A 57,671-nucleotide genomic window follows, 5' to 3' on the forward strand; every position below is an offset into this window, starting at 1 on the left:
AGCAGTTTCCTCTGCTATGAGGTACATTAATGATGGTTTTTAACGATATCTAGAACAGCTCAGAGCTTCTACCAAGTCTATTGTTTGCTCCCCCCATTCCCCCATTCCCCCATTCCCCCACTACAGCGCAAAGCGCTGTAAGGATTTTATGCGATCGCGCAATTGAGCTGCTTTTTCAAACTCTAAGTTCTCAGCAGCGCGTTTCATCTCGGTTTCGAGTTGCTCAATTAACTCCGGAATCTCTTCTAAAGGAACATCTTCTGGGGTGGGGTCTACCCCCTGGGCATTTAGGCGACGAGAGAGGTCTAGGAATGCCAGGATACTGTTGTCGGCGGATTTTTTGATCGGTTTGGGGGTAATGCCATGGAGTCGATTGTGGGCTATTTGAATGCCGCGCCGACGTTCAGTTTCGGCGATCGCCTTTTCTATACTGTCCGTCAGGCGATCGGCGTATAAAATCGCTTGTCCGTTTACGTGACGTGCTGCCCGACCAATGGTTTGAATCAAGGAACGATAGGCACGTAAAAAGCCTTCTTTATCCGCATCTAAAATCGCCACCAGGGATACTTCCGGTAAATCTAACCCTTCCCGCAACAAATTCACCCCAATCAAAACATCAAATTTCCCCTCGCGCAAGTCCTGTAAAATCTCAATCCGCTCAATGGATTGAATCTCCGAATGCAGATAGCGTACCTGAATCTCGCGCTCCTCTAAATAGGTGGTTAAATCCTCCGCCATCCGTTTGGTTAAGGTAGTGACTAAAACCCGTTCCTTGCGCTTGACTCGCTGCTTAATTTCACCCAGTAAATCATCAATTTGTCCCTCGGTGGGACGCACCAAAACTTCTGGGTCGATTACTCCCGTAGGTCGGATAATCTGCTCAATGATGCGGTCTTCCGAGCGTTCTAATTCCCAATCTCCGGGAGTGGCCGAAACAAACACGCATTGATTGACTTTTTGCCAAAATTCTTCCGCTTTCAGGGGACGATTATCAGCAGCACTCGGTAGGCGAAAACCATGGTCAATTAATACCATTTTCCGAGCGCGATCGCCATTATACATCGCCCGAATTTGGGGAACTGTCACATGGGATTCATCAATAACTAAGAGCCAATCTTCTGGGAAATAATCCACCAAACATTCTGGGGGTTCTCCCGGTTGGCGATTGGCTAAATAGCGGGAATAATTTTCCACTCCATTACAATAGCCCACTTCTTGCAATAACTCTATGTCGTAGCGGGTACGCTGGTCTAAGCGTTGCGCTTCTACTAATTTTCCGTCTTTTTCGAGTTCTTCCACTCGCTCTTTTAATTCTAGTCTAATGTGTTCGCAAGCCATTTCTACTTGCTCTTTAGGGGTTACAAAGTGACGAGCCGGATAAACATTCAGATTATTGCAAGATTTTAAAGCATTTCCGCTAGTCGGATTGATATAATAGATGCGATCGATTTCATCACCAAAAAACTCAACTCGAATAATTCGGTCTTCATAGGCTGGAGCAATTTCTAGGATATCCCCTTTTACTCGAAAGTTTCCGCGACTGAGTTGGGTATCATTGCGGGTATATTGAATTGTTGCTAATTCCCGCAGCAGTTGCCGTTGATCGATTTCTTGTCCTCTTTCTAGCCGAATAGCCGCATTCAGATATTCAGTCGGCATTCCCAACCCATAAATACAGCTAATAGAAGCGACAACAATTACATATCGATGCTCAAATAATGACCGAGTTGCCGAATGGCGCAGCATATCGATTTCTTCATTGATGGCAGCGCTTTTTTCAATGTAGGTATCGCTGAGGGGAAGATAAGCTTCGGGTTGATAATAGTCGTAATAACTGATAAAATACTCTACAGGATTTTTTGGGAAAAACTGGCGCAATTCATGGCAAAGTTGGGCCGCTAGGGTTTTGTTGTGGGCCAAAACCAAAGTGGATTTACCCATTTTGGCGATCGCCTGGGCAATGGTATAGGTTTTTCCCGTTCCCGTAGCGCCCAAAAGGGTTTGATAGGGATATCCGCCCTTGAGGGTTTGGGTTAATTGGGCGATCGCCTCTGGCTGATCTCCCGTTGGCTCAAAAGGCGCATCTAGCTCAAATCCGTCCATCAACGATACCGATTAAGAAACCAAAACAACCCGCTTAATCTATAATTACATTTATTTACAGATTTTTGTGTTTTTGCACAATTTTTCGTACACTAGAGACAGTTTAAGCTTTTTTTAAAGTTTGTTAGGTCTATTATTTGCCCCTATATAGCAAACCTAAATGAGTTATGTAATGGCTGCCCCTCATCCCCCAGCCCCTTCTCCCGCAGGAGAAGGGGAGCATAAGTCCCTCTCCCGTGGGAGAGGGATTTTCCGCAAAGCGGACATGAAAGGGAGAGGGCATTTCCAGTTGCACAATTCATTGAGACTAGCTATATATAGCGTTTTCAGTTGATTGGTGAAGCGACAAGATCTTGCCCTCATCCCCCGACCCCTTCTCCCACGGGAGAAGGGGAGCAGAAGTCCCTCTCCCGTGGGAGAGGGATTTTCCGCCAAGCGGACATGAAAGGGAGAGGGCATTTGTCAAGGAGCGCATCTCATTTGAAAATGCTATAAGCAAACTCTCTGAGCGGTAAAAAGGCAATGGGTTATGAGTGACAAAACAAATAACGGTACAACCACCAGCAGCAGTGCAACCCCAGACCAATCCCCCGATCCGGCCTCATCCAGTGCCATTGAGACCCCAAAACCTGTGACATCTCAAGATAAGGAAGAAACTCCCATGACTCAACCTCTGAAACTTGGCTCCAAGCCAGAATCAACAGCAGCAATTAGCGAGCAACCCACCCGTTTTTCCCCCTTACCGGGTAACCGTCCGGTAGGCACAACGGATCTGAAAATCAGTAATACCCTCAAAACCGGGCCTCTTCCAGGGAATCGTCCCATTGAAGCCAGCCACCTGCAAGTCAACAGTACCCTATCTTCTTCAGGCGCTCGTCCAGTGGCCTCTAGCGGCATTAAAATTAAGGAAACCTTTGCCACCTCTGGGAATCGTCCCGTATCTACCACCGACTTAAAAATCAGCCAAAGCATAACAGTAATGGGCAATCGCCCCGTAGCTGACAATAATATTGATGGGCCCGATTTAATGGGATATCTTGACTAAAGAGTTCCCCATAACCAGCCATCTCTGAGTCCATGAGCAAAAACCTGAGTCAGTTGTACTGCCCAGGTTTTTCTGTATCTCTAGGACTTTGCTAAGGGCTAATGACGCGGCCAGCAGGATTCTCCGTAAAAATACCCCAGTAGTTACCGAAGGCCAAAACGGGTTTTCTTCCTCAAACGGGTAAAATTGGCTCTCAACTGGGTAAAGGTCAAGAGAGAATCGTCAAAACTGCTGATACAGTCAGAGGTGTAATCATTCAAAACCCCCAGCAACCGCAGAAAATTTCTTGAAACCTCACACAAAAGTTCCCCAGTATGAAGAGTTGGTAAAGTGTGGTTTTTTCTGTAGACGTTCCTCTACAAGTTCCCTATGATAGAGACATAAGGAAGTGCAAAGGAAAGCCAACAACCTTTTTCCGATGCTCGTTCATCAGCTCTAGGAGTATATATAATGAAATCTGCTATCTCTACCCTAATTGGTTCTACACTACTGGCTACCACCTTCGTTGGCTTCTCTGCCGTTGATGCTCAAGCTAGACCCAACCAGAACACAGAACCAGCAGAACCTTTACTCTGTAGTGCCTCGACCATTACCCTGGCTGGCATCAGCTACAGTGCTTGTGGGGGGCAGTTTGAAGGCAATGATACTGGAAATCAAGGGACTCTAGAAGGTTTTCTCAACGATGGAACTGTATTTGGTTCCTACGGCTTCAGCAATGACTGGTCACTCGATGGTAAGTCCGATGGTGATGGTGGAAGCTACGGGTTTACCGCAGACAATGGCTCAACTGACAGTACCTGGTCTTTAACGAAGAATCTAGACCAACTGTTTGGAAATGATTTAACGGCAACATTCGCGGTTAGCTTCAAATCTTCTACAGGATACAGTGTTTACTTGTTTGAAGATTTCCAAATCAGTCAAGCCCAACTGGACTCTGGTAGGGTTGACGGTACATTCACCACTGATGGTGTTTCTGTGAATAATAAAGGTAAGGCTCAAGGTTTATCTCATGGTAGCTTCTGGGCTTACAGTGGCGAAGAAGACACCTACGAACCTCCCAATGAAATCCCTGAACCCAGTGCGGCTGCTGCTTTAGGTCTGCTGGCTGCGGGTATGTTCGGCATGAAGAAGAAAGCCAGCAAGTAAGCGGCTAGGAAACTCCTAGCTCATGGACTCCTCAAATATATGCGTTGAGTGCTTTCAGTAAAACTTGTAGATCGGTTTAGGGGGTGAGAGTTTGCCCCCTATTTCCTTTTCGGTCTGTAGCCCTATCTATTATAAGTTAATTTGCGTAATTTTGGTTGTGAATCCCCTCAACTGCTTAAATTATTAAGTGTAAATACGAATATTAGTTTTTTCTTTATCCGTAGAAAACCGTAGATTATTCCTTGGTATACAGGGAGGTATGAGGTTCAATCCCAAGATGTGGGGAATTGACTCAGTAAAAACCACGAGGGTTTGACCTAGATTTCCTAGATGACAGGGGTTTCAGCCCGGAAAGATGTCCAGAAACCACCGAAAATTAACCCCAAAATCAGAAAAAAGCCTTCTAGGATGAAGAGTTCGTAAAATGCGGTTTTTTCTGTAGACGTTCCTCTATCAGTTGCCTATGATAGAAACATAAGGAAACGCCAAGGCAAGCACAAAAAGCTGTTCACGCCTGTTCTAAGTTCTAGGAGTACATATAATGAAATCTGCTATCTCTACCCTAATCGGTTCTACACTACTAGCTACCACCCTCGTTGGCTTCTCTGCTATTGACGCACAAGCTAAACCTCAAGCTCAAGAAACAGAACCTCTACTCTGTAGCGCCTCGAATATCACCCTGGCGGGCATCAGCTACAGTGCTTGCGAAGGGCAATTTGCTGGTAATGATACAGGAAATACCGGAACCTTACTGAGCGACCTGAATGGAGGTTTGTTCGATGGTTGAAGCAGTGACTGGTCTTTAAGCGGTAAGTCTGATGGAGAAGCTGGACAGTTTGACTTTTCAGCAGATAATGATTTTGCCAGTGGTACTTGGTCTATTAATAACAATCTCGCGGCTTTATTCGGAGATGATTTAACTGCCACATTTGCTGTAAGCTTCAAAGCGGGCGCTGACGCTTCTGGAGGGGGTTACAGTGTGTACCTGTTTGAAGACTTCACCATCACCCAAGCACAGTTAGACAGTGGTAAAATTGAAGGAGAATTTGACACCCTTGGTGTAGCGGTGAACCCAAATAATGGTCAGGGTAGAGGCTTATCCCACGCTAGTTTGTGGACATTTAATGGCGAAGAAGAGTACGAACCTCCCAATGAAGTTCCTGAACCCAGTGCTGCTGCTGCTTTAGGTCTGTTGGCTGCGGGTATGTTGGGGATGAAGAAGAAAGGTAAGAGGTAAAATAACCGACACAAAAATCTGCCCGATAGGCTTGCTGCAAGCCCTGCTGAAGTTCGGGCAGTAAGCGAAAATCACAATTATCAGAAGAATATAGCCACCGGTCTGTAACGGTATACTAAAGTTATCCGTTACACTTCTAAAAGATTGGGGGCGATCGGGCTACCTATCCCTGGAGCGATCGCCAAATCGCTCCAACAACTCCTCACGGGATAATTGATACTTTATTTGACGATCGTTGGTGCAATGTCCAGCGCGATCGCCCTGAGTCAAACTCAGGTTAAGATAAGTGTGGCTCAAAAGTATTCAATTATGACTGAACAGCAAACGGTTCCTTACGGCTATTATGCGGCCAAAGAAGCCTATAGCACCTCAGACTGGCGACTGGGAAATATTCTCGAAGATGTTTCGGTTGCTCCTTCGACTTTTTGGGATCGGCAAATTCAATATAATCAACTCGAACTCCATCCCATGTCCTGTACCCTATTTGCGGCGGCTGGGGCAATTTCCGATTTAACCGGGTATCGATTTAGTCTAGCTGAATTTGGGCAACTGATTCAAGAAGCCCGGCGTTACGGCTTTTCCGATAGTCAAGGCTGGTATATTAATCAGGCGGTAGACTTGTTGCGCCGATGGTGGAATAACCGTGGGGAACAGCTCGTTTCTTATCGGGTGGATATGGCTGGTGTACAGCTCAGTTCAGTTTTGGGTAAAGGCTATAGTGTGGTCACCGGTTACCGGGGGAGTGCCCAATATAATGCAGATTTTAATGCTGATGGGTTCTTAGATCAAACTTCCTTTGGCGATCGCACCTACGGCCATGCAGTCCGCATGACCCAAGACCGGCAAAATCCCAGCTATGCCAGGGTGATGATCGATAATTATTATGGAGTGCAACGGTTTAATAGCTATCGTATCAGAGTGGGCGATATTGGCCGTCTCGTAGAGAATGGCGTGTTTTATTATTCTGGCTATATGTTTGCAACGGAGAAGAAGCGCATGTTTAGAGATGTATATCCCGATGGCAGAAGTCAATGGTATTATGACGCTCTGGAATGGGCGGTACAAGAAAACCTGATTAGTGGTTACCAAGATGGAACCTTCCGACCCAACCAACTGGTCACCCGTGCCGAAATGGTGGTGATGCTCAAGCGACTCTATGACAAAATTTCTAGAGAGCAATAGACAGAAAATGACTTGAAAACACGGGTTAATAAACTGACTGAGTGCTTGCGGTGAGTAAACCCAGACCATAAATCCTTAAAATAAGCTGAAGTAAGGGTTTGAAAATCAAACCCTTTTTTGTGTCCACAATCAACCGTATTATTGCCAACGGAGATCGCGAAAATCTTACGGATCGGAGCGCTAAAAAAGCCGGGGATCATTACCAGTATAGGATTTGCAGTTCTGGGAAAAATCGGTTATGGTGTCAATAATGGAACTCAATTTAGTCAAAGTATCTGGGACTTAGACCGATTAGGGCATAAGTTTCAACTGAAATCAAAGGATGTAATATGTATATTTCTTTTAAATCTCCCAAGGTTATTGCTGTCGGTTTGGTCGGTTTGTTGGCCAGTTTAAATGTAGAAACTTTAGACCGGTGGGGAGCGCCGCCTGCGGAGCGGACTGATGTATCTATTGATCGCTCACAAGCCTCCGATCCGACTCCCCCCAATCTAGCTGTCTCTCAGCAAACGGCTCATTGGGTAACCCCTAACATCGATCCAGAAAAGGGATCGTTGCTTCCTCCCCATTTAAATAAAAATTGGACTCCTGTAGAGTTAATGGCTTCTCAAGAGACTCTAGTCAGAGATTTGCAATACTGTGTGATTAGCATGGCACAACTGTCTACAACAAAGTCTCCCTTATATGTGCGAGCCACGCCGAAAAATAATGGGGCGATCGTGGGAGAATTAGAAAGCGGCCGGTGGATTGGCATCCTGAATGGCACTGACCAATGGTTTGAAATTATTGACCCTACTAAAGGCTGGGTCAAACGCTCGGAAGTCGATAGTGCTTGCAATGAAAAAGTAGAACGATTAAATTTAGGGCCTCGCCAATCCTCAATCCCCATTAAAGACCGCATGGTGGGTGTAGGAGTCCACCGCTATTTAATTCATGTGCCACCGGGAAAAGCCTTAACCCTGAAAAATGTAGAAGGGACTATACCCAGAATCGTCGATCCTCATGGGGAGCTATTAACCCAAGATTGGCAGACTACTGATGAGAGTCTCCCCGAATGGACAGGGGAATTGATGGAGTCGGGAGACTACAGGCTAGAAGTGGTCTCCCATGATTCTCAGTTAGAATATTCGTTCTTGGTGGAAGTTACCCCCCTTCAGGAATATGCTCAGATGCTCAACCGTTGATACACCCGATCTAGATGTCTCAGATGTTGATGGGGATCGAAGCAAGCGTTAATCTCTTCTGGAGAAAGGGATTGGGTAACCTGGGGATGTTGACTAATCAGGTTGCGAAAATCCCCATCGGGGTTGTTCCAGGCTTGGTGGGCGCTTTCTTGAACGATTTTATAGGCTTCTTCGCGCTGTAGTCCTTTGGCGACTAGGGCTAGGAGAACCCGTTGGGAGAAGATGACCCCGCCATAAACGTTCATGTTGCGCTTCATGTTTTCGGGGTAGACCAAGAGGTTTTTCACCAGGTTAGTGATTTCATGGAGCATGAAGTGCAGCAGGATACAAGCATCCGGTAGAATGACTCGCTCTACGGAGCTGTGGGAAATATCCCGCTCGTGCCAGAGGGCTACATTTTCTAAGGCGGCGATCGCATGACCTCGGATAATGCGAGCTAAACCGGTGAGTCGTTCGGAGCGAATGGGGTTGCGTTTGTGGGGCATAGCAGACGAGCCTTTTTGCCCCTTAGCAAAGTATTCTTCCACTTCTAGAACGTCGGTGCGCTGGAGGTTGCGAATCTCGACTGCAAACCGTTCAATGGAAGCCGCAAGTAGGGCGAAGGTTTGCAGATATTCGGCGTGGCGATCGCGGGAAATCACTTGAGTTGAGGCACAATCGGGTTGTAATTCCAAGTATTGACAAGCTAACTCTTCTACCTTGGGGTCAATATTGGCATAGGTTCCCACTGCACCCGAAATTTTACCGACGGCAATTTGGGACTGGAGATGACAAAGGCGATCGCGATGACGCAGAACTTCCGCCAACCATCCCGCTAACTTAAAACCAAATGTCATCGGTTCCGCATGAATTCCATGGGATCGTCCCACCATCACCGTATTCCGATGTTGGCCCGCTTGATAGCGAATCGCTTGCACCAGTTCTTCAACCTGATGTTGGATTAAATCTAAACTGGCGACCATTTGCAGCGCCAACGCCGTATCTAGGACATCTGAACTGGTTAATCCCAAATGGATATAGCGTCCAGCATCTCCTACATACTCGTTAACATTAGTCAAAAAAGCAATCACATCATGACGGACTTCGGCTTCAATTTCTAAAACTCTCTTGAGATCAAACTTAGCTTTTGCTTTGATCTCCTCCACGGCCTCAGTCGGAATATAACCCAGTTCAGCCTGGGCTTGGCAGACCGCAATTTCAACTTGTAACCAAGTCTTTAGCTTAAAGTCATCCGTCCAAATTTCGCCCATTTCGGGCAGAGTATAACGCTCAATCACAGCTTGTGTCGCAGAAGTACCACGGACATATTTTACCCTTGAAGGGCCCTTTCTGATGCTCTCCTTCAATCCATGTGCTAACTTTGAGTACAAGATTGCTCCATCTGTCAACCTTGTGGTCTTCTTCCTCTTTCTCCCCTTCTCCCCAATCCCCTGAATGGTTTGGCAAGCAACGTCCCAATACCTAAAACGTCTTCCTTTACGGCTGGTTTTAGTCGTTCCTTTTGTCGTGCAAATCTGTGCCACAGTAGGATTAGTCGGTTATTTGTCCTACCGCACTGGACAAAGGGCCGTGCAAGATCTAGCGGATCAATTAATGACGGAAATTGGCGATCGCGTCGATGGTCATTTGCGATCGCATCTCCAAGAACCCCATCGGCTCAATCAAACCAATGCCGAATCCATTCGCTTAAACCTTCTCGATCTCCAATTTCCCCAACTCCTAGAAAAACAATTTTGGCTACAAAGTCAAGTCAATGATTTTTTAACCTTCATCTATTTTGGCACTCCCGAAGGAGGAATTATCTTGTCGGGGAAAGGGGATAATGGCCAGTCCATTATCCGTGTAACCGAAAACTTCGTCAGTGGCCCGTATTATAAATACTCAGTCGATAGCGCAGGCAACCGCCAAGACCTTTTAGAAACCGGAACCTATGATGCCAGAGTTCGCCCTTGGTTTAAAGCGGCACAACAAGCCAAAAAGCCCATCTGGAGTGATATCTATCTCTTTGTCTCGACCCAAAGTTTAGGACTAACTGCCAGTCAACCCATTTATGATAATCAAGGCAACTTCCAAGGGGTTTTGGGCGTTGACTTATCTTTAGGCAGTATTACTGATTTTTTACAAGAACTGACCATTGGGCGATCGGGGCAAATTTTTATTATGGAGCGTAATGGAGAATTAGTCGCTTCATCTAATCCTAATCAAGCCCTTTTCACCGATCAATCTAAGACTCAAATCAAAGCCGACCAAAGTGAAAATTTTATCATCAAAAATACTGCGATTTTTCTTGAAAAAGAATTTGGCGATTTTCACAATATAGACCGACCTCAAAAACTAGAGTTTGAATTAGAAAACAATCCCCATTTTCTACAAATTTTACCCCTAAAAGATGCCTATGGATTAGATTGGTTGATTGTTATTGCCGTCCCAGAATCTGATTTTATGTCTCAGATTCATGATAATACCAAAAATACCATTATATTATGTGTGCTTGCCTTAATTGTAGCCGTCATTAGTGGCATCTTCACGGCTCGCTGGGTGACCTATCCCATTTTAACCTTAAATCGTTCTGCTCAAGCCCTAGCTGCGGGCAGTTGGAAAGCGCCTGAATTACCCAACCGCTCTGATGAATTGGGACAACTGGCTCTCTCTTTTCATAGCATGGCAGAGCAGCTTACTAAAACTTTTTCAATTCTCGATCAAAGCAATAAAGATTTAGAACAGCGTGTAGAAGAAAGGACTGCATCTCTGGCGGCGGCTGAAGCAGAGTTGCGAGGCTTATTTGAAGCCATGACTGAATTGATTTTAGTCTTGAATAAACAGGGAAAGTATGAAAAAATTATTTCTGGAAGTGATGATTTCTTAAGTCACAGGCGAGAGGTCTTACTCCATCAGAATATCCGAGAGTTTCTAGATGTACAATTAGCCAATTGGCATTTAAAAACCATTGCTCATGTACTAGAAACGGGTCAAACTCAGAGAGTTGAGTATCAGATGGATATTCGCGGTATAAAACATTGGTTTTCAGCCAATGTTTCTCCCATTTCAGAACAGTCCGTGATCTGGGTTGTCCGGGATATTACCCCTCAAAAAGAAGCTCAAGTTGCCTTAGAAAATGCCCTGGCCTTGCAGAAAGCTGTCTTAGAATCGATTGCAGATGGCATTATTGCGGTCGATCAATCTGAACATATCATCGCCTATAATAACCAATTTATCAAAATGTGGAAAGTCCCTCCAGAAATTGTAGCCTCTCAAGATGTGCAACAACAGCGTCATTTTCTGGCACAACAAGTGGAAGATCCCGTAGCTTTCCTACACCGTCAGCAAGAAATGGTGAATAACCCAGAAGCAGAAGGAACGGGTATTATTCCCTTTAAGGATGGTCGAGTCTTTGAACAATTTTCTCGTCCCCAGAAAGTTGGCGATCAGATCATGGGAAGGGTGTGGGGATTTCGCGATATTACCGAGCGCAAGCAAGCAGAGGAAGCTCTGAGACAAGAAAAAGAGCGGTCAGAAAAGTTACTCTTGAATATTCTACCAGAGGCGATCGCCGATCAGTTAAAGCAGGATCAAACCTCTTTAGCTGAAGATTTTGAATCCGTAACCATTCTATTTGCCGATATTGTCGGATTTACTCCCCTAGCGGCTCAAGTTCAACCGATTCAACTGGTGGACATGCTCAACCAAATCTTTTCCACGTTTGACCAACTGACGGAAACCTATGGACTCGAAAAAATTAAGACGATTGGTGATGCCTATATGGTAGCAGGAGGACTCCCCGATCCGATGCCCAATCATCTCGATATTATGGCGCGGATGGCCTTAGCCATGCAAGCTTATATGGGTCAATTTCATACGCCTATGGGGGATAATTTTCAGATTCGGATTGGGATGCACATGGGTTCTGTGATTGCAGGCGTGATTGGTAAAAAGAAATTTATTTATGATTTGTGGGGAGATACGGTAAATGTGGCTTCTCGGATGGAATCGTCGGGAGAACCAGGTAGAATTCAAGTGACTGAACTGGTGTATGAAGCCTTAAAAGAGCAATATATTTTGGAAAAACGGGGTAAAATTTTTGTGAAAGGCAAAGGAGAAATGGATACTTACTGGCTGGTTGCGCGTAAACCGACTTTAAGAGGATCGTCTGATTCCTTTCGTGAAATAAGCTAAACAAAAAGTAGTGAGTCCAGCCATCCCCACAACGTTGAAAGGTCGATTCAATAAGAGCGCGATGGTGGCTAACAGTAGAATGCTACTGAATACATATCGACTTTTGAGGGACATGGTATCAATTAAAAATTAAAAATTAAAAATGGGTCTGGCTTGGGGGGATCTTTGCCTATTGCCTATCCCCCTCTTGCCTATTGCCGAGGACAAGGCGCTAACCGAGTAAGGAATCAAATTCAGCTTTTAAGGCTTTGACATCGGCGAGTCTAGCCACCAATAGGTTATCATTTCCTGCCCGATCTAAGCGCTCTTTCCAATGCTGAATTCCTTCTGCATTGTTCATCCAGTAATGGATGACGGTATCGACGACTCGATCTAATTCCCAACCCCTGGAGGGGGGAACGGGTTCAACGGATTGTAGAAATGCGTCTAGGGTGCATTCATAGGTGGCAACGTACTCAGCGCCTTTGCGAGGATCTTCTATGGCTCTCTCTTGTTGATGGTTGAAAAAATGTAAAATGGGTGAAACCCCCAAAATGTCAAAGGTGTAATTCATGGATTGTCCTCCTGAATCTTAGGGTGCGATCGCTCTTCAATAGCAGATAAATTTGACTATAGTGGGCGATCGCCTGGCTTTAAGTAACTGATTGTACGGATTTTGCATAAATCTTGCCACTTTATGTTAAGATCCATAAAACCTAATATTCGGAGAGGTGGCAGAGCGGTTGAATGCGGCACACTCGAAATGTGTTAACAGTTAATAGCTGTTCGGGGGTTCGAATCCCCCCCTCTCCGTTCCCTCTAATCCTTATGAGAGTCTCACCCCCGGACAGCTTCCTGTGTACTGTAGAGACCTGGGTGCGATTCGTGCGGGTTTCCGCAAGCGGACATGAATACAAAAATAGTTGTCAGTCTACAAGATTTGGGTATAACCCGCCCCTTGTATCTTAAGAGAGTCGCCGATAAGCCAGGGCGAAGCGCTCGATCCCAGCTAAGTCGGTGTGGATTTCAATCCGGTGATAATTGCTATTATCCAGGAGTAATTGTTGCACTTGCTCGGCTTGTCCAGCCATCATTTCCACCAGCCATAACCCTCCCGGTTGCAAATAGTCGGGAGCAACGTTAACTAGGGTACGAATGCAGTCTAAGCCGTCTAAGCCGCCATCAAGGGCAAGATGGGGTTCATGGTGGGTGACTTCCGGTTGTAGCTCGTTAATTAAGCGGGTGGGAATGTAGGGAGGGTTAGATACCATGGCTATCAGTTTCCCTTGGAGATGCTCTAGGGGAGTGAACCAGTAGCCCTGATAAAACTGAATGCGATCGCTAAAAGAACAGTTAGCAGCATTTCTGCGGGCGATCGCCAAGGCTTCTAAACTGCGATCCACTGCATGAACGGTAACTTCAGGTAAACTTTGAGCTAAACCGATCGCGATCGCCCCGCTTCCCGTACCCAAATCCGCCCAATCTCCAGTCCGGTGAGCCACATCAGAAGCCAGAGCTAAATCAATTAACAGTTCCGTTTCTGGACGGGGAATTAACACCCCAGGAGCCACCTGAAGATTCAAATCTCGCCAACTTAATTCCCCAATCAGATATTGGAGGGGAACCCTAGCCTCAATTCGCTGTTGCCAAAGGTGCTGAATTTCCCCCCAAGGACGAGACAAGGGGATCTCTGGCTCAGACTTAAACAACTCCAGACGCAAACTCAGAGCATCGAGACTAGAGAGCGATCGCAGCAACCAATCCACCTCAGACGGCGGAATATTCGCGGCGATCGCCTCTTGCTGTGCCTGTTTTCGCCACACCAGCAACTCTAATCCCGAAACCATCGCTGAGGAGTTTCCTTAATTTCCAGATTGACGGCGACGTTCCATTTCCTGTCTCAGAAAACCGCGAGCTTCTGGTGTCGGAATCAACTCCACTTTTTGCAGAAACGGATCGTCCTCCGTAATCAATAAATCCATCAACCGCTCTAGAGTCGTCACTTGCACCACAACTTGGGAACTAGCATCACTGTTCTGCTTTTTATACTCTGCTAGAGCTTGCTCCAGGTCTCCATGGTCAAAGAAAGCCAAAACCGCTTGGCGATCGCCATTTTGAATCGTCAAATAGCCCTGATCTTCCCCCGCTTTCGCCATAAACAGAGGCACACCCCGAAACTGATTCGCCAACTCAGTCTCTCCCGCCTCTTGTAACACCGTGCGAGCTTGGGCCACCTGTTCATCCTTGGGCTGAAACTCAAAAATTAACGGCTCTTCAGTATCCTTATATTGTTGGTGTAACTTATACACCTCACTTAAGGGAATCGCCCGTGCATCCATCCCTTGAGGAATCTCAGGATTGTTTTGTCGAACCTCAGCTAAAAAGCTTTCAGCATCCCCCGCACTGATAAACACACGAGTTAGTGAGATTCTACCGCTATCTGGATTCTCGCGATCGCGAGGAACTGAAACCGTCAGCAACACCCCATTTTCATCACTAATCGCATAAACCGGAATACCCGATAACTTTTGCTGTATTTGCGCTTCAGGAATCGCAACAGCCACTGAGGGGATCAAGCTCACTCCCACTACAGGACTCAACAGCAGAGTTCCCATTAAACTGACGCGACTTCCCCATTGAACCAATGATTTAATCAATCTTCTTTACCTCAACATTTATTGATTTACATAGATATTCCTACCTAGATTCTAGGTGGAATCGTGATTCTGTGCCAAGTCACCGAATCTATTATCCTGACTAGAACGACCCCAAGGGAGTTCCAAAACCTTTACTGTTCTAGGGGGCCAAACACCATCTGAAGTACCATTGGTCTCCCCCCTTCTTCATGGTAGCGGTCAGCCCAAGCCCGAATCACTTCATCGAGTTCCTCCATCGCTTGTTCATACCGTTCTGGGGGAATATCCATTTCTTCCAGGATACGCATGACGCGGGGGGTTTCTTCTCCTGGACTGTCTGCCCACTCTTGCATCATCTGGAAATAGCGGGCCGTATCTTCGACTAAAACATATTTGCGCTCTTCCTGATCGATGGGAATATAGGTAGAGCGGGTGAGAGCATAGTAAGGCATTCCCCAAGGTACATCAATGCGGGTGACTGTACCCGAATACATCAAACGGCGCTTAATATGTTCAGCTAAAGCTTCACTTAAGGGAAGTTGTCGGTCAGCCGGAAGATTTGAGTCGTGTTGCGATCGCGTATGCAAATATTCAATCAGATCCATAAACTGGAATGAGGGAATCACTTGGGCATCAGGAATATGAGGAGGCAGTTTAGACTCTATATCTTGTTTTTCTTCCGAGACCAAATTATTACCCAATACACGAGATTTTCCCGGTTGCCAAGGATATTTGTCCATCCAAACATAAGGGAATTGAATCAGATAGCGGGGTTCAGTAGACCCCAACATCTTCAGCAGTTTTCCTTCCGTCAGCGCTTGCCGGACTTCTTCGACAATCACTTTGACTCGCTTCGGTTCAATATGGTGCAAATGCCCAGTCATGCGTAAATTTTGCCCCTGCTCCATGTAGGTCGTATAGATGGCACATTTGGCCGCCGTAGCCGCAGCATCTAAAAACGCCCCATGGCGATGGCCGCTGTTCCTCATAGCAATAAAGGCTAGATATAACAGGATCTGATCCATTGCACTGGGACTAAGACGTTTGATCAGATCATTTTCATTAGTCATATCACTTCTAAAATCCGGCAAGGTTAACAATAGAAAAGCAGTTGAGGAGTAAGAACAGGGCGCTTACCCAAATTAGGATAAGCTTAAGTACCCTTATCCTAACTCATGATTGTCAGGAATTGGGAATTGGGAATGGCCAATCTCTGCATGTCCTAATCCGTGCGCCATCGGGGGACGGTGGGTGTACTTTGCAACTGCCAAAGGCGATCGCCGTTTGCATAGTCTAAACTGCCTTCGTTTAAGAATTGTTGGATTAATGGAGAGTCCAGGACTGGCCAGTTATTAAAGTTTTGCACCCTATCGTTAATTGTACCTTGTCCTTTACCCCTTTTGGGTAGATAAGTTAAAGATAATTGGGCCGAGTCTAAAACCTGTTCGCTGGGTTTAAGTAAGCTCTGGTAGCTTAAACGGGTTTGGCTTAACTGCGGCTGGGTTTGGTCTAAGGCTTGTGTCAATTGCCTGAAGTCGGGATAATCCCTAGTAGACACCACTTCAGTAATCCAAGCCGTATGGATACCATGGGCCGCCAGCACTTGATAGTCTGATGCTTCCCTCTTCTCGGAGACAGATGAGTGCCATTCAATACGTTCTCCCCAGGGATGAGCTAATAACCAAGTCTTTTCAACTTGCCAAATATACCAGCCTTGATACCGTTGGGGTTGCCCATAACGCGAGGGTAAAACCAGATGAGATAAGGGCGGAACTCCAGCCGCTAGATCTTCGGGAGAGAGTTTCAGTTGATAGAGAACGGTTCCTTGATGTTGCCAATATTGATCGCCGGGCGAACTACCGGTAGCCATGGGACTGTGGTAAGTGCCCCCTAGAGAGATAACAGCATTGTTTTGGCCCTTGGGGTCTCGAACCACTAATTTATAGGTGGCATACTGGGCATTAATTGTCCCTTGAACTTGATAGGATCGACGAGGATTAATGAGTGTGCCTAAACTGTAATCTGGGGTGATATAAAAGGTTTCCCAAAACTGATTATCTTGGTGATAGGAATAGTAGGCGGGATGGCTGGCTTTGAGTTCAAAGGGTAGGGTAATCTTTTTCTGGGCAATGTTCCTTAAATGTTCGGGAGGGCGATAGGTACTCAAGGCGGCCGGAAGTCCTACTCTCGCAGCGCTGGATTTCATCCGTTTAGCTGTTTCTGGGCTGTCTCCCCACCACACCCAAGCTACAGCCGCTAATCCGCTCTGATCCCAGGTTCCTCGGTCAAAGCCGCGACTTTCTGCACCGCCTGCGGTTCCCCAACTTAACCTCAGAGCCATGTTGGTGGCTAACCAGTCTAGGGCAGCTTTAGCTAAGGCTTTGCGCTCTGGGGTTTGGGCAAAGTCGTAGAGATTGAGTAATCCGGCGATCGCATAGCCATAATAGGTAGAGGAGTGAAATTCCCCTTGGCCAATGGTGAGAAACTTGTTAATTTCCGATCGCAACCAAGCCTCATTCGTCGCCTCAGTTGCCGGATAAGCCATCGGCCAACCGCTACCATCCATCAAGGCTAACCCGGAAACACGCTGCATAAACATATGATTCTCGGTTCCTCCCTCACTCCACTGTTCTACCCGCTTGCTGTCAAGTTGGCTGCGATAGTCCGCTTCTAAGGCTGGGGGTAAATTTGCGCCAAACTGAAACAAAATACGAATGTCAAAAATACTGCGGAAGTGATAGAGGTCGGTTTTGGCTTCATTGAGCCGTTGTAGGGCTTGCCAGGTCGTTTCGGCATTATATTCATTGGGAAGCGACAGACGGGCAAGAATGACCGGCAAAAGGTATTTATGGGGGTCACCTATACCCCGCTTTTGCCACCAGATTTCTAGGTCTTCTAAATCTTGGGAAGCAATCTGTTGCCGCAGGGCAAGACTTCTGGCTGAAAAGTTAGAGGCTTCTTCTTCTGAAACGGGGGATTGGTGTTCAACAGAGGGGGTAGGATGAGTCCCGGTTAGCAAACCGAGGAAGAGGAGGGCGAGGGTAGAGAATTTAAGGAATTTCATGCACTTTAGCTAATTTAATACAAAAAAGATCTAAGTAGAGTTGTCCCTGAATATCTTAAATGCTTTACTAGATTTGTTTCCTAGTTTAAGATTCAAGTGATCAAAGAATATACCCAACCTTTATGATGCCCAATGACCTATATAAAGGCATGTCCACTTTTTATAATGCCTTTGTGCAACGGAATCGAGATTATAAAGCAATTGCAACCGATCTCATTGACCTTTTCGGTAATGCCAAAACTATTTTAGATGTGGGAATTGGAACTGGCTTACTTGTAGAGCAAATTCTTCAGTTACGACCGGATCTTGACATAGTTGGCATAGATACAAGCTCATCTTTACTGACTCAAGCCAAACAATGCTTAGGTTCTAAAGTTACTCTTTACTGCGAAGATATCAGCAATCTTCATCTTAACCAAATGTTTGATCTTGCTTATTCCCGTGGTGGAGCTTGGGCTTTTGTTAATGATGGTGATACCCTGTGGCTGGCGAGCCACATTTTGGATCTCAAGACGATTGAGCAAAGTTTTGCACGAGTGGCAGCACACTTATGCGATCAAGGACGCTTAATCATTATTTCCTCTAATGCCAATCATACCAAATCTGAGCAGGCAGACAACGAGATGTTATTTGAGAGAACAGTCACTAAAGAGTTGATAGAGGATCGGCAATATTTAATCTTAAATTATCAAGGGTATCATTTGGGTAACTTAGTAGGAGAACAACAGATCAGAATGCGGTTAATTGATTTGGAGTATGTAGAAAAAATTCTAGACTCTGTTGGACTAAGATCGATTTCCGATCACAATGGTGAATACCATATCTACCAAAAAAGGAGTTTTCAATGAATCAGTATTTCGAGGTAATGACTCAAACCTCCCAAGCAACTGACGTATTGATTAAGAAGTATACAGAAAATTTACCGGAAGAAGCGCAACAATTGCCTTTAAAGCGGTACGGTCACCCAAGATTACGGGATCTACAAATCCGCATGGGGTATGAAATTAATGGCGGGGAAAACTGGCAAGAGATTATTCCGGTTTGCGCTAGTTTTGAGATTCTCAACTGTTCAACTTATGTCATCAACTGGTTTCTGGATGAGAAGCATGGCTATGAGACGATTGATAGTAAGCGAAAATTGGTCATTGCTGGATTTCAATTGAGAGAAATTGCACAGCAGATTCTAGATGATTATGGGATGGCAGTTTTGATCCCACTGTTGAGCAAAATAAACCACCAAGTTTATCTGGGTCAGAGAATGGATATTCATGATCTACAAGTATCTAAAATAGGGGAATATCCAGACTACGCGCAATTCCTAACTGCTTATCAGGAGCGATGCCGATTGCTCTCTGGCGTGTTCTACGGTAGTTGTTTTTTCGCCGGATCAATCATTGCAGGACAACCCGATGATTTGCTCTATGAAATGGGAGCTATTTATGGAGCTGCAACTCAGGCAGCGAATGATTTTGGTGATTTTGCTCTCCCGGTACAGCGCCTGTCAAAATTGGAAAAACCCTATCAGGATCAATTTTCTGATTTTATTAATGGAAAGTTGACACTCGCTGTTTATTTAATGACTCAAAGGGCAAATTCTCAAGAACGCAATCGACTGGAGGAATTGAGGTATAAAGGGATCGAGGAAAATGAGTACCGCGAAATTTTAGGCATACTGGTGAATAAGGGAGTGTATGGAGATTGTTTAGCTTACCTGAAGCAAGAACACAAGCGATGTAAGCAGATGCTCTACACTAAAGAGAAGACAATCCACCGAGACTTGATTGCTTCAATTTTGGTCAGAATTACGTCTAACAAATTTCTCTCACAGCTTAGAAAAAATATTGAGTTGTTCCAAGTGGGTCAAGTTGACATTAACCACAAGTGTCTAGGGGTTCAAACGTGACGTTGAGTAGGTAGAGTTGATGCTGCTCTGTGGCTTCAAAAACTTGGGCTTCGACAGCTTCTAATGCAGCCTGATTTAAAAGGGCATATCCTGTGCTTTGGATTAAGTTGGCTTCTCGTATAATTTCGCCTTCAGGATTCACTAATACGCCAATGGTGGCTCGTCCTTGCAATTGGCTTCGACAAGCCAGTTCGGGTAGGGGCAAGTTTAACTCTTTCTGTTTCCAACCGGAAGTATTGTCTTCATTTTTATACCGATCGGGAATGTTTTTAAACCAGGATTCTAGGGCGGCGGTGGCTTCTTGATCGCTGGTTCCTTCTGGATTATAGGCGATCGCCTCCTGCAAGGCTTGAATTTCTGCTAACAGGGGATCGTCAGGTTCTGGGGTTGCCTCTTCTGGGGGAACGGCAGCAACAGGAGAAGATTCTGGTTCTGGGGTTTCCTCTGCTTCCGGATTCTCTGATGCTTCGGCTTGCTGGCGATATTGTTCTTGCCGACGACGCAAATCGGCGATCGCCGCCTCTGGTATTCTATCGGGTAATACGCCCGGCTCCGTCTCTTCTAACGGCTCCTGTTCTTCTCCCGTAGGTTCTGGAGGTGCAGGAGTTTCAGTTTCTTCTTCTGGGTTCCGTGCTAACCGATTAATCTCTAAATCCAGATCTTGTGGAGGCAAAACGGGCAAAGGATTTGCATCATCATACACCGGAGGACTCGAAGGCGGCGGCGGAGGTAAAGTCGGTATAATTAACGGCTCTCGATAAGGAGAAGTCGAAGAGATTGGCGGCAGTTGCAACACGGGAGGCGGCGGTAACTCTAGGGTGGCACGGGGTGGGGGTAAGACAAAGGAAGACGGATTTTGGGCACTCGAACCATCAGCCGGAAGGTTGGGAAGCGGGGGCTGTTGCCAAGCTTCAGGATTAATGGGGGGTAAAGTCAGTGGGGAAGGGCTATTCAGATTGGGTAGGCGCTGTAATTGTTCGGGAGTGAGTTCGACTAAATCAACGGTATCCAGGGAATTACTCGGACTGCCACTTCTGATGGGGATCTTAATCCACAATAGACCATGAAAGGCAACCGAGGCGATCGTGGCAATCCAAAAGGGTTGAAGAAGGGGTTGGCGTTGCTGGGGAAATAGGGGAGAGTAGGTCATAGTAGGGGAATAGGGAATGGGGAATGGGGAATAGGGGATTGGGGGATCTCCAATTATTCATTATTCATTATTCATTGTTCATTGTTCATTACTCATTACCCATGATAATCAGCAGAGAAAAGTAGGAGAGGGAGAGTTGGGGAAACTGTTCTAGATGAGTATAGATTTTTTGGTTGGGTTGGGTGGCTCGTTCGACAATATAGGCTTGTTTAAATAGATTTCGTTCTTTGAGCAATTGCCACACCTGCTCATAAACCGAACTCACTTTCATTAACACCACCACCTCTGAAGAGTTTAACGCTTCTTCTAGGCGATCGATATGATAGAGCGCCGGTAAAATCGTCAGCCGTTGATCCCGGATAGTCAGAGGAAGCCCCAAAACGGCTGCTGCTGCCATCGGTGAGGCAATACCGGGAATCACTTCTATCAGAGCTTGAGGATGATTTTGGCTCAGAGTTTGGGCCAGATAGTTAAAGGTACTATAAAAACTGATATCCCCTTCACAGGCAAAGGCCACATTTTGCCCTTGATTAAGGTAGTCCCAAACCTTTTCAGCCGCTTGTATCCACGCTTGCTGGAGAAGGCTTTCATCTTGTAAATAGGGAAACTTGAGGGGAAGTTGAATCTGTTCCGGTTTGAGCCAGGGTTGGATGATGGTTTCGGCTACACCCGGTTGGTTATTGAGTCCGGAGGGAAAGGCAACCACGGGCGCGTCTTGCAGTTGCCGCAAGCCTTTGAGGGTAATCAATTCTGGATCGCCTGTACCGATACCAATGCCGTAAAGAGTTCCGAGTTGCACAACTATCAAAAAATAATAGACAAATACTTATCCTAAATCATTTGTTGAATATTCAAGCAATTTCGGGTAGGGGGATGAGGGGGGTACATGGCTGAGACGGATGCTAAACCGCGATATACGGATGTCTCGGTAGCCACTCAGGAGGAAAAATAGAAAAAATCATCCACTTAGTTCACCCGATAAGATGAGGTCAATTGACTTTTTTTCAGCAAGACTATATAAAAAGACTGTTGATTTTATGACCTATGTGTATTCATCCGGCAATGCTTCTGGAAGAAAGACAGTTAACCTATAAAAGGCTCAGTGAGATTTTGTATTTGCTTGATGATATTAAGCGAACTACAGATCCAGCACAACTCAAAGAGCTGACAGAACAGGCGAGTCAATTGTGTATTGAATTAAGATATCATTATTCCCAGTTAGTCCCCGATCCAAATCTTAATGGTGGTATCACGGCTTGCGGTCGCCATGAGGGAACGAATAGGATTCATGACGATCGCATTGATGTCTTTGATATGTTCTCTCAAGGTTTGTCTGATCTTCAAGGGACTTAAATCCCAAACCCTTAAGCTCCCATCAGCACGGGCAGCAATCTGGGGATTTTGGGGAAATCTGCAATGGGGGTTTAAGCAGTAAGACATAAATTGATATAAATATTAAAAATTAAAGGGTTGACTGCGGATTTTGGGTTATTGTAGACTGAATTTTAATCAAAAGGAAATGATACAAATGACTTCAGAAGAACAGAAAACAACGGGTGCAGATGCAGTAGATGCGGCGATCGCCCAAGGCATTGATTTAGATGGTAGCCCCATACCCCCAGCCAAGTTAGAGTTGTATCATAAAGTGATGGGTTTGGAAGGCGATCGCCAACGCAGTGGAGTCAGTAATACCATGCGATCGCGCATTGTTCGCATCGGAGCCAAGCACTTACCCCAGGATGACCTCAACCAAATGTTACTCGATGCGGATTTTGCTCCCTTGAAGGAAAAGGAAATTCGCTTCTATTACGGCGGGTGAAGTAGTAATAGATTACGCTTATTGAATCGAAGATGTGCCCATACCTTGGAACATGATCCAAGAAAGGACAAAATCAGTCATAAAAATAGAGAGCAGAGAAATAACGACGGCGGTGGTAGTCGATTTACCCACACCTTTTGCCCCTCCTGTAGTTGTCAGTCCCCAACTACAGCCAATGACCGCAATTAGAGCGCCAAAAATAAAGGCTTTAATCACAGAGCTACACACATCCCAGGGAGTCATAAAGCTTTGCACCGAGGAGAGAAAGACGGAGTAGGGTATCTGGTACTGAGCTTCGGCAATGAATAAGCCGGAGCCAATACCCGCCACCAGCGCAATCAAGTTCAGAAGGGGCAGCATTAAGCAGCAGGAAACTAATCGGGGAATCACTAGGTAATCGATGGGGTCAGTTTTGAGCATGTAGAGGGCATCGATTTGTTCGGTCACTTGCATGGTTCCAATTTCAGCAGCAAAGGCGGAACTAACGCGCCCAGCCACAACGACAGCAGTGAGGACGGGGGAGAGTTCCCTAGCCAGAGCAAGGGAAAGAACGCCACCAACAGCAGCAGTGGCTCCAAAGTTGATAAATTCGCGGGCAACTTGGATGGTGAACACAAAACCAACGCTAATGGCGGTCATAACGGCGATCGCCAAAGATGCTGGCCCCACGTTCACCATCTGCTCTAGGGTATTGCGGCGATGAATCTTTCCCGCCAGAATATGGGCGATCGCCTGCCCCCCTAAAAGAATAGCGGCTAGGGGGCGATAGAAAGGTGTGCCGCTCTGCAAGAGTTTGGGTTGACTCAAAGCTACTTCCGGGTTAAGACTACAACACTTATAGGATACAGCGCTCTCATCAGTTATGAGTAATGCCCCTCAACTCGTCTCTGACAAGAGAAGTTGGATTTTTTCGATCAGATTGGGAATATCCGTTTGGGTTACCTCCCAAATAATATCAATATCTACTTGTCGATAATCATGCACTAATTTATCCCTCATACCTGCGATTTGCTTCCAGGGGATAGTGGCATGTTGAGTCCGGAATTCTGGAGAGAGTTTCTTCGTGGCTTCTCCAATAATCGAAAGAGCATAAAGTATCGCTAACTGAGTTTTATCGTCTGCGGCAAAACTCAATTCATCCAAGGGTTCAACAAATTGGACGATTTGATTAGCAAAGCGATAAATATCATGAAGATATGAGCGATCGCGCTCCATATAGCACCTGATAACTCTCTAAAATAGCACGACGACGAATGCAGTTATAATCTTTCTCAACAGCAGACTTTTGTACTAAGTCAACTTTTCGGTGAAGTAGGTCTTCTAGGTCTTGTTCCATACCAATAAACTGTAAAAGGCTAACTTTAGCTTCTGGTGCAAAAGTAACCAGTACATCAACATCACTATCAGATTGAAAATCATCTCGTAAGATCGATCCAAACAAAGCCAACTCAATAATATGGCTCTTTTGGCAAAACTCTAGGAGTTGAGCGGGCGTGATGTCTAATCGCTGATACAGAAGATCGGTATTGATCATACAATCCAGGAGTGATAGTAGATAGGGTAACGGGTGAGTAATTGCTGAATAGTCTTATCGTCATTGTACCCATCCAGGATGGGACTACAACACTTATAGGATACCCCCACCATCCCCAGTAAAATAGGACATGGGTTTAGTCTGAGATTAAGGTTATAGGAAAAAGAGCCATGTCAGTCCTATTGAAGCGGTTATTTACGGTAGACGAGTACCACCGGATGGGTACAACTGGGATTTTGCCTGAGAGCGATCGCACTGAATTAATCCGAGGAGAAATTATCCAAAAGTCCCGTATTACCCCAATTCATGCCTCTTACGTCGATCGCCTGACTCGGTTATTTTTATTGCAATTAGGCGAACGGGTATGGGTAAGAGGACAAAATACAATTGTGTTAGATAATACCTCTGAGCCAGAGCCAGATTTATGCCTGTTGCGTCCCCGTGCCGATTTTTACCGGGATGGACATCCGCAGCCGGAGGATATATTTTTACTGGTAGAAGTGGCAGATACAACGCTTCGGGGCGATCGCGACATCAAAATTCCCCTGTATGCACAAGCTCAAATTCCTGAAGTTTGGCTGCTCAATATTCCTGAACAGTGTTTAGAAATCTATCGACAACCGGCTCCAGAAGGCTATCAGCAGGTGCAACGCTTACAAAAAGGAGAAATTTCGGTACAATTATTTCCCGATATCCAGTTTGCCGTTGCAGAAATTTTGGCCTAATTTCCCATGGCAAGCGACTGGCGACTCATAATCGAGCAACTACCGGTAACATGGTCGCGATTTCACTGCTATTTTCCAACCCTTGTCCTAATTGAGAATTTTCTTGCTTATGAATAGATATAAGGGTAAACTAATCCTGCAAGCTAAATGAGAATTATTAGCAACTATGATGAACCACAGTCAAGTTTTAGGTTGGATCAAAGGATGGGGTGGGAAGAAGCGCCCCGATCGCCCCCCAGGGCGAGGACAACATCACCACGGTCATTATGACTCTCTCGGAGTCAATGCCAGCCCAGAAGCACCAGCAGAATTAGAAATCTCCGAAAATAGCGGGTTCCTGCTGAGTGAAGGACGACCAGGACAACAGGTATGGGTGAGGGGGTTTCGGGAAAAAGGAGGAATCAGTCGCCTACTCGCCATGGGAATTACCCCAGGATCTCAGCTCCAAATTCTGAGTCGTCAGGGTAGTGGCTCCGTGGTAGTGGCGATCGCCGATAACCGCTTAGGCTTAGGGGCAGGTCTAGCCTCACGAGTCATCGTCACCGAAACCAACCTATCCTTACACCCCAATCTAGATATGGAAAACCCAACCTCCACACTCCATTTAGGAGACCTGAGTGTAGGCGAAAAAGGGCGCATCATCGGCTACGAAAACACCCATCGCGCCTACAAAAGCAAACTCCTCTCCATGGGACTCACCCCAGGAACAGAATTCACCATCACTCGCGTTGCCCCCCTCGGCGATCCCGTAGCCATTCTCGTGCGAGGTTTTCATTTAAGTGTACGCAAACAAGAAGCCGAAGCCCTAAAAGTGGAAAGCCTGTAGCCCTTTGCGTGAGGACTGAGTAATGAGTAATGAGTAATGAGTAATGGGCAATCCCCCATTCCCCCATTCCCCCATTCCCCCATTCCCCCATCCCCCCATTCCCCTATTCCCCCATCCCCCCATATTGAACAATGCTCAAACCCATTGTTGCCTTAATTGGCAATCCCAACTGCGGAAAAACCACCCTCTTTAACGCCCTCACTGGAGCCAACCAACGGACAGGAAACTGGCCGGGGGTTACAGTCGATCGCAAAGAAGGGCAGTTTAAAGTCCATGAATCCACCATTACCCTCGTAGATTTACCAGGGGTGTATTCCTTGGATGCCGAAGAAAGTGCTACTGGGATGGATGAGCTAGTAGCCAGAGATTACCTACTCTCTGGAGAAGCGCAACTGGTCATTAATATCATTGATGCTTCTAATCTAGAGCGCAATCTGTATCTCACTACCCAGTTAATGGAAATGCGCCTCCCCATGATTATTGCTCTCAATATGATGGATGTTGCCCAGAAGCGAGGTATAGAGATTAACGGTCAACAATTGGCTCAGAAGTTGGGGGTTCCCATCATTCCCATTGTAGCCAGCGATCGCCAAGGAATCCAACCCTTAGTCAACTTAGTCGCTCAAATCCTAGAAAACTTAACCCATTCTCCCAGTTACGTCGGCTACCCAGCCGTCATCGAAGATGCCTTAGCGGAAATCGTCCCCTATCTCACTGAAGTAACCACCAATCGCATCGTCGAACCGCGCTGGACTGCCCTCAGCTTACTGCAATACGATCAACGGGGAGCAGGCGAAATCGTCACTCCAGAACTCACAGAAATGATCGCCAAACATCGGCGCACCATTCATCAAGTTTTAGGAGAAGACATAGATATTCTAATCGCCGATAGTCGCTATAGCTTTATTCAAAATGTGGCGCAAGAAGCCAGTCAGCACACCGGAGAAGTCAGTCAGTCCATGAGCGATAAGCTCGATGCCATCGTCCTTAACCGTTGGCTCGGCATCCCCATTTTCTTGGGCATCATGTATCTGATGTTCCTATTTACGATTAACATCGGCAGTGCCTTTATTGACTTCTTTGACATCGCTGCCGGTACACTCTTTGTCGATGGCTTTGGACAACTGCTAGAAAACCTCAACTTCCCCGGATGGGCGATCGCCCTCTTAGCCGATGGTGCAGGCGGTGGGGTGCAAACCGTCGCCACCTTTATCCCCGTAATTGCCTTCATGTTCCTCTTCTTATCCATACTCGAAGACTCAGGATATATGGCAAGAGCCGCCTTTGTCATGGATCGGATGATGCGGTTTGTGGGCTTACCCGGAAAATCTTTTGTACCCATGTTAGTCGGCTTTGGCTGTAACGTACCCGCAATTATGGCCACCCGCACCCTAGAAAATTCCCGCGATCGCCTCATGACCATCCTCATGAACCCCTTCATGTCTTGTGGCGCAAGGCTTCCCGTTTACGCCCTCTTTGCCGCCGCCTTCTTTCCTATCGGCGGACAAAACATCGTCTTTAGCCTCTATCTGCTCGGCATTGCCTTCGCCATCCTCACCGGGCTAGTCATGAAAAACACCATCCTCAAAGGCGACATTTCCCCCTTTGTTATGGAGCTGCCTCCCTACCACATCCCCCGGTTCAAGGGCGTAATGATTCGCACCTGGGATCGGCTGCGAGCGTTCCTGTGGAAAGCCGGAAAAGTCATTGTAATCATGGTGACGATTCTGGGATTACTCAACTCTTTAGGCACTGATGGTTCATTTGGCAACCAAGATAGCGATCGCTCTGTCCTCAGTGCTGCCAGTCAATCTGTTACCCCCGTTTTTGCTCCTATGGGCGTTACCCAGGAGAATTGGCCCGCTACCGTGGGTCTCTTTACCGGTGTATTTGCCAAAGAAGCCATGGTAGGCACACTTGATTCTATTTACGGACAACTGGCGATCGCCGATAATCCCGAATTAGCCGAAGCAGAAGGCGGCTTTGAGTTCTGGGGAGGTCTTCAAGAAGCCTTCGCCACCATTCCCGCCAACTTAGCCGAACTTCCCAGTACCTTACTCGATCCCCTAGGATTAAACATTGGCGATACCACAGACCTAGAAACTGCCTCATCAGAACAAGAAGTCACTGTAGGCACATTTGGAGCCATGGTGCAACGCTTTGATGGTCAAGCCGGAGCCTATGCTTATCTGCTCTTCGTGCTGCTCTATTTTCCCTGTGTCTCCGCCACCGCAGCCGTTTACCGGGAAACCAATTTAAGATGGACAATTTTCGTGGGTTCCTGGACAACCGGTTTAGCCTACATCGTCGCCACCAGTTTCTATCAAATGACGCAATTGAATGTCCAACCCCTCTTTGCCAGTCTATGGCTGGTGGGAATGGCAGCAATTAGTGTCGGTGTCTTCTTCGCTCTAAAAATGCTCCATCCCCTGCGTCAATCCCAAAATCCCGTTTAGAAGATAGCCAAATAGGGAGATTCCCCATTCCCTCATTCCCCCATTCCCCCATTCCCCTTAAAATCATGATTTTAGAACTGCAAAACTATCTCGCTCAAAAACAGAAAGTCTCTATAGCTGAACTCGAAAGCCACTTTCGCAGCCATCCAGATGCTTTGCGAGGAATGCTGAACAAATTAGTCCATAAAGGCAGAGTCAAACCTGTAATACCAGAAAGCACAAAATGTGGCGGTTGTACCCATTGCGATACCAAAGCCTTTGAGTTTTACGAATGGTTAGGTAAACCATAGGGAATAGGCAAAAAGTGATAACATAGCTCTACGAATGAGGTTTAGCTGAAGTTATTAAACACTATATGTTGGAATATTGGCATAGTATACCGAGATCTGTACGTTTAGGTCTATTATTTCCCCTGGGATTTCTGAATGCTTGGTTGCTCTCCCATGTCATTAATAACCTTCAGCCTTTAGTCAGCTTGTTTGTTACCGCAACGCTGTTCTCATTTTTGCTGAATTTTCCCATTCAATTTTTACATCGTCGAGGACTGAAACGATCTTGGGCAATTGCTGTTGTCCTTCTGGTTGCAGTCTTATTTATCTTCTTTTTAGCTGGATTACTGATCCCACTGATTCTGACCCAATTAGCTCAACTACTCAAGAGCTTACCGGAGATCATCGAATCGGGCGATCGCCAAATCCAAGCACTCGAACAATGGGCGATCGCTCAAAATCTCCCCTTTGACTTAAGTGATATTACTTTACATCTAGCTCGAAATTTATCTACCCAACTCCAATCCATCGGCTCCCAAGCCTTAGATTTACTCGTAGGAACCATTAACAACATTTTTAATGGCTCAATTATTCTCGTCTTTACCCTCTTTCTCGTCTTCGGTGGCGAATCCTTTTGGCAGGGAATTTTTAGTTGGATACCCGATCCTTGGAGAAGCAAATTACAAGACACTTCACAGCAAGTTTTTGCCAACTACTTTGTTAGTCAAACCATTTTAGCCGCAATTCTCAGCGTTGCTCAGACGATCGTTTTTGTCCTGTTACAAGTTCCCTATGGTGTGTTGTTTGGCGTAGCCATTGGCATGACTACCCTAGTCCCCTATGCCAGTGCCCTAACCGTCATTTTAGCCAGTCTCATTGTTGGATTACAAGATTTTGGATTAGGCATTCAGGTATTAGGTGCAGCTTTGATTGTTGGGCAAATTAATGACAACATTGTTGCCCCCCGTCTTTTAGGCGATATGATCGGACTCAATCCCCTTTGGTTAATGATTTCTCTGATTATTGGCGGGAAATTCGCTGGACTTTTGGGTTTATTACTTGCTGTCCCTGTGGCTAGTGTGATCAAAACTATGGTAGACTTTGCCCGTTATCCGGAACAGACTTCCCCAAAAATTTTAGAGGATCGCCCCAGTCCTGAAGATCCTTTAGCACCATCAGAACATGAGGAAACAACAGAAGATTAAAAGCACCGATCTAAATCAATCGGGATGCGTTAAAAACGCACCCCACCAGAGTTAATGAATCGATTGCTGTACCCGCTCCTCTTCTGTGGGAGTAATCCCCAAATTTTGTTGGATTTGCAAGGCTTGACTAAAACAGGAAATGGCCTCTTGATAGCGCTGTAATTCTGCTAAAGCCGTCCCTTTTCCCCGCCAAGCTTCATAATCATTAGACTCTAACTGAATGGCCCGATCGTAGGAAGAAATTGCTTCTTCAAAACGGCGTAATTTTTCTAATAAAATACCCCGATGTCGCCAAGCTTGATGGTGATTTGGCTCTAGGGTTAATACCTGATCGTAGGCATCAACCGCTTCTTCATAGCGTTGAATGCGCTCTAGGATTTCTGCTCGTGCTGTCCAAATTTGAGGATCGTCGGCATTGAGCTGCAACGCCCGATCGTAAGATTCTAAACCTGGCTCATACTGTTTTAAGTGGGCTAAGGTTGTGCCTCGATTAAACCAAATGGCACTTAAGAGCCTCTTTTCTGGTGGATCTTCTCGCTCTTCAGAAAGGGTAATTGCGCGATCGTAGGCGGCGATCGCCTCTGCATACTGTTCTCCTTTCTCCAGAGCATTGCCGCGATGGAACCAAGCTTCGATTTTATCTGCATCTAAGGCAATTACTCGATCGTAACAGGCGATCGCCTCCTCAAACTGTCCCAACTTTTCCCGCGCTACTCCCTGGTTATGCCAAGCTTCCGTATCTTCTGGTTGTAAGGAAATCGCCCGCTCATAGGCTTCTACCGCTTCCTGATGGCGCTCTAACTTCAGCAGCATATTGCCGCGACAATACCAAATTTCTGCCCCTTCAGGGTTCAATTCTAGAGCGCGATCGAATGCCTGTAAAGCCTCCAGAGGGCGATCAAACAACATTAAGCCTAGACCCTTATAATACCAAACTTCACCATTCTCCGGCTCTAAAAACAACGCCTGCTCATAGGAATGCAATGCATCCTCATAGCGATGCAACTTCACTAGCGTCTTTCCTCGCTCATACCACGCTTCAAAAGACTGGGGTTGGCTTTCCAGAACCTGATCGTAAAGAGCCACAGCTTCCTCATACAACCCCTCATCTGCCAATAAATTTCCCTGATCCACACACTCTTGAGCCGTCACAAAAAGCTGGTTTTCATCTAACTTGTCTAAATCGAAAGACAAAGGATTCTCTTCTTCCTCATCCAACTCCACTAAGTCCTCTAAAAAATCTTTTTCTGAAACTCCAGACACTCCTTTAGATACAGGAGTAGATACAGGAGCAGGTTTCACCACCTGACGAATTTTACTCAACTCAGTTTGTAGATCTTCTCCCAACCCTTGCAGTTGTTTCACCAACTGTTGGCGCACTTCCTGAATCGCCCCAGCAGAGTCTTTTAACTCCAAAACCTCTTGATTGACATGCTGGTATCCCCGTTGACGCTCAGTTTTCGCGGCTTCAATTTGAGCCGTCAAATCCTCAACCAACTGGCGAGCCATATCTGCATACTGTTGCAAATGGCCTTCTGACTGATTCAGATCCTCAAACCGGCGATTCACCTCAATCACAATTTGCTTAACCATACTGCTTCGCATAAAGCGCAATAACACCACGGTTCCACCAATAAAGATTACCATGAGCAGCATCAACTGATTGAGACGCGATCGAATATCATCCACCTCTGACAATCTTGCTTGCAACTCTATTTCCTGTCTGGCTCGCTCTTGAGCAAACTTCTCATTCACCGTCTGCTCCACTGTCTGCTCAATCACTTCCTTCAGGGTGTTTAAATCCTGCTCCGATAACCCACTATTGCCCTGGGGAGCAGCAGGAGCAGGTTTCGGTTGTGCTGGTGCTTGTGCTTGAGGTTTGGCTTGGGCAACTTTCACTTCTGAAGCATTTGCCCCATAAGCAACTGCTATGACATTAAATGAGGCTAAACTTGCTAATAGCCAGAGATAAAAGGGTGTAACACGCATAGATTTTGAAGGAATCCCCATACAATTAAGCCTGAAATCACTACCGGCTCTCCACTATTCACTCATCAGCAGTTAAACTCATAACAGTGCTATAGGAATAGCAGATCAACTCGCCTAAATCGTAATACCAGATTAAGATAGTTAATCCGGGTAAAGATTAGGATTGAAGTTAGGGTGCGATAAACCAATGCAGGAACTGACCCATATGACTCCAGTCGATCAACCTTTCCAGGATTCGATATCTTCCGTTTCCTTAGAAGATCGTTTCTCTCACTATGAAACCCTCTCTAAACGGGTGATGTTAGCAGTGCTACGCTGCGACGGACATCAATCTGCCCATTTACAGAATTGGATACTCGATGGATTTAATCTTGCATTTGCCAATAGTTTGGGTTTGAATGCCTCAGAAAATCCTACGGAATATTCTGGTCGTCCGTTTTTTGATGGGTTACCCCCTTCTGAATATGCCACCCTCCAACATCATTATTCCTGTCACTTGCTGGCGCTGCTGCTCTCTCAGTTACTTAAGCAACTGCCGAGTACCCTCAGTAATACCGGAGAACTCGATCGCCTTCAGGAGCAGATTCGAGAGCTAGAACAGATCGTCAATACCCCTATTGTTGTTCAATTCAACCGACCTTCTCAACCTCCCGGTTGGTTGCAATTGTGGTTCAATTCTGAAGGTCTGAAAATTAGCGGTATGCATCCGAAATTGGATGAATGGACTGTATTTAGTCGGCGATTGATGGGAGATGATACATTCAAGGATCTGCAATGGCTGGAAAATTATAGTGTTAGTGGGGAGTTGATTCTTGAGGCTATTGACGTTACTCAAACGGAACAAAAACACCGCCTGATTCAACTGTTGACTAGCCCGGATTCTCTTTTAGAAGGCAATAAGCTGCAATTGATTAATTATCAACTCCAGGTGTTATTCCGCGCCAGCCATTTCATGATCTTAAATGCGGATATGAATCAAGTACGCTTTTTGGTGGGTAAAGCTTGTGGAACGGTAGAAAGTTATGTATTTCCTAGGGAAGAGCTGGATAATCCCCATTTTCTAACGGCTCTAGAACAGAATCAAGTGTTGCGGGCGGGAGAAATTAATGCTCAAAGTCACAGTCAATGCGAGCGCACCCTATGGGAGGAAGGGGTACGTTCTTTGTTGTTGATTCCCCTCAGATGGGATTATGAACAACAGGGCCATCATCCGGAAATGTTGAGATTAATTGGGTTAATTAGCGATCGCCCCCATAATTTTACCGCCCAAGATTGCCGTTACGCCCAAGAGTTAATCCCTGCCTTTGCTTGCGCCATGCGGCAAACCAACCACAATCAGCTCAACCCCATCCATCCAGCAGTGGCTTGGCGCTTTACCCAGGAAGCAGAACGGCGCAGTTGGGGCTTTGAAGCTGCTCCCATTGTCTGTGAAAAGGTTTATCCCCTGTTTGGGATTTCTGATATTCGCAGTTCTTCTCATGAGCGAAATCGAGCCATTCAAGCCGATCTGATCGAACAATTTAAATTAGCATTAGCTATTTTAGAGGCAGTAGAAGAGTATCAAGAAAATCGCTTTGTTCGACAGATTAAAATTGACTTAGAAATCTACCAAAAACGCATTGAAGACAAGGTAACTGTTGATTCGGAAGTAACAGCAGTTCAGTATCTACAAGATCATTTTGAGATTTATTTTGACTACTTTTGTCAATGTGGAGAACTCGCGCAAAAAGCGGTTCAATACTATCGCCAATGTTCGGATAACGATCGCCACTCGGTAGACACTGCCCGCAAAGCCTACGATCGCACGATCGATCGCATTAATGAGCATCTACTGGAGACTTGGGAGCATTGGCAAAAGCGAATGCAAGCCATTATTCCCCACTATTGCGATCTCGAATCGACCGATGGCATCGATCATATGATTTATGTGGGCAAATCGATTCATCATAGCTTTACGCCCTTTCATTTACACAGCCTGCGCTATGAGCAACTTTGCGCCCTGTGCGATGCCGCTCGGACGGGGATTAAACTCCATGAAGTGGATAAAATTCCTTTACTCTTAACCCATCTGGTGTTAGTACAAGATGTGACCATCGATATTTTCCATGATGAAAATACGGAAAAAATCTTTGATGTCCAAGGCAGTCGAGATACCCGCTATGAAATTGTCAAAAAACGGATTGATAAGGGGGTAGATTTGGAAACCGGCGATCGCATTACTGCCCCCGGAATGCTCACCCTAGTCTATTCTACGGATGATGAGTGGAAAGAATACGAGCATTATCTCGATTATCTTCAGCGCGAAGGCTGGATTGCTCCAGAAATTCTATCGGGTTCTGTGGCTCCCCTACAAGGGGTCGATGGGCTGCGGTATGCTAGAGTCCAGGTTTTACCGGAATAGTGATGCTTTGGGTCTGTAGGGTGGATTTTAGTAGTTAACTGTACAAATCGGCGATCGCCCATAGAGGACAATCAAAGATACAAACCCGTTTAAGAATTGACCCTTGGTAATGTCCGCTCAACACCCCCTACCTACCCTGGTCGTTATGCATGGCGATCAAACCGGAGAAGAACTTCTAGCCGAAGCTCTACGAGTTTTGCACCCTTCAGTTATTCGCCAACCCCTGGAATTTATCGATTACGACTTGAGTTTAGAAAATCGGCGAGCAACCCATAATCAGGTGGTTTGGGATGCTGCTCAGATGGCCTGTAAAACCGGACTGGCTTTGAAAGCAGCTACCATTACCCCGGAAATTCCGGGGGATGTGGGTAGCCCTAATGCTATCTTGCGAGAAGCCTTGGGAGCTTCAGTGATTTTACGAACGGGGCGACGTATTCCCCAGATTCGACCCGTAGGTGGAGTTCATGCGCCCATTACTATCGTTCGCATGGCTGTAGATGATGCCTATGGTGCGAAGGAATGGCGAGAAACTACGGAAAGTGGCGATGAAATTGCCTGGCGCACCTCCAAGATTAGCCGCTCCATTTGCCGAACAGTAGCTGAATTTACGTTTGTCCATGCCAAACGGATGGGGGCGAAAGTCTTTGGCGGGCCAAAATTTACGGTTAGTGCTACCTATGAAGGGATGTTTAAGGAAGAACTGGATGCAGCCAGCGATCGCTATCCGGAGGTCACCTATCAACCCCTGCTGATTGATGCTACCTTTGCCTTACTGCTGCAAAATAGCGGCGAAGCCTTGGTGATCCCTGCTCTCAATCGGGATGGGGATTTACTCTCGGATATGGTGTTACAAATGTATGGCAGTATTGCAGGCTCGGAGAGTTTGGTCATGGGTTTTGATGCCAATACCTTGCAGGTGAAAACCGTGATGGCAGAAGCGCCCCATGGCACAGCCCCCGCCCTCTATGGTAAAAATATTGCTAATCCTATGGCTATGATTTTGGCCGGTGCTGCCCTCCTCACCTATGTGAAAACTCCGGCAGGCGATCGCGTCAGAGAAATGGAGTTTTATCGCGCTTCTCGCTCAATTTATGAGTCCGTATTTGAAGCCATTTATGAAGGTAAAGCCACCCCAGATTTAGGAGGACAAATGATGACTTCTGAGTTTACCGATGAGGTGATTCGCAAAGTTAAAACTAAGCTTGAGGTCTGGTCTACTTTAGAGTCTACTTGATGCCGATCAATTAACAATAAAAGAATGCCTACATATTTTAATCGGAAAAACGTTCTCAAGGATTCATACGTGACGGGGGAGCCATGACGATTACTCTTTTACCAGTCAATACCTTATCTGAATTTCTCAAGTGCCCAGAAACCAAGCCTGCGAGCGAATATATCAATGGCGAGATTATTCAAAAGTCGATGCCAAAAGGAAAACATAGTCAATTACAACTGAGGTTGTGCAACGCGATTAATGAACGAGCAGAACCGGAGAAAATCGCTTATGCTTTTCCTGAATTGCGGTGTTCGTTTGGAGATCGCTCTCTTGTCCCCGATATTGCGGTGTTTCTCTGGTCAAACATTCCTTTTGAGGAGGATGGAGAAGTGCCCAATGATTTTCTCTTACCTCCAGATTGGATCGTTGAAATCTTGTCCCCAGAACAAAGCGCGAATCAGGTGATGGGAAAGATTCTCTATAGTTTGCGATCGGGGAGTCAACTGGGTTGGTTGGTCGATCCCCAAGATCGTTCTATTGTTGTCTTTGAGCCGAATAAACAACCGGAATGGCTAACGGGTAGCGATCGCCCCCAAACCCTAGCCGGACTTGAGCTAGACTTAACCATAGAGCAGATCTTTGGCTGGTTGAAACTGAATTAAGCAGGCGATCCCTAAACTCAACCTCAAAGGCTGCGTTTAGCCTTTTGCCCAGAGCTATGAAGATACCAGAAGATGCAGTCATTCCCGATCCTAAATTAACTCAATATCTCTTGATCTTGAAACAGAGAAATGACAAATCCAAATATTTAGCCCAAGGAGGATTTTACTTAGAAAACTGGCAAGACTTAAAAACGGCTATTCAAAAATTAATTCAAGCCAATGAAGCCAAGCAAGATATTACCGATGAATACGGTACATATTATCAAGTGATTGGCGAACTTGAAGGAGTAAACGATTGTAAATTACTTGTGGCTACTATTTGGTTACAACGATCCATCGATAGCCAATTTTATTTTGTCACTCTAAAACCTTATCGAGAGTAAACCCATGAGTCTAGAACTTTATCAAGAAATTGCCTTAATCCAAGACATTTCAGAATACGGAATGTATCAAGGAGATATCGCCACCCTCATCGATTTTATTCCCCACCCCGACGGCGGCGAAACCGGTTGCACTCTGGAAGTTTTCAATGCAGTTGGTGAATCAATCAAAGTGGTCACAGTTCCCATCTCTGCTGTAAAAACCTTAACCAGGAACGATATTTTAACCACTCGTTCATTGCTCACAGCATCATGATTCAGTATTATGATTCAGTATAGCGATCGCCTATCGATCTATCATCTTCTCAATACCTTTAATCTTTGGGGTAAAATCATGCCTATAGTGAGCTTAAACCATATAGAAATCACCCCTGGTGTTTGTGGGGGTAGACCTCGCATTACCGGACATAGAATTACGGTTGCTGATATCAGCATTTTGTATACAAAAATGGGATATTCCCTCGAAGAAATTGCCAGTAAATATGAACTCTCTTTAGCTTCAGTTTATGCAGCTATGGCCTACTATTTTGACCATCGCTCTGAAATTGAAGCCCGTCTGCAAGAGGATCGGGAGCTGGTAGAGCGTCTTAAGTCCAATCATTCTTCCAAATTGCAGCTCAAGTTACAGCAACTAAGAAATGATTTACTGATGTCTGACATTAAGCAGCCAATTTCCCAAACGATTTTTGTCAAGAATAAGACTATCCTAAGCTAATTGTTGATTGCCTAGCGCGATCGCCCCCAAACCCTAGCCGGACTTGAGCTAGAGTTAACCATAGAACAGATCTTTGGCTGGTTGAAACTGAATTAAGAGCGATCGCGCTCTTAGATCTGGTTTATAAAATGTATGAAATTATCTGGACGGTTTATTACTGATGTCTAATATTAAGCAACCAATTCCCCAGATGCACTACTTCAAAGAAGAAGATATTCTCCACCTGCTGATCTCAGAGGGATTAGAAGCTGGAAGCATTGAGATCAGTCCCAATGTCACGGCTGAGTTGAATGCGGAGGGGGAGGTGATCGGAGTGGAAATTCTGAATGCTAGTACCTATATGCGAGATTTCATCCTGGAATCCGTTCAAGGCAGGCTGGCTAATTTATTGTAAATTACTTGTGGCTACCAAATTTTAACCACTCGTTCACTGCTCACAGCGTAAGGATTGGACTGGCAAGGTTAAAATTATGCCTATAGCTTAAATCATATATAGGACTTATGCAACGACTCCATATATAGCGAATTGGTGCGTTACGCTCCGCTAACACACCCTACCGAATTCAATACTCTCTAACGTCCATTTGGGTCGATCCTACGCTACTCTTATTTAAATAACCTAACTCCGTCTAAACACTCGATCCTATGGTTCACGTTAAAAGCGTGCAACTGACCAACTTCAAATCCTTTGGGGGAACAACCACCGTGCCGTTGTTACCAGGGTTTACCGTGATTTCTGGGCCCAATGGATCGGGTAAGTCTAATATTCTAGATGCGCTGCTGTTTTGTTTGGGCTTATCGAGTTCTAAGGGAATGCGAGCTGAACGGCTGCCGGATCTGGTGAACCATGCCAAGGGAGAGAAACGGAAAGCCACAGTAGAAGCGAGTGTGACGGTTACCCTGGATGTTTCGGATGTGGAGCGCAGTATCTGGGAAGAGGAGGAAGATCCAGAGGGTGAAATAGAGTTAGACCCGGAATGGCATATTACGCGCCGTTTGCGGGTGACTCCGGCGGGAACCTATACATCAACCTACTATATGAATGGGGAGGCTTGTACCTTAACCCAGTTGCATGAGAACTTGAACCGGCTGCGGATCTATCCGGAAGGCTATAATGTGGTGCTTCAAGGGGATGTGACCAATATTATCTCGATGAATGCCAAAGCGAGACGGGAAATTATTGATGAGTTGGCAGGGGTGGCTCAGTTTGACCGGAAGATTGATTTGGCTAGAGAGAAGTTAACCGAGGTTAAGGAGAAGGAGGAGAATTCCCGGATTATAGAACAGGAATTGATTTCTCAGCGCGATCGCCTGGCGAAAGATCGCGCTAAAGCAGAAAAATACCAAACCCTACGGACGGAACTGTTGCAGAAACAGGAGTGGGAAGCGGTGTTGCGTTGGCGCTCGTTGCGAGCAGAAGAAGGAAAACTCAGAGAAGCCATTGAAGCGGGCGATCGCACTCAAGGAGAATTTCAGGATAACTTAGAGGCGCTCAATACTCAAATTTCCCAAGTCAGTGAAGAACTCGATAGCCTCAATGCGCGGGTGAAGTCTTTGGGAGAAGAGCAATTATTGGCGCTCCAGTCTACGTTAGCGACGCAACAAGCCCAACTGACTCAACTGGAAACGCGGCAACAGGAACTCGACAGCACCGAACAACACTTAAAACATCAACGGGAAAAAACGGAACAGGAAATTCATCAAGACCGGCAAACCCTGGAAACCTTGCAACATCAGTATAATCTAGAAACTCAGGCCTTATCAGGATTGCAAGATAGTCGGGATCAGGCCCAGGCTAGTTTAACCGAAACGCGGGAACAGGCCCAGGCGATCGCCAGCGCATCCCAAGAATGGGTTGATCGCCAAACCAGCTTAAACCATAATATCGAAGAGATCCTCAAAACCCTTGAACCCCAACGCAGCGAACACGCGCAACTCACCGAGCGCCAAACCCAATTAACCCGCACCCTAGAAGAAAAAACGGAGCGCATCGCCACCCTAGAACCGAATATCAGCAGCCAGCATGAAAGCGCCACCGGGTTAGAACTAGAGGTGATTGAGTTATCCCAGCGCATCCAGGTCGTTGCTCAAACTGTCTCCACCGCAGAATATGACCTGCAAACCCAGCAGCAAACCCAGAAAAGATTGCTGAATGAACAACGGGATAAACAACGGCAACTGGATAAACTGGAAGCTCAAGCGCAAGCTCAACAAGAAGCGGCCGGAACCTATGCCAGTAAACTGATTATGCAAACCCAAATTCCTGGAGTCCATGGATTAGTGGCCAGTTTAGGCCAGGTGGAGCCTCGCTATCAGTTGGCGCTGGAAATTGCGGCTGGATCGCGGTTGGGGAATATTGTTGTAGATGATGATAACGTGGCAGCACAGGCGATCGCTCTCCTGAAACAAAAACGAGCCGGCCGCGCTACCTTCCTACCCCTGAACAAGATCCGCCCCGGTCGCCCTCCTGATAAAGGTTTCAACAGTCCCGGCTTTATCGATTATGCCGTAAACCTGATCGACTTTGACCCCCGCTATCAAGAGATTTTTGCCTATGTTTTTGGCAACACCGCCGTTTTTGCCACCCTCAATGCGGCTCAACCCCAGATCGGCAAACTCCGCATGGTCACCCTGGAAGGGGAACTTCTGGAAGCCTCTGGAGCCATGACTGGGGGCAGTCAGTCCCAACGCTCTAGTCTTCGCTTTGGCATGGGTGCAGCCAGTGCCGAATCAGCCCAGCAGAAGGCGCTAGAAGACCGAATTAGCGAGATTGACGGACTTTTGGCTCAAATTGAGGTGGAACAGGGACGCTTGTCTAATGCCACAAAACAAGCTTCTGCGGAGTTGATGGAGGTTAGGGGGCAGCATCGAGAAAAGCAATTACAACTGGAGCAATGCCGCAAACAGATCCAAAATGACCAACAACAGTGCGATCGCGCTCGCGAACTCTTGGCCCAAACCCAGCAAGACCTCAATCAAACCCGATCGCGCTTAGAGCAACTGAACCAGGAGATTCCTAAGCAACAGGTTCAACTCGATGAGTATCGCCAGTCTCTGGCTCAGTTGGAAGAAAACCAAGCACCGAAGGAATGGCAAGCCATTCAAGCACAACTGCGGGAAAAAGAAAGTGTGTTAGATCGGCGGGAACTGGCTCTGAGAGGATGCGAGCAGCAGTTACAGGAATTGGATAAAAAACGCGATCGCACCCATGAGAAAATTCGCCAAAACTTAGAGCGCGTCAACGAACTCAAGCACAGCGAAGCCACCACCATGAGCCAAAACACCCGCATCCGTCGCCAACAGGCGGATATTAAGGGTCAGATGGCGCAAACTACCGGGCAACTCTCTATCTTGGAAGAAACCCTAGGAGCGGAAAAACAACAACGGGATGCGGTGGAGGAAAACTTGCGCCAACTGCACCTCAACCGTCAACAACTGCAATGGCAACAACAGAAACTAGCCGAAAATCAAAATACCCGTCGCCAAAATCTGATTACTCTGCAAACTCAGATCCAGGAAGTGAAAGCGGAGTTACCCGATCCCTTGCCCGAAGTTCCCGAAAATCTGAAGATCAAGGAACTTGAACAAACCCTGCGCCAACTGCAAAAACAACTGCAAGCTTTGGAACCGGTGAATATGTTGGCGATCGAAGAATACGAACAGACCACGGAACGCCTAGAAGCTCTGAGTGAAAAATTAGCCATTCTGGAAAAAGAGCGCACGGAACTCTTGCTTCGGGTAGAAAACTTTACGACTCTGCGCTATCGAGCCTTCATGGAATCTTTTGATGCAGTGAATGAAAACTTCCAACAGATCTTTGCCGAACTCTCGGAAGGGGATGGCCATTTGCAACTCGATAATGCTGAAGATCCCTTTAGTGGCGGGTTAAATTTAGTTGCCCATCCCAAAGGGAAACCCGTGCAACGTCTGGCTTCCATGTCTGGGGGGGAGAAGTCTTTAACGGCTCTGAGCTTTATTTTTGCCCTTCAACGCTACCGTCCATCCCCCTTCTATGCCTTCGATGAGGTGGATATGTTCCTGGATGGGGCAAATGTGGAACGACTCTCGAAGATGATTAAGAAACAGAGTTTGGGTAGTGCCCAATTTATCGTCGTCAGCCTCCGTCGTCCCATGATTGAAGCCTCGGAGCGTGCGATCGGGGTGACGCAAGCGAGGGGTGGATTTACTCAAGTGTTGGGTATTACCAATACCAGTGAGGTGGCATCGTAAGTTGAGGTAGAAACCGGGGTTCTTGCCCAATTCGGCATCCCACCAAGAAACTCCTGAGAAACCCGGTTTCTTTTGCCCTCTCCATACCGATAGTGTCCACCAAGCTAGATGGGTAAATTGAGCGACTTCAAACCAGGTGAGAGTGAAAACCAAATAGGCGATCGCCACTGCCAACAGTTTCCCGTTTGGCGATCGGAAAACCAGGAAAATACCATTTATCAGTAGAACAACTAGAACAATGGGGATTACTCGTCGATAGTATTTCCTTCCTGATAAGTATAAAATGCTAACAAAGAACGCAACAAGAGCCATGCGAGTATTGGCCAAAAATAGGGCGATCGCGATCGGAATGATTATCGTCACGGTCGTTAGCAATGATACCCATCTAAGCTGTCTGCAAGCAACCGCCATCACGCCAATAGCTGCCAACACAAATGCTGCATGACCCCGATGGGAGTACAAACCGATAGGTTGATGATCCTGAAAAATAGTGCTGACGAGGATATTATCTCGCAGTAATTGTCCGGTGGTTGCCGTGTAGTCAATGCGCCAGTCAATCAATTGGGGAAACATACTCAAAGCCAGAATAAGACCACCGATGAGAAAGCCGTAGAGTTGAGCAAGCAATAGTTGTGGATATCGCCTTAAAACGAGGGTATTACTGAGAGTGAAAGCTGCGACAAGCAACCAGTAGAGCCAACCATCTCCCATCTGATCTTGACCGAATAGAGAGCGAATGGGAAAGGGACTCAGGAGTGTAGAAATGAATCCGATCAGCAGAAATATTTCCCACAGAAGTTTACAGGTAAACCAACTCTTGGGAATCTGTAGAGTATCCCAATTTTTCCACAGTAAGTAGAGATTGCAGATGACAATCAGACCCAGTACAGCACATTTGGGTTGAGTCCAGATCTCTCCCCGACTGCTTCCCCAAGGATTAATGATAACGATACTGAGCGTAAATAATAGAGTGTAAATTATTTTTGTTAATTGAATCACGGTAATATCAATTTTTCAAATGTTTGCTACATTATCTGGTCTACCTCAAACCCATAAATTTCCAGACTCCAAAAGCACCCAACCCGATTAAACCCCACACCGAATTCGATTCTGGTACTTTCTGCTTTTTCGTCTCTTCTTCAGTCACTATCGGACGCATAAATGCACGAACAGGCTGGCTTGCGATACTAATCAAAAAGCTAGTTGCTAGCCAAAATAGTGAATGTGTTTTCAAGAGAACGTTTTTAGTTACTATAGACATAATTGACAAGTTGAAAAATACAAAAATCAGTGAAATTTAAAATGACTATATTTATAAATCCAGTGCTACAAGAGACCCTAACACCATTCCTCTCCAAACCTTTTTGAATAAGATAATCTTTTTTGTATTTCTATCCTCTACTCTTGTTTCTACAGATTTATTTTTATATGTTAATCGAAGCCAATATCTACCTGTTTTAAGATTGTCAAAAATCCAATAACCTCCATCTCCAGCAGCTATTTTTAGTTTTAATTGTCTATTTTTTTTACACAATAGTTTAGCATTAGGAAAGAAATCAATACTTTTTCCTGGTACAGCTAAAAGTATGTCGGATAATAACATTCTTTTTAAGAAATTGCTGGTGTAATATTTCTTGATTATTTCCCCATTTGAAGTAATAATTTCAGGAATTAGTGTGTTATAAAAATTAAAATAAAAGTCAGTTTTACTATTATTTGTAATACGAATACCAATTGGTACAGATGTTTCTATACCATTGTCCTTCTCTGGTAAGCTGATTACTGTTTCTGGCAATGTAGTTTCAAAGCGAATACCATCTACTTCTATTGCTTTATCATTTGGTTTAGTTTTAACCAAGCGTAGGTTGACAAAAGGAGTGGTTAAGCGATCGCCTTTTGTTTGTTTGGTATTTCTCAACTGTAAATTTTCTTGTCTAGGCTTATTTTTTGTTCGATCTTTACTGGATTCGTATATGAATCTGAGTTGATAACTTCCCACGTTGAGGGCATCAAAACACGAGCTATTTAAAGCTTGACATCTATTGGTTAACAACTGTAACTGTAGTAAATCATTTTCCCAACAAACTTTAGCAGAAATGGAGATGAATATTGCTGTTTTGGGACTCACCCACGAAATCCCTCTTCTGGCGAGATCGTCAATTAAACTTGAAATAGAATAGACGACTGTATCGACTAATTTATCGCCTTTATAAGGTGTATTGGCTTTATTTTCCTCATGGTCAGTATTTAATCCTCTTTCTAAGATTGTACCATCAGATGTTATCAGCTCTGGAATGATTATTTTATCGGAATCAATTTTCCAAGGTTTTACTGTCTGATTAGTCAACTTCAGCCCTAATCGAAAAGAAATACTTGCCGGTAGTGTTCTTTCTGGGATAGGTAATACTATCAAATCTGGTTCCCATATCTCTAGATAGATTCCATTGGCTCGATCAAGACTATTGCTAAAAGGTTCATGTGATTTCATTTTTTTATTTATTGGGTCTTGTTTGGGTACAAGGGTCTCAAAGCGAATCTTATTAACTTCGATAAAATTGTTTTCATTCATGCTTGCTAAATACTACCTGTATTGGAGTATAAAAACCACAGCGATATTACTGAATTTAAGATAGTTTATCTCTCCCTGAAAAAACCGTATTTTCTATGTTTTGTCCTCAAACAAAGTGTAGTTGCATTACGAGCAATATCAAGAGCATCTTCAATAGTCCCATGGGGATAGTCAAATTTATAGTCGTCGTTATTGGAACTTCTATGGTTATTCTTAATTCTCTGAATCCATTGGACTGCCCTGGGATTGTTAGAAATGTCGCCCGGTATTGGGTCAGTGGCTCCGGCGGGATGATATTCTACATCAAAGTGAGCTCCTACACCGTTTATCTTAGGAACCAAGAGGTCTTCTACCCCACATTGAGCTTGAGGGCCGCAAGCGTAATAAGATTGTATATCAAAACTACCTTGTAAGTCGTTTTCTGCGGGAACAAACGTCCATTTCCCCCCTTGATGCCTAGAAAAATTATTGAGCAGTTTTAGCAGCTCATTTGTTCCTCCTTTTTCTAGCGCTGTTGGAACTACCAACCATGTCACGCCCTCGTAATCTCCTAACTGGTAAGGAACATAAGGATCGGACGAATCAGGGGGTGGATACTTGATCGTAAATGCTACCGCAGATTTACAAGTAAGAATAACAAATAAGGTCGCTGTCAAGAAGTTTGAAAAATACGCTCGTAATTTCATTTTTTTGTTCCTCATTGTAAACAAATGTTGGCTTTTTCACTCCTTATCCTTAATCCGGAGGATATTCTAAGTAGAACTGTTCGTAAGGTGAAGATGCTATACCCGTCCAAAGCTCTTCTGAAAACGGCCAAGGTGTACGGGAGCAATTGATTTTTGGATTTGGGGATATTGGGAAGACATTTCTGTAAGTAAAACGCACCCAATATTTAATCGGTTTTAGACCTATAAAAACACAAAATCCATTGGAGAGGTCTCGATAGCGGAGTCCAAGTCTATACCCACTCCAGACAAATTTAGCTTTGATTGAGAAAGTTAAGGTTTCCCCAGGTTTAGCTAATAGAAAATCTGACTCCTGTGGGGTATTTGTTTGATTTCTGGTATAATCACATTGAATTTTTTCTCTCTCTAATCCTATCATTTCCATTTCTAAGTTAAAGAAGATAAAGCGATAGGGAGTTGAGGTTTGGTTCGTTACTTTAATACCAAATTCAGCCCAGGTTTTGATATTATCCTGGTTGGGGATAATCAAAACCCTTTCTGGTACGAGGGTTTCAAACCTGATACCACCGGTAATGGTGTAATTACTCTCTACAGATGCCATAGGTTTCAGAATTGATCGATGGATATTTGCTTTTTTTCGATCCTTTGGCCGAAAGTTTTTCAATTCAGTCTTTTTTCAGCACAGTTAATACTCCCTTGAGTACAAGGGTTTCAAAACGAATCCCATCAACTTCGATAAAATTATTTTCATTCATGTTTGCTAAATATTACTTATATTGGAGCATAAAAACCACAGTGATCTTACTGGATTTAAGATAGTTTGCCTCTCCCTGAAAAACCCGTAGTTTCTCTGTTTTGTCCTCAAACAAAATAACGTCGGGACTTAAATCAGAAAAAGGGTCAAATTAAGTTATCATACTTGTCTAACTACTTCCGATTCCTCAAAACCATAAATTTCCAGACTCCAATTGAAGCCTCGGAGCGCACCATTGGCGTGACGCAAGCGAGGGGTGGATTTACCCAAGTGTTGGGTATTACCAATACCCGTGATGTGGCTTCTTAGGTTACTGTATCCCCCTTGACTAAAGTGAAAAGAGTGGGTATAATATAAGTAACAAAGAGAGTATTCCGAGTCCCTGAGTTTTCAAAGGTAAGCTATCGGCAATTTTCTCCAAATAGGGTTTAGGTTCGGGTTGGTTTATTTTTTCTTCCGGAATCAAACATTTATCCTGCTCTAAAAAATCTTGGGAGCTTGACCAATTAACCAACCGTCATATCAAGTCCGGTTTCCGCAAGCGGACATGAAAATTTGTTAAGAAGCGGGCAAGATGCCCGCACTCCTCGAATTTTTTGATATGACTGGAGTGGGAGCATCTTGCTCCCTGGATTTTTAATTAGGGTATTTCCGCTTCGCGGACATGAATAAGCAAACTTGATATCACTGAGCATTCACAAAAATTTCACAAAGGATTGTAGACTCAAATCACAATCCATATTCGGGTTTGGCCCGATACTAAATCAAGAACGAGTCAAGAGTATCAAGAGTATAGGTCTCATGAGCATCATTTCCCAAGTTGTCCAGCAAGCCTTAACCACCGGTTATTTATCCATCGAATCGGAAAATAAACTGCGATCGCTCCTACAAAACCCTTACGGTCAAGAAGATTTCCATGCCTTCCGCCAATTACAACAGGCGGCAATGATCGGCAATGTCAAACAAGAGTCTCGCCAGTTACCCTTTACCAGTCAGCGCCCATAAGTCAACATCAAGAAGCTTAAGAATCTGCTTCTGCCCCTTCTTCTAGCTGTTGAAGCTTGGCTTTTAGCCCTTGCTTTTCCTCTTCAAGCTGTACTTTTTCCTTATTCAGTTTCTCTTCCACAATCTGTAGTTGGGCATGTCGTGCTTCAACTTCCAGTCGTCCACGGGCGACTTCCTGACTTTGCAAAGTCAGATCTTGCCGCCATTGCTCTGCTCTCTCCATCTCAGCTTGCAAGAACTCCGGCGTAATTCCAGCACACAAATACTGTTCAATCAACTGAAGAACCCAATCTTTAGCATCCGTAATACTGAGAATTTGCTGGTTTTCCGTCAGTTCTACCAACACAAGCTGATTCCCCGTCCAATTCTCGCTGTCGGTACAAGGAATGATTTCTTCTGGATTAGCCAATTTCCAGCTCGTTTCGGACTCTTGAGAGGCTAAAACCCTAAGATAAGCTTGGCCTAAAAATTGCTCTTTTTGTACCTGGGCGAGATATAACATGGCCGTTGATTTTTCACTCTGAAGTCATGATCGGATGGATAAAAAGGCGATAATTGCCTTTAATCTGAAAGATACTTGAGGCGATCGCGCAGGATCTGAGCCTGGATCTGGAGTTGTTCTAATGCATCTCTAGCACCTTGAACCACTTCTTGAGGGGCTTTGTTGACAAATCCAGGATTCCCCAAACGGGCTTGGAGAACTTGGCTTTCTTTCTCAATCTTACCCAAATCTTTCTCAACTTTAGCTCGTAGGGCCTCAATATCCACAACGCCAGCCAGAGGAAGTAAGACTTGCACGGTTCCCGTGACTCCGACGATGGTTTGTTTCATCGGCTCCTCTAATGATGCACAGATTTTGGGGGCTTCAGTTTTAGCCATCATCTGCACAATCGATGAGCCTTGGGTTAAGATTTGCTGCTCGCTCGGATTTTCCGTTTGCAGAACTATGGGGACTTTCACACCCGGTTTAATTTCGGCGATCGCCCGCAAGTTCCGAATGGTGCGAATGATGTCAATCAGTTGGGCAAATTGGGCTTCTAATTGGGGGTCAATTAGCGCCTCATCCGGTTCGGGATAGGTTTGCCGCGCTAGGGATGTCCCCTCACTTTCCGTCAGAGTTTGCCAAATCTCTTCAGTAATATGAGGCATGAAAGGATGCAGCAGCCTTAAGATCCCATCTAAAACTAAAGCTAAGACCTGTTGAGCAACTAACCCCGAAGAAGCCTCTTCTCCATCCTTTTGCCATAATCTGGGTTTAACCAATTCAATATACCAGTCGCAAAAGTCGTTCCAAATCAATTCATAAATGCCTTTGGCCGCTTCTCCAAGGCCATATTGATTCAGATCTTTGCGCGTTTGAGCCGCCACTTGATAGTAGCGGGAGAGTATCCAGCGATCGCTCTCTTCTAAATCCTCAACGACCGGCATTCCCAACTCAGCAGGGGTTTTGCCCTCCAAATTCATCATCACAAACCGCGCTGCATTCCACAACTTATTGGCAAAATTTCGAGACGCTTGCACAGATGACGACTCATCCGTTTCGCGATCGTACTCTAGGCGAATGTCTTGCCCAGCACCAGCCACTTCCCGAATCAGAGCATAACGCAGAGCATCCGTCCCATATTTTTCAATCAATATCAGAGGATCGATACCATTATTGGCCGATTTTGACATTTTCTTGCCATTTTCATCCCTGACTAAACCATGGATATACACCGTTTCAAACGGCATTTTACCCGTAAAATGACCCGCCATCATCGTCATCCGCGCTACCCAGAAAAAGATGATATCAAAACCGGTAACTAGGGTACTGGTGGGATAATATCGCTCCAGATCGGCGGTTTCTTCCGGCCATCCCATGGTGGAAAAGGGCCAGAGTCCAGAGGAAAACCAGGTATCGAGAACATCAGGATCTTGCTCCAGTTGCACGTTTTCCCCATATTGGGCTTTGGCCCGCTCTAAGGCTTCTCCTTCATTCGCCGCTACAATGAAAGGCGTAGAATCGGTAATTTCTCCCCCCGTTTCACTCACCACATACCAAGCCGGAATTTGATGACCCCACCACAACTGCCGGGAAATACACCAATCCTTGAGTTTCACTAACCAATCCCGATAGACTTTACTCCAGCGATCGGGCACAAACACTGGCTCCTTCTGGTTATCCAGGAACTCTAGGGCGCGATCGGCTAAAGGACGAATTTTGACAAACCATTGCGTAGAAATCAGGGGTTCAACGGGGACTTTTCCGCGATCGCTATAAGGCACACTCGTCTTATAATCCTCCACCTTCACCAAACACCCCTCTTCCTCCAGACGCTTCACCACCGCCTTCCGCGCCTCAAACCGGTCTAACCCCTCAAACTCCCCAGCATTCTCATTCAAACTGCCATTCTTATTCATGATATTAATCATCGGCAAGTTATGGCGTTTGCCCATTTCAAAATCATTCGGGTCATGGGCAGGTGTGATTTTCACACAACCCGTTCCAAACTCCGCATCCACATACTCATCCCCAATAATCGGAATTTCCCGACCCATTATCGGCAACCGTAGCGTCTTGCCAATTAAATTTTTATACCGCTCATCTTCAGGATTTACTGCTACCGCCGTATCCCCCAACATCGTTTCCGGCCGAGTCGTTGCCACTTCCACAAATCCCCCACCCTCCGTCAACGGATACCGGAAATACCACAAATGACCATCAACCTCTTTATTCTCAACCTCTAAATCCGACACCGCCGACTCAGAAGCAGGGCACCAATTCACCATATAGTTGCCCCGATAAATCAAACCTTCCTCATAAAGGCGCATGAAAGCCGTAATCACTGCCTTCGACAAACCTTCATCCATCGTAAACCGCTCCCGCGACCAATCCACGGAAACCCCCAACCGACGCAACTGATTAACAATTGTGCCGCCCGACTCCTCTTTCCACTGCCAAGCCCGTTCCAGAAACGCCTCCCGGCCCACATCATAGCGGCTTCTTCCTTCACTTCTCAGTTGCCGCTCTAAAATTGTTTGTACCGCAATACTGGCATGATCCGTTCCCGGCAACCACAACGTATTTTCTCCCAACATACGATGATAGCGAACCAACGTATCAATCAGGGCACTCTCAAAAGCATGGCCCATATGCAAACTACCCGTCACATTGGGCGGCGGAATCACCACACAGTAAGGGTCTCCCCCCTCACTCGGATCGGCCTTAAACGTTTCGTTTTCTTCCCAATACCGTTGCCATTTGGCCTCAGCACTCAAGGGATCGTATTGACTCGGCAAGCTAGAAGAATGTGCAGTCATGGGTAACGGAATCAATTGGAAATTAGCCAGAGGTAAATCAGAATTGCGAGAGTCAGACAAAATGACTCTCGCACCCCGGTTCTATATCTAGTTTACAGGAGAAAGACCCGCCCAGGTTTTCTCTCAGGCAGACCTAAACACTCGCAGGCACTTTTTCCACCTCTTGGGTTAACTGCTCATATATGGCTCGCATTTTTAACCCAGTCAGCACTTGGAATAGTCCTGTACCATTGGTTGAACCCGGATAATCGGGATGTTGCCGCAGCAAGTGAGTTAATTCCCCATATTCTTTTGTCGAGGTGTTGCTCAAATGCCCTTCGATATAGATCAATTCCTCTAGATTATCAAACTGCCCATCAACTTCCAGGATAGAAACTTCATGGCCATAGTAAGCATCTGGCCCATAGTGCATTTTAATGCCAGGATAGGAACAGGTTAATTTCCGTCCACAAGGAATCCAATCAATCGTTGAACCTTCGTCAAACAGATAAACAGGGTCGCGACCCGCAACTCCATAGCGTTGAATCATTCGTACCCGTAAGATTTTCCGATCTTTATCATCTGGAATCAGTTGGGTCGGCAACACCTGAATCACTACATCTGCATGGGCTTTTTGGGGATCGATATAAGCCATGAAGTCAGGACGGCGAGCATTAATGGCAAATAAGACATCTTCATAGCGATGTCCTCTCTCTGCCATGTCTCGCTGGATTTTCCAAGCAATTTTGACTTCATCACTGATGTCAAGATAAACACTAAAATCCAATAGACCCCTTACTCGCTCGTCATACATCGGGTGTAGACCTTCGAGGACAACAATGGATTTGGGATGAATCGTTTCGGGGGGATCGATTTCCCCGGTTGTATGGTTGTAAATGGGTTTTTCTATGGATTCACCGTTTTTAAGAGCTTTGGCTTGCTCATACATCAAGTCAAAGTTGTTGGCTTTGGGGTTAAGCGCGGTAATCCCGGTTTCTTTACGTTGCTTACGGTCTAACGAATGGTAGTCATCTAGACAAATCACGGTTATGAGATCTTCTCCGAATAAGTCGGTTAAGCGACGCAAGAAAGTTGATTTCCCACAACCGGAATCTCCGGCAACACCAACTAAAACCACGCGATCCGGTTTACTGGTCATAGATTTCCTCTGTCAATCAATGGGTTCACTAAGTTAGTTTTGGTTTATCAGTAAATGGAGTTAAACTAGCGTTGAGGGCAACACATTAAAACTGCCCTTCGAGATTTTTAAACACCGAAGGGGCTTGCTCTTTCCGTGGAAATAGCATGGCTCTGTCTCCGGCTGGGGACGACTCAAGCTTGAGTTCAGCCCAGTTTTCCATCTTCAATATTCTGGAGCAAATTCTACCAGAATGGGATCATCCCCACAAGGCGAGTTTAGAGATTTAGGATTGTCCTCAATACCTATGCTACGGTGAATGGGGTCTTTAAGAAAACCTAATCTTAATTATTCCTCTGAAAGGGGGCGCTTTTCGATAAAATGGTGGCATTGTCCCTCGCTGGCCAGCAGATGGTAGAGAGGGAAGGTGAGACTCCTGAAGAGTGTTTTGGCTAACCAGGGCGATCGCCTCCCCAATCCTAAAGTTTGTCTGGCTCTTTGACTCTGGCTAACCCCACTTGATGGGGATCTCTCTGAGACACTGATTTACAGTTGCGATTTACAGTTGCTCGGAAGAGTTGGGAGATTCCTTTAACCCTAAGTCTCAGTCGCAAGAGGATAATGTTTTAGCAATAGTTCATCAATCTTAAAAGAGAAAAGGAGAAAGCTATGCCTACATCCAGTTTAGCGGGCACAAACAGTGGTGTATCGTCCAATCGTCTGTTTCAGTTTGAGGTGGTTGGTCTTAACCCCAGCAGCATGGCGAATATGAATTGCTCGATTCGTCGCAGTGGTAGTGTCTTGGTTACTGTGCCTTATAACCGCATGAATCAGGAAATGAAGCGTATTGCTCGTCTAGGTGGCACAATTACTAACATTGTGCCCGTGAATTTTGCTGCGCCCTCTCAGGACGAAGCCTAAATTTGGGTCTAGCTCTTCACGATTCAGGGAGAGCTAGATTGACCAATGAGATGGGGTCACTTACAGTAACTCTAGTCACTTTAATCATTACTGTTGCCTCTGGCTCAGTTGTGGTTGACTCATCTTGCGGTAATATGCCGATGTAAATGGGGAAAGGAGAAAATCAAGGTAATGTATACATCGAGTTTAACGGGTAGAACCAATAGCGTGTCTTCCAACCGTTTGTTTCAGTTTGAGGTGGTTGGTCTTAACCCCGGTAGCATGGCGAATATGAACTGTTCAGTTCGTCGCAGTGGCAGTATCTTCATTACTGTGCCTTACAGCCGTATGAATCAGGAACTGAAGCGTATTGCTCGTCTGGGGGGTAAAATTCTGAACATTGTGCCCCTTAATTCTGATACGGCCTCTCGTAAAGAATCAGTTTGGACTCCAGCTCCTGTCCCTCAATCTACCCCTTCGAGTGAAGGGACTCAAGGTAAAGTCCATAAAAAATCTGAAGATCAAAAGATTCCTATCAATATTTACCGACCCAAAGATCCTTATATCGGTAAGTGCGTCAGTAATGAAAAGTTGGTTGCTGAAGGGGGATCGGGGATTGTTCAACATTTGACGTTTGATCTCTCCCAAGGAGACCTCAAGTATGTGGAAGGCCAAAGTATTGGGATTATTCCTCCTGGAACGGATGATAAGGGTAAACCCCAGAAGTTGCGGTTGTATTCGATCGCCTCTACCCGTCATGGAGATGATGAGGAAGATAAGACGGTTTCTTTATGTGTCAGACAACTGGAATATAAACACCCGGAAAGCGGAGAAACGGTTTATGGGGTTTGTTCGACTTATCTGTGCAATCTGGAACCGGGTGCAGATGTGGCGATTACTGGGCCAGTCGGTAAGGAGATGCTCTTACCGGATGATGAGGAAGCTACAATTATTATGATGGGAACCGGAACGGGAATTGCTCCTTTCCGTGCCTATCTGTGGCGCATGTTTAAGGAACAGCACGAAGATTACAAGTTCCGAGGATTTGCTTGGTTGTTCTTTGGTATTCCTTATACTCAAAATATTCTCTATCGGGAAGAGTTGGAGAAGATGCAGCAGGAATTCCCGGATAATTTCCGCCTTACCTATGCCATCAGCCGCGAACAACAAAATCCTGAAGGCGGTAAAATGTATATCCAAGACCGGATTAAGGAAAATGCGGATGAGCTATGGGCATTAGTCCAAAAACCGAATACCCATATCTATATGTGCGGTCTTAAAGGTATGGAACCGGGTATTGATGAAGGGATGTCTGTGGCTGCGGGTAAGTTTGATGTGAACTGGGATGAATACCGAAAACAACTGAAAAAAGAACATCGTTGGCATGTGGAAACTTACTAAACTTGATTAAGTTCTGCACACAATCTCTAAATTTAGGGGAGTTCTCTAGGGGACTCCCCTATTTATTTCAATTAAAAATTAAAAATTTTCATGTCGGCGACAGTCGAAAAAATTAAAATTTTTCCCAAGCTCTATACCTTACAGTGTAAGCATTTGACGGGAATTTGGGCAAAATGAGTCACCCCACCTTTCCCAAGGAACTAAGATCGGGGTATACAGCATTTTGCGCTGTAATGAGGTGCGCCCATGTGGAGAGACACGCTTCACATTATTATTAACGCACCCCTACACAATCTTAAATGGAGGACAATTATGATGGGATTAATTGGCTTTGTTAGTGCAGCCGTTCACACGGTGACTAAAGCCGCACAATCCATAGTTCCTGGGATCATGGCTTGGAATCAAACCCGGATCATGAATAATCAGCAAAAAAATTTGCAACTGGTTGAAAAACGGGATAGTAAAAGCCAAGAAATAGCCTTAAAACGGATGGAATTTGATGCCAAAATGGAGATGGCACGACAAGCGGCGCGGGCGAAAGAACGAGAAGAAGACCGGGAATTTAGCCTCGCTCTGGAAACCATGCGGGCGGAAAGTTTGCTGAAAACGGAGCAAATGCGGCAGGCATTTCAAGCCCTGGAAGCGGAAAAACAGCGCCAGTTTACGGAAGCAATTGAGAAATTTAAAGCTGAAGTACAAATTAGCATTAATCAAGATAATCTTGCCTTTGCCCGGTGGAAGGAAGAAACGGGGCGGGAATTTGCCCTAGAGATGAAATTACTCGATTTGCAAATTAACCGGATGTTAGCAAAAGAGACGCGAGAAGATGTGCGTCGAGACCGGAATAATCCGATTTATGCCGTTACTGAAGATATTCTCAATATTATTATGAGTCAAGACCGTCCACCCCTTTCGGTCTTTATCTCGCCGCCTGTGTTAAAATTCGACCCTTCGCCGAAAGGGGGAACTGACCCCCAATTTCCGATGATGGAATCTACTCTGAAAGCGGCTTTAAGGCAGTTGTTTAAGCAATATAACTTGAACCAGCGTCCCATTCTACTTCATGCGGGGGAGTGGATTACGAAAGCTCGCAGTGGAGAAGCGGCGGCGCGAGATTTGTTTCGGGATTTGAAAACGGCTCCAGTTGCGATTCTGGAAACGGAAATTGAAGAGTCTTTTCTGAATATCAATGTGGGATTTTGGCATACAGATTTTCCGGATATTCGGTTTGATAGTGTGGCTAGAAAGCTGCGTTGGCGCGATGGACTGGATGAGATTCGTCAGGCGCAGGGACAAGTCTTTGAAATGCAGGGGAAATCTTTGGATCAAGCGACTCCCTATGATTTGGAAAAGCTCAATCGCAGGAGTCGAGAGGAGTTGACTCATTATCTGGAGGTGTTGCACTGCGTCCACGCGGGGATGATTGCGGATGAGTATTTTCTGCTCTATGCCCAACCGCAGCAGATTCCCCTATTGCCTCGGTTGCTTCCTGGGTTGTTTGCGGAGGGAGAATTGCCTCCACAGGTGCAACTGGAGTTGATACATAAGGTAATTGATTACTGCGATGCTTTGTTTAATGCCCTGGAACAGATGGACTCTCTGGTGGTGGCTCAGTTGCGTTTAGACTGGGCAGAAACTCTGGGTGCTGTTTCGGAGCGCTACGGGTTTGAGGGACAGATTGGTGGGGCTATCCGAGCATGGCTGAAACAACGGGGAACGGTTGCTCAGGGGGGAAATCTGGAGGAGTTGACGAGGGAAGTTGCCCGCTACCTGCTGCCAGAGGATGCGCCTTTTGTAGCTCAACTGAATGGCTGTCTGGAAGTGTTGGGCGTTTCTGGAGGATTGAATATTGCCCAAGCCTGTTATCAACGGGGTTTGGAGCATCTGGGAGGGAAACGCTGGCAGTTGGCGGTGACTGATTTTAGCCATGCCCTGAGTTTGTCGCCCCATGTCATTGCCTATTATCAGCGCGGTTTAGCCTATCAGGGGTTGGGAGAACTTCAGAAGGCAATTACGGATTTGGATAAGGCGGTGAAATTGCAACCGAATCACGCTAAGTTTCATGAGGCGCGGGGGGATGTTTATCGGCAGTTGGAGGATGTGGAGACAGCCCTGGCGAATTATGCGGAAGCGATAGAGTTGGGTTCTGAGAGTGCGGTGCGGAAGCATGAGGAGTTGCAGCGCTGGTGGACGGATGAGCGCCGGAAGGCGAAGGAGGCAGAGGAAGCTAGGAAACGGGCAAAAGCGGAGCAAAGGAGACGGGAGGAGGAGCGACGGAAGGCGCTGAGTATTCCAATTCCGGGGAGCGAGCTGACGTTGGAGTTGGTGTATGTGGAGGGGGGGACTTTCCAGATGGGAAGTACGAAATACAATAATGAAAAGCCGGTTCACGCGGTGACAGTGCCAGAGTTTCGCATGGGTAAGTATCCCATCACTCAAACTCAGTATGAGGCGGTGATGGGGACTAATCCATCTGATTTTAAGGGGGAAAATCGTCCTGTGGAGTGTGTGAGTTGGCATGATGCTCAGGAGTTTTGTCAGAAGCTCTCAGAACTGATTGAGCAACCGGTGCGGCTGCCGAGCGAGGCTGAATGGGAGTTTGCGGCGCGTGGGGGCAACCGGAGCCAGGGTTATGAGTATGCGGGCAGTAATAACCTGGATGAGGTGGCTTGGCATTATGGTAATTCTGGCAGCCAAACCCATGATGTGGGGGATAAAAAGAAAAAGGCGAATGAGTTGGGGATTTGTGATATGAGTGGCAATGTTTGGGAGTGGTGCGCGGATGAGTGGCATGGCAACTATACAAACGCACCTAACGATGGAAGTATATGGTCAAATAGTGATGAAAGAAATAGCAATAAAAATCGGCTGCTTCGTGGGGGTTCTTGGGGCTACCATTCTGCTTATTGTCGCTCTCGGTCTCGCACCTCGAATGCGGCGGACAATAGGTACAGGGTCTACGGTTTTCGCGTGGTGTGTCCCTTGGCGATGACGACCTAGCCCTTTTCTCTTTATTCCTTTTTTCCTTTACCCTTCTTTACTTTTTTCTTTTCTTCCGCCGAAGGCGGAAATTTTTTTTTTCAAAAATCACCCTATGAACGAACTGTCGATTATCCAGAAAACCTACGATCTGATTAAATGGTATGTACCCATTCTCAATCGCCTGCCCCGCACTCACAAGTTTCTCCTCGGAGACCGCATGATTGCAGGACTGTACGATTTACTGGAGACCCTAATTATAGCACAATATGAATCGGAGAAACTAAAACTTCTCATTCCCCTAAACAGTAGGCTGCAAATTTTGCGCTATCAAACCCGTCTGCTGCGAGATTTTGACTTAATTTCGGTTGAGCGCTATGAGTATGTGGGAGGGCTGATGAATGACATTGGCAAAGAATTGGGGGGTTGGATTAAACAACAGCAACGACGAGAGAAAGATTCATGAAACGCCACGGCAATCTTTGGTCAGATATGGTGGAGTTCAGCAACCTCCTGCAAGCGTCCCGACAAGCCCAACGAGGCAAGCGATTTAGGGACTCGATACTGGAATTCAATTATCACTTAGAAGAGAACCTACAGCAACTGAAACAGGAGTTAGAAAACCACACCTACCAACCAGGAGAGTACAATACCTTTTACATCATGGAACCGAAGAAGCGGATGATTTCTGCGGCTCCCTATCGAGACCGGGTGGTTCACCATGCCTTGTGTAATGTTATTGTACCGCTATGCGATCGCACGTTTATTTCTGACTCCTATGCCAATCGTTTGGGCTTCGGCACTCACCGCGCCCTGAAGCGCTTTACCCAATTTTCCCGGTCTCATGATTATGTTTTACAATGCGATATTCAAAAATACTTTCCTAGTATTGACCACGAAATCCTCAAGTCCTTAATCCGCAAAAAAATCAAATGCCCAGGAACGCTCTGGCTCATCGATACGATTATTGACTATAGCAACGAACAACCCGTTGCCATTCATCATTTTCCAGGAGATGATTTACTTTCTCCTCTGGCACGGAGGCGAGGATTACCAATTGGCAATTTAACCAGCCAGTTTTTTGCCAATATCTATCTCAATGGATTTGACCATTTCATTAAAGAGGAACTTAGGGCTAAGTCCTATGTTCGCTATGTGGATGATTTTGCTCTGTTCTCCAATGACCGCGAATTTCTCAGGGAAGCCAGGGAGAAAATTGAACAATATTTAGTGCAATTGCGGTTAAAAATTCACCCGATTAAAAGTCAGACGTTTTTGACTCGCCATGGAGCAAACTTTTTAGGGTTTCGTATTTTCCCCGACTGTATTCGGGTTCGCAATGAAAACCTCAGACGAGCAAGGCGGCGATGGCGAACGTTACAAAATGATTACGCTCAAGGTAAAATAACAATAGACCAAATTCAACAGTCTTGGCAAAGCTGGTGCGCCCATCTGGAGTATGGCGACACCTGGCGATTGCGTCAACAGATATTTACTTCGCTGGTCTTTTCCAGGGAGTAAAGAAGGGGTAGGCAACTCCGGCTGCTTCGTGGCGGTTGTTGGAACAACAATTCTGATAATTGTCGCTCTCGGTATCGTAACTCGAATGCGGCGGACAATAGGAACAGGAACTACGGTTTTCGCGTGGTGTGTCCCTTGGCGATTACTCTTCGCACTCAGAACTTATTCATGGGAATGAATGGGGCGTATTTCTGAAGAGTCAAGACCTAT

General features: G+C 45.7%; 53 protein-coding genes and 1 tRNA gene. 33 read left to right on the forward strand and 21 right to left on the reverse strand.

The window, feature by feature from the left end; all coding sequences use genetic code 11:
* Positions 1 to 120: 120 nt before the first annotated feature.
* The gene (gene uvrB, locus PMG71_RS12710) at positions 121 to 2,103 is read right to left on the reverse strand and encodes an excinuclease ABC subunit UvrB (RefSeq protein WP_283754067.1); all 1,983 of its coding nucleotides are present in this window, start codon (positions 2,101 to 2,103) and stop codon (positions 121 to 123) included.
* Positions 2,104 to 2,632: 529 nt separating this feature from the next.
* Here uvrB and PMG71_RS12715 point away from each other — a divergent pair.
* The 4 genes from PMG71_RS12715 to PMG71_RS12730 all read left to right on the forward strand — a co-directional run bounded on the left by PMG71_RS12715 (position 2,633) and on the right by PMG71_RS12730 (position 5,531).
* Positions 2,633 to 3,148 (forward strand): hypothetical protein, encoded by a 516-nt coding sequence (locus PMG71_RS12715; RefSeq protein WP_283754068.1) that lies wholly within the window; start codon positions 2,633 to 2,635, stop codon positions 3,146 to 3,148.
* 450 nt (positions 3,149 to 3,598) lie between these two features.
* Positions 3,599 to 4,294, forward strand: coding sequence for a PEP-CTERM sorting domain-containing protein (locus PMG71_RS12720; RefSeq protein WP_283754069.1), 696 nt, complete (start codon positions 3,599 to 3,601; stop codon positions 4,292 to 4,294).
* A 541-nt stretch (positions 4,295 to 4,835) separates the two neighbouring features.
* Positions 4,836 to 5,081, forward strand: a complete 246-nt coding sequence (locus tag PMG71_RS12725; protein WP_283754070.1) for a hypothetical protein — start codon at positions 4,836 to 4,838, stop codon at positions 5,079 to 5,081.
* A gap of 192 nt (positions 5,082 to 5,273) precedes the next feature.
* A complete protein-coding gene (locus PMG71_RS12730; RefSeq protein ID WP_283754071.1) occupies positions 5,274 to 5,531 on the forward strand; it encodes a PEP-CTERM sorting domain-containing protein in 258 nt (85 codons plus the stop codon).
* Between the two features lie 159 nt (positions 5,532 to 5,690).
* Here PMG71_RS12730 and PMG71_RS12735 read toward each other — a convergent pair whose 3' ends face one another.
* A complete protein-coding gene (locus PMG71_RS12735; protein WP_283754072.1) occupies positions 5,691 to 5,828 on the reverse strand; it encodes a hypothetical protein in 138 nt (45 codons plus the stop codon).
* Between the two features lie 12 nt (positions 5,829 to 5,840).
* On the opposite strand from PMG71_RS12735, the gene PMG71_RS12740 reads away from it, so the two are divergent.
* The gene (locus PMG71_RS12740) at positions 5,841 to 6,713 is read left to right on the forward strand and encodes an S-layer homology domain-containing protein (RefSeq protein ID WP_283754073.1); all 873 of its coding nucleotides are present in this window, start codon (positions 5,841 to 5,843) and stop codon (positions 6,711 to 6,713) included.
* A 329-nt stretch (positions 6,714 to 7,042) separates the two neighbouring features.
* Entirely contained in the window at positions 7,043 to 7,897 is an 855-nt protein-coding gene (locus PMG71_RS12745) for an SH3 domain-containing protein (RefSeq protein WP_283754074.1), read from the forward strand.
* Here PMG71_RS12745 and purB read toward each other — a convergent pair.
* The gene (purB, locus tag PMG71_RS12750) at positions 7,879 to 9,174 is read right to left on the reverse strand and encodes an adenylosuccinate lyase (protein WP_283754075.1); all 1,296 of its coding nucleotides are present in this window, start codon (positions 9,172 to 9,174) and stop codon (positions 7,879 to 7,881) included. The genes PMG71_RS12745 and purB overlap by 19 nt on opposite strands.
* Positions 9,175 to 9,331: 157 nt before the next feature.
* Here purB and PMG71_RS12755 point away from each other — a divergent pair, with 157 nt between their 5' ends.
* Positions 9,332 to 12,070: an adenylate/guanylate cyclase domain-containing protein gene (locus tag PMG71_RS12755; RefSeq protein WP_283754076.1), complete on the forward strand. Its 2,739-nt coding sequence runs from the start codon at positions 9,332 to 9,334 to the stop codon at positions 12,068 to 12,070.
* A 211-nt stretch (positions 12,071 to 12,281) separates the two neighbouring features.
* On the opposite strand, the gene PMG71_RS12760 is transcribed toward PMG71_RS12755, so the two are convergent.
* Entirely contained in the window at positions 12,282 to 12,623 is a 342-nt protein-coding gene (locus tag PMG71_RS12760) for a hypothetical protein (protein ID WP_283754077.1), read from the reverse strand.
* Between the two features lie 151 nt (positions 12,624 to 12,774).
* Here PMG71_RS12760 and PMG71_RS12765 point away from each other — a divergent pair.
* A tRNA-Ser gene (locus PMG71_RS12765) sits at positions 12,775 to 12,862 on the forward strand.
* Between the two features lie 152 nt (positions 12,863 to 13,014).
* On the opposite strand, the gene prmC is transcribed toward PMG71_RS12765, so the two are convergent.
* The 4 genes from prmC to PMG71_RS12785 all read right to left on the reverse strand — a co-directional run bounded on the left by prmC (position 13,015) and on the right by PMG71_RS12785 (position 17,749).
* On the reverse strand, positions 13,015 to 13,896 hold the full coding sequence (prmC, locus tag PMG71_RS12770; RefSeq protein ID WP_283754078.1) for a peptide chain release factor N(5)-glutamine methyltransferase: 882 nt from the start codon (positions 13,894 to 13,896) through the stop codon (positions 13,015 to 13,017).
* A 15-nt stretch (positions 13,897 to 13,911) separates the two neighbouring features.
* Positions 13,912 to 14,706, reverse strand: a complete 795-nt coding sequence (locus PMG71_RS12775; protein ID WP_283754079.1) for a Tic22 family protein — start codon at positions 14,704 to 14,706, stop codon at positions 13,912 to 13,914.
* 131 nt (positions 14,707 to 14,837) lie between these two features.
* Positions 14,838 to 15,755, reverse strand: a complete 918-nt coding sequence (gene hetR / locus PMG71_RS12780) for a heterocyst differentiation master regulator HetR (protein WP_283754080.1) — start codon at positions 15,753 to 15,755, stop codon at positions 14,838 to 14,840.
* 152 nt (positions 15,756 to 15,907) lie between these two features.
* On the reverse strand, positions 15,908 to 17,749 hold the full coding sequence (locus PMG71_RS12785; protein WP_283754081.1) for a hypothetical protein: 1,842 nt from the start codon (positions 17,747 to 17,749) through the stop codon (positions 15,908 to 15,910).
* 122 nt (positions 17,750 to 17,871) lie between these two features.
* Here PMG71_RS12785 and PMG71_RS12790 point away from each other — a divergent pair, with 122 nt between their 5' ends.
* Positions 17,872 to 18,597 (forward strand): class I SAM-dependent methyltransferase, encoded by a 726-nt coding sequence (locus PMG71_RS12790; protein WP_283754082.1) that lies wholly within the window; start codon positions 17,872 to 17,874, stop codon positions 18,595 to 18,597.
* A gap of 17 nt (positions 18,598 to 18,614) precedes the next feature.
* Positions 18,615 to 19,652 carry a polyprenyl synthetase family protein gene (locus PMG71_RS12795; protein WP_283754083.1) on the forward strand — a complete coding sequence of 346 codons (1,038 nt, stop codon included), beginning with the start codon at positions 18,615 to 18,617 and terminating at the stop codon, positions 19,650 to 19,652.
* Here the strand turns inward: PMG71_RS12795 and PMG71_RS12800 are convergent.
* The 3 genes from PMG71_RS12800 to PMG71_RS24135 all read right to left on the reverse strand — a co-directional run bounded on the left by PMG71_RS12800 (position 19,621) and on the right by PMG71_RS24135 (position 22,242).
* On the reverse strand, positions 19,621 to 20,802 hold the full coding sequence (locus PMG71_RS12800) for an energy transducer TonB (RefSeq protein ID WP_283754084.1): 1,182 nt from the start codon (positions 20,800 to 20,802) through the stop codon (positions 19,621 to 19,623). The two genes, PMG71_RS12795 and PMG71_RS12800, sit on opposite strands and share 32 nt — an antisense overlap.
* Before the next feature lie 88 nt (positions 20,803 to 20,890).
* Positions 20,891 to 21,601: a precorrin-2 C(20)-methyltransferase gene (locus PMG71_RS12805; RefSeq protein WP_283754085.1), complete on the reverse strand. Its 711-nt coding sequence runs from the start codon at positions 21,599 to 21,601 to the stop codon at positions 20,891 to 20,893.
* Between the two features lie 419 nt (positions 21,602 to 22,020).
* Positions 22,021 to 22,242, reverse strand: coding sequence for a 4-Cys prefix domain-containing protein (locus PMG71_RS24135; protein WP_430541010.1), 222 nt, complete (start codon positions 22,240 to 22,242; stop codon positions 22,021 to 22,023).
* Positions 22,243 to 22,330: 88 nt separating this feature from the next.
* Between PMG71_RS24135 and PMG71_RS12815 the strand changes: the two genes are divergently transcribed.
* Positions 22,331 to 22,621: a small RNA NsiR4-regulated ssr1528 family protein gene (locus tag PMG71_RS12815; RefSeq protein ID WP_283754087.1), complete on the forward strand. Its 291-nt coding sequence runs from the start codon at positions 22,331 to 22,333 to the stop codon at positions 22,619 to 22,621.
* Positions 22,622 to 22,639: 18 nt separating this feature from the next.
* Here PMG71_RS12815 and PMG71_RS12820 read toward each other — a convergent pair whose 3' ends face one another.
* From PMG71_RS12820 to PMG71_RS12830, 3 genes are all read right to left on the reverse strand, one after another.
* Positions 22,640 to 23,428: an MlaE family lipid ABC transporter permease subunit gene (locus PMG71_RS12820; RefSeq protein ID WP_283754088.1), complete on the reverse strand. Its 789-nt coding sequence runs from the start codon at positions 23,426 to 23,428 to the stop codon at positions 22,640 to 22,642.
* A gap of 69 nt (positions 23,429 to 23,497) precedes the next feature.
* Entirely contained in the window at positions 23,498 to 23,836 is a 339-nt protein-coding gene (locus tag PMG71_RS12825; protein ID WP_283754089.1) for a HepT-like ribonuclease domain-containing protein, read from the reverse strand.
* Positions 23,808 to 24,155, reverse strand: coding sequence for a nucleotidyltransferase family protein (locus PMG71_RS12830; RefSeq protein WP_283754090.1), 348 nt, complete (start codon positions 24,153 to 24,155; stop codon positions 23,808 to 23,810). The genes PMG71_RS12825 and PMG71_RS12830 overlap by 29 nt, the downstream gene beginning before the upstream one ends.
* 170 nt (positions 24,156 to 24,325) lie before the next feature.
* On the opposite strand from PMG71_RS12830, the gene PMG71_RS12835 reads away from it, so the two are divergent.
* From PMG71_RS12835 to PMG71_RS12855, 5 genes are all read left to right on the forward strand, one after another.
* Entirely contained in the window at positions 24,326 to 24,880 is a 555-nt protein-coding gene (locus PMG71_RS12835) for a Uma2 family endonuclease (protein ID WP_283754091.1), read from the forward strand.
* Between the two features lie 166 nt (positions 24,881 to 25,046).
* Entirely contained in the window at positions 25,047 to 25,706 is a 660-nt protein-coding gene (locus PMG71_RS12840; RefSeq protein ID WP_283754092.1) for a FeoA family protein, read from the forward strand.
* 131 nt (positions 25,707 to 25,837) lie between these two features.
* Positions 25,838 to 28,162 (forward strand): Fe(2+) transporter permease subunit FeoB, encoded by a 2,325-nt coding sequence (feoB, locus tag PMG71_RS12845; RefSeq protein ID WP_283754093.1) that lies wholly within the window; start codon positions 25,838 to 25,840, stop codon positions 28,160 to 28,162.
* Between the two features lie 65 nt (positions 28,163 to 28,227).
* A complete protein-coding gene (locus PMG71_RS12850; protein WP_283754094.1) occupies positions 28,228 to 28,452 on the forward strand; it encodes a FeoC-like transcriptional regulator in 225 nt (74 codons plus the stop codon).
* Positions 28,453 to 28,517: 65 nt separating this feature from the next.
* Entirely contained in the window at positions 28,518 to 29,636 is a 1,119-nt protein-coding gene (locus PMG71_RS12855; RefSeq protein WP_283754095.1) for an AI-2E family transporter, read from the forward strand.
* 51 nt (positions 29,637 to 29,687) lie between these two features.
* Here the strand turns inward: PMG71_RS12855 and PMG71_RS12860 are convergent, their stop codons facing one another.
* The gene (locus PMG71_RS12860; RefSeq protein WP_283754096.1) at positions 29,688 to 31,625 is read right to left on the reverse strand and encodes a tetratricopeptide repeat protein; all 1,938 of its coding nucleotides are present in this window, start codon (positions 31,623 to 31,625) and stop codon (positions 29,688 to 29,690) included.
* Between the two features lie 187 nt (positions 31,626 to 31,812).
* Here PMG71_RS12860 and PMG71_RS12865 point away from each other — a divergent pair, with 187 nt between their 5' ends.
* The 8 genes from PMG71_RS12865 to smc all read left to right on the forward strand — a co-directional run bounded on the left by PMG71_RS12865 (position 31,813) and on the right by smc (position 41,229).
* On the forward strand, positions 31,813 to 34,026 hold the full coding sequence (locus PMG71_RS12865) for a hypothetical protein (RefSeq protein WP_283754097.1): 2,214 nt from the start codon (positions 31,813 to 31,815) through the stop codon (positions 34,024 to 34,026).
* Positions 34,027 to 34,135: 109 nt separating this feature from the next.
* Positions 34,136 to 35,260, forward strand: coding sequence for an isocitrate/isopropylmalate family dehydrogenase (locus PMG71_RS12870; protein ID WP_283754098.1), 1,125 nt, complete (start codon positions 34,136 to 34,138; stop codon positions 35,258 to 35,260).
* 83 nt (positions 35,261 to 35,343) lie between these two features.
* Positions 35,344 to 35,904, forward strand: coding sequence for a Uma2 family endonuclease (locus PMG71_RS12875; RefSeq protein ID WP_283754099.1), 561 nt, complete (start codon positions 35,344 to 35,346; stop codon positions 35,902 to 35,904).
* Between the two features lie 56 nt (positions 35,905 to 35,960).
* A complete protein-coding gene (locus PMG71_RS12880; RefSeq protein WP_283754100.1) occupies positions 35,961 to 36,287 on the forward strand; it encodes a DUF6883 domain-containing protein in 327 nt (108 codons plus the stop codon).
* 4 nt (positions 36,288 to 36,291) lie between these two features.
* Entirely contained in the window at positions 36,292 to 36,540 is a 249-nt protein-coding gene (locus PMG71_RS12885) for a hypothetical protein (RefSeq protein ID WP_283754101.1), read from the forward strand.
* Positions 36,541 to 36,549: 9 nt separating this feature from the next.
* Positions 36,550 to 36,999, forward strand: coding sequence for a DUF433 domain-containing protein (locus PMG71_RS12890; RefSeq protein WP_283754102.1), 450 nt, complete (start codon positions 36,550 to 36,552; stop codon positions 36,997 to 36,999).
* A gap of 160 nt (positions 37,000 to 37,159) precedes the next feature.
* The gene (locus tag PMG71_RS12895; RefSeq protein ID WP_283754103.1) at positions 37,160 to 37,393 is read left to right on the forward strand and encodes a DUF2283 domain-containing protein; all 234 of its coding nucleotides are present in this window, start codon (positions 37,160 to 37,162) and stop codon (positions 37,391 to 37,393) included.
* Positions 37,394 to 37,644: 251 nt separating this feature from the next.
* Positions 37,645 to 41,229 carry a chromosome segregation protein SMC gene (gene smc, locus PMG71_RS12900; RefSeq protein ID WP_283754104.1) on the forward strand — a complete coding sequence of 1,195 codons (3,585 nt, stop codon included), beginning with the start codon at positions 37,645 to 37,647 and terminating at the stop codon, positions 41,227 to 41,229.
* Positions 41,230 to 42,541: 1,312 nt separating this feature from the next.
* Here smc and PMG71_RS12905 read toward each other — a convergent pair.
* The 3 genes from PMG71_RS12905 to PMG71_RS12915 all read right to left on the reverse strand — a co-directional run bounded on the left by PMG71_RS12905 (position 42,542) and on the right by PMG71_RS12915 (position 45,085).
* Positions 42,542 to 43,798 (reverse strand): hypothetical protein, encoded by a 1,257-nt coding sequence (locus PMG71_RS12905; protein WP_283754105.1) that lies wholly within the window; start codon positions 43,796 to 43,798, stop codon positions 42,542 to 42,544.
* A 65-nt stretch (positions 43,799 to 43,863) separates the two neighbouring features.
* Positions 43,864 to 44,484 (reverse strand): hypothetical protein, encoded by a 621-nt coding sequence (locus PMG71_RS12910; protein WP_283754106.1) that lies wholly within the window; start codon positions 44,482 to 44,484, stop codon positions 43,864 to 43,866.
* 49 nt (positions 44,485 to 44,533) lie between these two features.
* On the reverse strand, positions 44,534 to 45,085 hold the full coding sequence (locus PMG71_RS12915) for a hypothetical protein (RefSeq protein WP_283754107.1): 552 nt from the start codon (positions 45,083 to 45,085) through the stop codon (positions 44,534 to 44,536).
* A 318-nt stretch (positions 45,086 to 45,403) separates the two neighbouring features.
* On the opposite strand from PMG71_RS12915, the gene PMG71_RS12920 reads away from it, so the two are divergent.
* Both PMG71_RS12920 and PMG71_RS12925 read left to right on the forward strand, forming a co-directional pair.
* A complete protein-coding gene (locus PMG71_RS12920) occupies positions 45,404 to 45,547 on the forward strand; it encodes a hypothetical protein (RefSeq protein ID WP_283754108.1) in 144 nt (47 codons plus the stop codon).
* A 492-nt stretch (positions 45,548 to 46,039) separates the two neighbouring features.
* Positions 46,040 to 46,243 (forward strand): hypothetical protein, encoded by a 204-nt coding sequence (locus PMG71_RS12925; RefSeq protein ID WP_283754109.1) that lies wholly within the window; start codon positions 46,040 to 46,042, stop codon positions 46,241 to 46,243.
* A 16-nt stretch (positions 46,244 to 46,259) separates the two neighbouring features.
* Here the strand turns inward: PMG71_RS12925 and PMG71_RS12930 are convergent, their stop codons facing one another.
* The 3 genes from PMG71_RS12930 to PMG71_RS12940 form a co-directional block, all read right to left on the reverse strand.
* On the reverse strand, positions 46,260 to 46,745 hold the full coding sequence (locus PMG71_RS12930) for a hypothetical protein (RefSeq protein ID WP_283754110.1): 486 nt from the start codon (positions 46,743 to 46,745) through the stop codon (positions 46,260 to 46,262).
* Positions 46,746 to 46,804: 59 nt separating this feature from the next.
* Complete coding sequence (locus tag PMG71_RS12935) at positions 46,805 to 49,543, reverse strand: valine--tRNA ligase (RefSeq protein WP_283754111.1); 2,739 nt, start codon at positions 49,541 to 49,543, stop codon at positions 46,805 to 46,807.
* A gap of 133 nt (positions 49,544 to 49,676) precedes the next feature.
* Entirely contained in the window at positions 49,677 to 50,681 is a 1,005-nt protein-coding gene (locus PMG71_RS12940) for a phosphoribulokinase (protein ID WP_283754112.1), read from the reverse strand.
* Between the two features lie 146 nt (positions 50,682 to 50,827).
* On the opposite strand from PMG71_RS12940, the gene PMG71_RS12945 reads away from it, so the two are divergent.
* The 7 genes from PMG71_RS12945 to PMG71_RS24290 all read left to right on the forward strand — a co-directional run bounded on the left by PMG71_RS12945 (position 50,828) and on the right by PMG71_RS24290 (position 57,656).
* Positions 50,828 to 50,950, forward strand: a complete 123-nt coding sequence (locus PMG71_RS12945; RefSeq protein ID WP_283754113.1) for a hypothetical protein — start codon at positions 50,828 to 50,830, stop codon at positions 50,948 to 50,950.
* A gap of 379 nt (positions 50,951 to 51,329) precedes the next feature.
* A complete protein-coding gene (cpcD, locus tag PMG71_RS12950; protein ID WP_283754114.1) occupies positions 51,330 to 51,581 on the forward strand; it encodes a rod-capping linker protein CpcD in 252 nt (83 codons plus the stop codon).
* Between the two features lie 171 nt (positions 51,582 to 51,752).
* Positions 51,753 to 52,961, forward strand: a complete 1,209-nt coding sequence (gene cpcD/petH, locus PMG71_RS12955; RefSeq protein WP_283754115.1) for a bifunctional rod-capping linker CpcD/ferredoxin--NADP reductase PetH — start codon at positions 51,753 to 51,755, stop codon at positions 52,959 to 52,961.
* 312 nt (positions 52,962 to 53,273) lie between these two features.
* Complete coding sequence (locus PMG71_RS12960; RefSeq protein ID WP_283754116.1) at positions 53,274 to 55,961, forward strand: SUMF1/EgtB/PvdO family nonheme iron enzyme; 2,688 nt, start codon at positions 53,274 to 53,276, stop codon at positions 55,959 to 55,961.
* Between the two features lie 94 nt (positions 55,962 to 56,055).
* Positions 56,056 to 56,406: a diversity-generating retroelement protein Avd gene (gene avd, locus PMG71_RS12965; protein ID WP_283754117.1), complete on the forward strand. Its 351-nt coding sequence runs from the start codon at positions 56,056 to 56,058 to the stop codon at positions 56,404 to 56,406.
* Positions 56,403 to 57,461, forward strand: coding sequence for an RNA-directed DNA polymerase (locus PMG71_RS12970; RefSeq protein WP_283754118.1), 1,059 nt, complete (start codon positions 56,403 to 56,405; stop codon positions 57,459 to 57,461). The genes avd and PMG71_RS12970 overlap by 4 nt, the downstream gene beginning before the upstream one ends.
* A gap of 21 nt (positions 57,462 to 57,482) precedes the next feature.
* Positions 57,483 to 57,656 carry an SUMF1/EgtB/PvdO family nonheme iron enzyme gene (locus PMG71_RS24290; protein ID WP_488199580.1) on the forward strand — a complete coding sequence of 58 codons (174 nt, stop codon included), beginning with the start codon at positions 57,483 to 57,485 and terminating at the stop codon, positions 57,654 to 57,656.
* Positions 57,657 to 57,671: the final 15 nt, after the last annotated feature.

The sequence above is a fragment of the Roseofilum acuticapitatum BLCC-M154 genome (assembly GCF_030068475.1).
Taxonomy (GTDB): domain Bacteria; phylum Cyanobacteriota; class Cyanobacteriia; order Cyanobacteriales; family Desertifilaceae; genus Roseofilum; species Roseofilum acuticapitatum.

Coding starts and splice junctions, on each gene's coding strand:
- uvrB (WP_283754067.1), bottom strand. CDS start 2,103: ATGGACGGATTTGAGCTAGATGCGCCTTTTGAGCCAACGGGAGATCAG.
- PMG71_RS12715 (WP_283754068.1), top strand. CDS start 2,633: ATGAGTGACAAAACAAATAACGGTACAACCACCAGCAGCAGTGCAACC.
- PMG71_RS12720 (WP_283754069.1), top strand. CDS start 3,599: ATGAAATCTGCTATCTCTACCCTAATTGGTTCTACACTACTGGCTACC.
- PMG71_RS12725 (WP_283754070.1), top strand. CDS start 4,836: ATGAAATCTGCTATCTCTACCCTAATCGGTTCTACACTACTAGCTACC.
- PMG71_RS12740 (WP_283754073.1), top strand. CDS start 5,841: ATGACTGAACAGCAAACGGTTCCTTACGGCTATTATGCGGCCAAAGAA.
- PMG71_RS12745 (WP_283754074.1), top strand. CDS start 7,043: ATGTATATTTCTTTTAAATCTCCCAAGGTTATTGCTGTCGGTTTGGTC.
- PMG71_RS12755 (WP_283754076.1), top strand. CDS start 9,332: ATGGTTTGGCAAGCAACGTCCCAATACCTAAAACGTCTTCCTTTACGG.
- PMG71_RS12760 (WP_283754077.1), bottom strand. CDS start 12,623: ATGAATTACACCTTTGACATTTTGGGGGTTTCACCCATTTTACATTTT.
- prmC (WP_283754078.1), bottom strand. CDS start 13,896: ATGGTTTCGGGATTAGAGTTGCTGGTGTGGCGAAAACAGGCACAGCAA.
- hetR (WP_283754080.1), bottom strand. CDS start 15,755: ATGACTAATGAAAATGATCTGATCAAACGTCTTAGTCCCAGTGCAATG.
- PMG71_RS12785 (WP_283754081.1), bottom strand. CDS start 17,749: ATGAAATTCCTTAAATTCTCTACCCTCGCCCTCCTCTTCCTCGGTTTG.
- PMG71_RS12790 (WP_283754082.1), top strand. CDS start 17,872: ATGATGCCCAATGACCTATATAAAGGCATGTCCACTTTTTATAATGCC.
- PMG71_RS12795 (WP_283754083.1), top strand. CDS start 18,615: ATGACTCAAACCTCCCAAGCAACTGACGTATTGATTAAGAAGTATACA.
- PMG71_RS12800 (WP_283754084.1), bottom strand. CDS start 20,802: ATGACCTACTCTCCCCTATTTCCCCAGCAACGCCAACCCCTTCTTCAA.
- PMG71_RS24135 (WP_430541010.1), bottom strand. CDS start 22,242: ATGTCTTACTGCTTAAACCCCCATTGCAGATTTCCCCAAAATCCCCAG.
- PMG71_RS12815 (WP_283754087.1), top strand. CDS start 22,331: ATGACTTCAGAAGAACAGAAAACAACGGGTGCAGATGCAGTAGATGCG.
- PMG71_RS12825 (WP_283754089.1), bottom strand. CDS start 23,836: ATGGAGCGCGATCGCTCATATCTTCATGATATTTATCGCTTTGCTAAT.
- PMG71_RS12830 (WP_283754090.1), bottom strand. CDS start 24,155: ATGATCAATACCGATCTTCTGTATCAGCGATTAGACATCACGCCCGCT.
- PMG71_RS12835 (WP_283754091.1), top strand. CDS start 24,326: ATGTCAGTCCTATTGAAGCGGTTATTTACGGTAGACGAGTACCACCGG.
- PMG71_RS12840 (WP_283754092.1), top strand. CDS start 25,047: ATGATGAACCACAGTCAAGTTTTAGGTTGGATCAAAGGATGGGGTGGG.
- feoB (WP_283754093.1), top strand. CDS start 25,838: ATGCTCAAACCCATTGTTGCCTTAATTGGCAATCCCAACTGCGGAAAA.
- PMG71_RS12850 (WP_283754094.1), top strand. CDS start 28,228: ATGATTTTAGAACTGCAAAACTATCTCGCTCAAAAACAGAAAGTCTCT.
- PMG71_RS12855 (WP_283754095.1), top strand. CDS start 28,518: ATGTTGGAATATTGGCATAGTATACCGAGATCTGTACGTTTAGGTCTA.
- PMG71_RS12860 (WP_283754096.1), bottom strand. CDS start 31,625: ATGCGTGTTACACCCTTTTATCTCTGGCTATTAGCAAGTTTAGCCTCA.
- PMG71_RS12865 (WP_283754097.1), top strand. CDS start 31,813: ATGCAGGAACTGACCCATATGACTCCAGTCGATCAACCTTTCCAGGAT.
- PMG71_RS12870 (WP_283754098.1), top strand. CDS start 34,136: ATGTCCGCTCAACACCCCCTACCTACCCTGGTCGTTATGCATGGCGAT.
- PMG71_RS12875 (WP_283754099.1), top strand. CDS start 35,344: ATGACGATTACTCTTTTACCAGTCAATACCTTATCTGAATTTCTCAAG.
- PMG71_RS12880 (WP_283754100.1), top strand. CDS start 35,961: ATGAAGATACCAGAAGATGCAGTCATTCCCGATCCTAAATTAACTCAA.
- PMG71_RS12885 (WP_283754101.1), top strand. CDS start 36,292: ATGAGTCTAGAACTTTATCAAGAAATTGCCTTAATCCAAGACATTTCA.
- PMG71_RS12890 (WP_283754102.1), top strand. CDS start 36,550: ATGATTCAGTATAGCGATCGCCTATCGATCTATCATCTTCTCAATACC.
- PMG71_RS12895 (WP_283754103.1), top strand. CDS start 37,160: ATGTCTAATATTAAGCAACCAATTCCCCAGATGCACTACTTCAAAGAA.
- smc (WP_283754104.1), top strand. CDS start 37,645: ATGGTTCACGTTAAAAGCGTGCAACTGACCAACTTCAAATCCTTTGGG.
- PMG71_RS12905 (WP_283754105.1), bottom strand. CDS start 43,798: ATGAATGAAAACAATTTTATCGAAGTTAATAAGATTCGCTTTGAGACC.
- PMG71_RS12910 (WP_283754106.1), bottom strand. CDS start 44,484: ATGAAATTACGAGCGTATTTTTCAAACTTCTTGACAGCGACCTTATTT.
- PMG71_RS12915 (WP_283754107.1), bottom strand. CDS start 45,085: ATGGCATCTGTAGAGAGTAATTACACCATTACCGGTGGTATCAGGTTT.
- PMG71_RS12925 (WP_283754109.1), top strand. CDS start 46,040: ATGAGCATCATTTCCCAAGTTGTCCAGCAAGCCTTAACCACCGGTTAT.
- PMG71_RS12930 (WP_283754110.1), bottom strand. CDS start 46,745: ATGTTATATCTCGCCCAGGTACAAAAAGAGCAATTTTTAGGCCAAGCT.
- PMG71_RS12935 (WP_283754111.1), bottom strand. CDS start 49,543: ATGACTGCACATTCTTCTAGCTTGCCGAGTCAATACGATCCCTTGAGT.
- PMG71_RS12940 (WP_283754112.1), bottom strand. CDS start 50,681: ATGACCAGTAAACCGGATCGCGTGGTTTTAGTTGGTGTTGCCGGAGAT.
- PMG71_RS12945 (WP_283754113.1), top strand. CDS start 50,828: ATGGCTCTGTCTCCGGCTGGGGACGACTCAAGCTTGAGTTCAGCCCAG.
- cpcD (WP_283754114.1), top strand. CDS start 51,330: ATGCCTACATCCAGTTTAGCGGGCACAAACAGTGGTGTATCGTCCAAT.
- cpcD/petH (WP_283754115.1), top strand. CDS start 51,753: ATGTATACATCGAGTTTAACGGGTAGAACCAATAGCGTGTCTTCCAAC.
- PMG71_RS12960 (WP_283754116.1), top strand. CDS start 53,274: ATGATGGGATTAATTGGCTTTGTTAGTGCAGCCGTTCACACGGTGACT.
- avd (WP_283754117.1), top strand. CDS start 56,056: ATGAACGAACTGTCGATTATCCAGAAAACCTACGATCTGATTAAATGG.
- PMG71_RS12970 (WP_283754118.1), top strand. CDS start 56,403: ATGAAACGCCACGGCAATCTTTGGTCAGATATGGTGGAGTTCAGCAAC.